The sequence below is a fragment of the Micromonospora sp. MH99 genome, assembly GCF_021442385.1.
In the GTDB taxonomy this organism is placed as follows: Bacteria; Actinomycetota; Actinomycetes; order Mycobacteriales; family Micromonosporaceae; genus Micromonospora.
Map to the genome: position 1 here is coordinate 230687 of NZ_MUZA01000001.1, position 57186 is coordinate 287872.

At 70.7% G+C, this 57186-nt stretch carries 48 protein-coding genes (1 of these 48 running past the window's edge); 31 read left to right on the forward strand and 17 right to left on the reverse strand.

Annotation, left to right across the window (positions count from 1 at the left end):
• The first annotated feature begins 193 nt into the window (after positions 1–193).
• From B0E54_RS01060 to B0E54_RS01070, 3 genes are read left to right on the forward strand one after another with little or no spacing between them, the layout of a single operon-like run.
• The gene (locus B0E54_RS01060) at positions 194–1051 is read left to right on the forward strand and encodes a peptidoglycan-binding protein (protein ID WP_234581167.1); all 858 of its coding nucleotides are present in this window, start codon (positions 194–196) and stop codon (positions 1049–1051) included.
• A 35-nt stretch (positions 1052–1086) separates the two neighbouring features.
• Positions 1087–1971 (forward strand): peptidase inhibitor family I36 protein, encoded by an 885-nt coding sequence (locus B0E54_RS01065; RefSeq protein ID WP_234581169.1) that lies wholly within the window; start codon positions 1087–1089, stop codon positions 1969–1971.
• A 6-nt stretch (positions 1972–1977) separates the two neighbouring features.
• Positions 1978–2901, forward strand: a complete 924-nt coding sequence (locus B0E54_RS01070; RefSeq protein ID WP_234581172.1) for a SpoIID/LytB domain-containing protein — start codon at positions 1978–1980, stop codon at positions 2899–2901.
• 145 nt (positions 2902–3046) lie between these two features.
• Here the strand turns inward: B0E54_RS01070 and B0E54_RS01075 are convergent, their stop codons facing one another.
• Positions 3047–3328 (reverse strand): hypothetical protein, encoded by a 282-nt coding sequence (locus tag B0E54_RS01075; RefSeq protein WP_234581173.1) that lies wholly within the window; start codon positions 3326–3328, stop codon positions 3047–3049.
• Positions 3329–4772: 1444 nt separating this feature from the next.
• Here B0E54_RS01075 and B0E54_RS01080 point away from each other — a divergent pair.
• The 3 genes from B0E54_RS01080 to B0E54_RS01090 all read left to right on the forward strand — a co-directional run bounded on the left by B0E54_RS01080 (position 4773) and on the right by B0E54_RS01090 (position 9338).
• Positions 4773–6239 carry an endo-1,4-beta-xylanase gene (locus B0E54_RS01080; protein ID WP_234581174.1) on the forward strand — a complete coding sequence of 489 codons (1467 nt, stop codon included), beginning with the start codon at positions 4773–4775 and terminating at the stop codon, positions 6237–6239.
• A 171-nt stretch (positions 6240–6410) separates the two neighbouring features.
• Positions 6411–8195, forward strand: a complete 1785-nt coding sequence (locus tag B0E54_RS01085; protein WP_234581175.1) for a hypothetical protein — start codon at positions 6411–6413, stop codon at positions 8193–8195.
• 60 nt (positions 8196–8255) lie between these two features.
• Positions 8256–9338: a glycosyltransferase family 2 protein gene (locus B0E54_RS01090; protein WP_234581176.1), complete on the forward strand. Its 1083-nt coding sequence runs from the start codon at positions 8256–8258 to the stop codon at positions 9336–9338.
• A 24-nt stretch (positions 9339–9362) separates the two neighbouring features.
• On the opposite strand, the gene B0E54_RS01095 is transcribed toward B0E54_RS01090, so the two are convergent.
• Positions 9363–10298: a hypothetical protein gene (locus tag B0E54_RS01095; protein ID WP_234581177.1), complete on the reverse strand. Its 936-nt coding sequence runs from the start codon at positions 10296–10298 to the stop codon at positions 9363–9365.
• A gap of 171 nt (positions 10299–10469) precedes the next feature.
• Between B0E54_RS01095 and B0E54_RS32675 the strand changes: the two genes are divergently transcribed.
• Positions 10470–11474, forward strand: a complete 1005-nt coding sequence (locus B0E54_RS32675) for a DUF1731 domain-containing protein (RefSeq protein WP_234581179.1) — start codon at positions 10470–10472, stop codon at positions 11472–11474.
• A 13-nt stretch (positions 11475–11487) separates the two neighbouring features.
• On the opposite strand, the gene B0E54_RS01105 is transcribed toward B0E54_RS32675, so the two are convergent.
• On the reverse strand, positions 11488–13221 hold the full coding sequence (locus tag B0E54_RS01105; RefSeq protein WP_234581180.1) for a cellulose binding domain-containing protein: 1734 nt from the start codon (positions 13219–13221) through the stop codon (positions 11488–11490).
• Between the two features lie 486 nt (positions 13222–13707).
• A complete protein-coding gene (locus B0E54_RS01110) occupies positions 13708–14583 on the reverse strand; it encodes a CDP-diacylglycerol diphosphatase (RefSeq protein WP_234581181.1) in 876 nt (291 codons plus the stop codon).
• A gap of 277 nt (positions 14584–14860) precedes the next feature.
• Here B0E54_RS01110 and B0E54_RS01115 point away from each other — a divergent pair, with 277 nt between their 5' ends.
• The 5 genes from B0E54_RS01115 (at position 14861) to B0E54_RS01135 (ending at position 19120) form a co-directional block, all read left to right on the forward strand.
• Entirely contained in the window at positions 14861–15010 is a 150-nt protein-coding gene (locus B0E54_RS01115; RefSeq protein WP_234581182.1) for a hypothetical protein, read from the forward strand.
• 80 nt (positions 15011–15090) lie between these two features.
• Positions 15091–16656, forward strand: coding sequence for a polysaccharide lyase family 1 protein (locus tag B0E54_RS01120; protein WP_234581183.1), 1566 nt, complete (start codon positions 15091–15093; stop codon positions 16654–16656).
• Positions 16657–16780: 124 nt separating this feature from the next.
• Positions 16781–17470 carry a TMEM175 family protein gene (locus B0E54_RS01125; protein WP_234581185.1) on the forward strand — a complete coding sequence of 230 codons (690 nt, stop codon included), beginning with the start codon at positions 16781–16783 and terminating at the stop codon, positions 17468–17470.
• A gap of 91 nt (positions 17471–17561) precedes the next feature.
• Entirely contained in the window at positions 17562–18320 is a 759-nt protein-coding gene (locus B0E54_RS01130; RefSeq protein WP_234581186.1) for a GNAT family N-acetyltransferase, read from the forward strand.
• A gap of 74 nt (positions 18321–18394) precedes the next feature.
• Positions 18395–19120, forward strand: a complete 726-nt coding sequence (locus B0E54_RS01135; RefSeq protein ID WP_234581187.1) for a tetratricopeptide repeat protein — start codon at positions 18395–18397, stop codon at positions 19118–19120.
• Between the two features lie 13 nt (positions 19121–19133).
• Here B0E54_RS01135 and B0E54_RS01140 read toward each other — a convergent pair whose 3' ends face one another.
• Genes B0E54_RS01140 through B0E54_RS01150 form a run of 3 tightly spaced genes read right to left on the reverse strand, consistent with a single transcriptional unit; the run spans position 19134 to position 21982 of the window.
• The gene (locus B0E54_RS01140; RefSeq protein WP_234581188.1) at positions 19134–19877 is read right to left on the reverse strand and encodes an NADPH-dependent F420 reductase; all 744 of its coding nucleotides are present in this window, start codon (positions 19875–19877) and stop codon (positions 19134–19136) included.
• A 31-nt stretch (positions 19878–19908) separates the two neighbouring features.
• Positions 19909–20940, reverse strand: a complete 1032-nt coding sequence (locus tag B0E54_RS01145; protein ID WP_234581189.1) for an LLM class flavin-dependent oxidoreductase — start codon at positions 20938–20940, stop codon at positions 19909–19911.
• A complete protein-coding gene (locus B0E54_RS01150) occupies positions 20933–21982 on the reverse strand; it encodes an LLM class flavin-dependent oxidoreductase (RefSeq protein WP_234581190.1) in 1050 nt (349 codons plus the stop codon). Before B0E54_RS01150 ends, B0E54_RS01145 begins: the two co-directional genes overlap by 8 nt.
• 111 nt (positions 21983–22093) lie before the next feature.
• Between B0E54_RS01150 and B0E54_RS01155 the strand changes: the two genes are divergently transcribed.
• The 4 genes from B0E54_RS01155 (at position 22094) to B0E54_RS01170 (ending at position 27972) form a co-directional block, all read left to right on the forward strand.
• Positions 22094–22594 (forward strand): MarR family winged helix-turn-helix transcriptional regulator, encoded by a 501-nt coding sequence (locus tag B0E54_RS01155; protein WP_234581192.1) that lies wholly within the window; start codon positions 22094–22096, stop codon positions 22592–22594.
• Positions 22595–22680: 86 nt separating this feature from the next.
• A complete protein-coding gene (locus B0E54_RS01160; protein ID WP_234581195.1) occupies positions 22681–23871 on the forward strand; it encodes an MFS transporter in 1191 nt (396 codons plus the stop codon).
• A gap of 87 nt (positions 23872–23958) precedes the next feature.
• Entirely contained in the window at positions 23959–24582 is a 624-nt protein-coding gene (locus B0E54_RS01165) for a VOC family protein (RefSeq protein ID WP_234581196.1), read from the forward strand.
• Between the two features lie 393 nt (positions 24583–24975).
• Entirely contained in the window at positions 24976–27972 is a 2997-nt protein-coding gene (locus tag B0E54_RS01170) for a glycoside hydrolase N-terminal domain-containing protein (protein WP_234581197.1), read from the forward strand.
• A 35-nt stretch (positions 27973–28007) separates the two neighbouring features.
• Here B0E54_RS01170 and B0E54_RS01175 read toward each other — a convergent pair whose 3' ends face one another.
• Both B0E54_RS01175 and B0E54_RS01180 read right to left on the reverse strand, forming a co-directional pair.
• The gene (locus B0E54_RS01175) at positions 28008–28670 is read right to left on the reverse strand and encodes a response regulator transcription factor (protein ID WP_234581198.1); all 663 of its coding nucleotides are present in this window, start codon (positions 28668–28670) and stop codon (positions 28008–28010) included.
• On the reverse strand, positions 28667–29794 hold the full coding sequence (locus tag B0E54_RS01180; RefSeq protein ID WP_234581199.1) for a sensor histidine kinase: 1128 nt from the start codon (positions 29792–29794) through the stop codon (positions 28667–28669). Before B0E54_RS01180 ends, B0E54_RS01175 begins: the two co-directional genes overlap by 4 nt.
• Positions 29795–29937: 143 nt before the next feature.
• Here B0E54_RS01180 and B0E54_RS01185 point away from each other — a divergent pair, with 143 nt between their 5' ends.
• The 4 genes from B0E54_RS01185 to B0E54_RS01200 all read left to right on the forward strand — a co-directional run bounded on the left by B0E54_RS01185 (position 29938) and on the right by B0E54_RS01200 (position 33633).
• Positions 29938–30927, forward strand: coding sequence for a carboxymuconolactone decarboxylase family protein (locus tag B0E54_RS01185; RefSeq protein WP_234581201.1), 990 nt, complete (start codon positions 29938–29940; stop codon positions 30925–30927).
• Between the two features lie 9 nt (positions 30928–30936).
• Positions 30937–31389 (forward strand): DUF6220 domain-containing protein, encoded by a 453-nt coding sequence (locus B0E54_RS01190; protein WP_234581202.1) that lies wholly within the window; start codon positions 30937–30939, stop codon positions 31387–31389.
• On the forward strand, positions 31386–33125 hold the full coding sequence (locus tag B0E54_RS01195; RefSeq protein ID WP_234581204.1) for a multicopper oxidase family protein: 1740 nt from the start codon (positions 31386–31388) through the stop codon (positions 33123–33125). Before B0E54_RS01190 ends, B0E54_RS01195 begins: the two co-directional genes overlap by 4 nt.
• An 88-nt stretch (positions 33126–33213) precedes the next feature.
• Positions 33214–33633: a VOC family protein gene (locus tag B0E54_RS01200; RefSeq protein WP_234581206.1), complete on the forward strand. Its 420-nt coding sequence runs from the start codon at positions 33214–33216 to the stop codon at positions 33631–33633.
• Between the two features lie 86 nt (positions 33634–33719).
• Here B0E54_RS01200 and B0E54_RS01205 read toward each other — a convergent pair whose 3' ends face one another.
• Positions 33720–34760 (reverse strand): glycoside hydrolase family 11 protein, encoded by a 1041-nt coding sequence (locus B0E54_RS01205; protein WP_234581207.1) that lies wholly within the window; start codon positions 34758–34760, stop codon positions 33720–33722.
• 443 nt (positions 34761–35203) lie between these two features.
• Between B0E54_RS01205 and B0E54_RS01210 the strand changes: the two genes are divergently transcribed.
• Together B0E54_RS01210 and katG are read left to right on the forward strand one after the other, a co-directional pair.
• Positions 35204–35632 carry a Fur family transcriptional regulator gene (locus B0E54_RS01210; RefSeq protein WP_308195321.1) on the forward strand — a complete coding sequence of 143 codons (429 nt, stop codon included), beginning with the start codon at positions 35204–35206 and terminating at the stop codon, positions 35630–35632.
• Between the two features lie 23 nt (positions 35633–35655).
• Positions 35656–37932: a catalase/peroxidase HPI gene (katG, locus tag B0E54_RS01215; RefSeq protein ID WP_234581210.1), complete on the forward strand. Its 2277-nt coding sequence runs from the start codon at positions 35656–35658 to the stop codon at positions 37930–37932.
• Positions 37933–38017: 85 nt separating this feature from the next.
• Here the strand turns inward: katG and B0E54_RS01220 are convergent, their stop codons facing one another.
• Positions 38018–38728, reverse strand: coding sequence for a DNA alkylation repair protein (locus B0E54_RS01220; protein ID WP_234581213.1), 711 nt, complete (start codon positions 38726–38728; stop codon positions 38018–38020).
• A gap of 153 nt (positions 38729–38881) precedes the next feature.
• Between B0E54_RS01220 and B0E54_RS01225 the strand changes: the two genes are divergently transcribed.
• On the forward strand, positions 38882–39496 hold the full coding sequence (locus tag B0E54_RS01225; protein ID WP_234581214.1) for a dihydrofolate reductase family protein: 615 nt from the start codon (positions 38882–38884) through the stop codon (positions 39494–39496).
• 129 nt (positions 39497–39625) lie between these two features.
• On the opposite strand, the gene B0E54_RS01230 is transcribed toward B0E54_RS01225, so the two are convergent.
• The gene (locus tag B0E54_RS01230) at positions 39626–41014 is read right to left on the reverse strand and encodes a PHB depolymerase family esterase (RefSeq protein ID WP_234581217.1); all 1389 of its coding nucleotides are present in this window, start codon (positions 41012–41014) and stop codon (positions 39626–39628) included.
• A gap of 282 nt (positions 41015–41296) precedes the next feature.
• Between B0E54_RS01230 and B0E54_RS01235 the strand changes: the two genes are divergently transcribed.
• Both B0E54_RS01235 and B0E54_RS01240 read left to right on the forward strand, forming a co-directional pair.
• On the forward strand, positions 41297–42310 hold the full coding sequence (locus tag B0E54_RS01235; protein WP_234581218.1) for a PaaX family transcriptional regulator C-terminal domain-containing protein: 1014 nt from the start codon (positions 41297–41299) through the stop codon (positions 42308–42310).
• Between the two features lie 74 nt (positions 42311–42384).
• Entirely contained in the window at positions 42385–43203 is an 819-nt protein-coding gene (locus tag B0E54_RS01240) for an SAM-dependent methyltransferase (protein ID WP_234581219.1), read from the forward strand.
• Positions 43204–43231: 28 nt separating this feature from the next.
• Here B0E54_RS01240 and B0E54_RS01245 read toward each other — a convergent pair whose 3' ends face one another.
• From B0E54_RS01245 to B0E54_RS01255, 3 genes are all read right to left on the reverse strand, one after another.
• Positions 43232–43603 (reverse strand): helix-turn-helix transcriptional regulator, encoded by a 372-nt coding sequence (locus tag B0E54_RS01245; RefSeq protein WP_007461709.1) that lies wholly within the window; start codon positions 43601–43603, stop codon positions 43232–43234.
• A gap of 170 nt (positions 43604–43773) precedes the next feature.
• Positions 43774–45816 carry a copper resistance protein CopC gene (locus B0E54_RS01250; protein ID WP_234581220.1) on the reverse strand — a complete coding sequence of 681 codons (2043 nt, stop codon included), beginning with the start codon at positions 45814–45816 and terminating at the stop codon, positions 43774–43776.
• A 165-nt stretch (positions 45817–45981) separates the two neighbouring features.
• Positions 45982–47484: an FAD-binding oxidoreductase gene (locus tag B0E54_RS01255; protein ID WP_234581221.1), complete on the reverse strand. Its 1503-nt coding sequence runs from the start codon at positions 47482–47484 to the stop codon at positions 45982–45984.
• A gap of 310 nt (positions 47485–47794) precedes the next feature.
• Here B0E54_RS01255 and B0E54_RS01260 point away from each other — a divergent pair, with 310 nt between their 5' ends.
• The 3 genes from B0E54_RS01260 (at position 47795) to B0E54_RS01270 (ending at position 51253) form a co-directional block, all read left to right on the forward strand.
• Complete coding sequence (locus B0E54_RS01260) at positions 47795–50230, forward strand: molybdopterin oxidoreductase family protein (RefSeq protein WP_234581222.1); 2436 nt, start codon at positions 47795–47797, stop codon at positions 50228–50230.
• 3 nt (positions 50231–50233) lie between these two features.
• Positions 50234–50692, forward strand: coding sequence for a hypothetical protein (locus B0E54_RS01265; RefSeq protein ID WP_234581223.1), 459 nt, complete (start codon positions 50234–50236; stop codon positions 50690–50692).
• 267 nt (positions 50693–50959) lie between these two features.
• The gene (locus B0E54_RS01270; RefSeq protein ID WP_234581225.1) at positions 50960–51253 is read left to right on the forward strand and encodes an STAS domain-containing protein; all 294 of its coding nucleotides are present in this window, start codon (positions 50960–50962) and stop codon (positions 51251–51253) included.
• 81 nt (positions 51254–51334) lie between these two features.
• Here the strand turns inward: B0E54_RS01270 and B0E54_RS01275 are convergent, their stop codons facing one another.
• On the reverse strand, positions 51335–52381 hold the full coding sequence (locus B0E54_RS01275; RefSeq protein WP_234581226.1) for a polysaccharide deacetylase family protein: 1047 nt from the start codon (positions 52379–52381) through the stop codon (positions 51335–51337).
• A gap of 531 nt (positions 52382–52912) precedes the next feature.
• Between B0E54_RS01275 and B0E54_RS01280 the strand changes: the two genes are divergently transcribed.
• On the forward strand, positions 52913–53113 hold the full coding sequence (locus tag B0E54_RS01280; protein WP_234581227.1) for a hypothetical protein: 201 nt from the start codon (positions 52913–52915) through the stop codon (positions 53111–53113).
• Positions 53114–53259: 146 nt separating this feature from the next.
• Positions 53260–55326, forward strand: a complete 2067-nt coding sequence (locus B0E54_RS01285; protein ID WP_234581230.1) for a PQQ-dependent sugar dehydrogenase — start codon at positions 53260–53262, stop codon at positions 55324–55326.
• 74 nt (positions 55327–55400) lie between these two features.
• On the opposite strand, the gene B0E54_RS01290 is transcribed toward B0E54_RS01285, so the two are convergent.
• The gene (locus B0E54_RS01290) at positions 55401–55913 is read right to left on the reverse strand and encodes a flavodoxin domain-containing protein (RefSeq protein WP_234581231.1); all 513 of its coding nucleotides are present in this window, start codon (positions 55911–55913) and stop codon (positions 55401–55403) included.
• A 215-nt stretch (positions 55914–56128) separates the two neighbouring features.
• Between B0E54_RS01290 and B0E54_RS01295 the strand changes: the two genes are divergently transcribed.
• A protein-coding gene (locus B0E54_RS01295; protein ID WP_234581232.1) for a glycerophosphodiester phosphodiesterase family protein crosses the window boundary here: on the forward strand, positions 56129–57186 show its 5' portion. It continues 16 nt past the right edge of the window; only the first 1058 of its 1074 coding nucleotides appear in the window; the start codon lies at positions 56129–56131; the stop codon falls past the right edge of the window.

Here is a 57186-nt window from a genome sequence, read left to right on the forward strand (position 1 = left end):
GGCTCCGAGTGGCCCCCGATGCGATCGATCGCTGTCAGGCACGAGCGTCGAGCCAAACTGACAACACCGCATTCATCGAGGTCGGTGAGGGTCTGACGGATCTGACAGACACCAGGGGTACCGAACAGCACCGCACTTCTCGCAGGGTGATGTCGAACCGAGTACGACTCACCAGCTACGAGGAGGACCCACCTTGCGCCGTCCCTGGTTATCCGTCGGGCTCGCCGCGCTCTGCGTGGCCGTCGGCGTCCCGGCCCACGCGGCGGCATCCGACGCCACAGCGCCGCGAGCCGTCACCACGGCCGCACGGCCGGTCGTGGACATGAAGGCCACCGTCCTGGCCGCTCAGATCGACCCCCGCCGGGCCGACAACACACTGACTCCGGGTGCGAAGAACTCCGTGCTCGCCGTGGAGCAGGCGTTGCAGGCGCAGGGCCTGCTGAACGCGCAGTGGGTCGACGGCTACTTCGGCACGGTGACCGTCTCGGCGTACGCGGCGTACCAACGCTCACTCGGCTACACCGGGCTGGCCGCGAACGGGCTGCCCGGCACGACGTCGCTGACGAAGCTCGGGCTGAACCGCTACACCGTCGGCAACACGATCGGTCCGGGCGCGAAGGTCCCGCGCGACGGGTACGTCGTCAACGCCCGTACCCAGGCGATGCTGGCCGAGGCCCAGCGGCTGCTCGGCTACACCCTGGTGCTCGACCAGGGCTCGTACAACCCCGGGGGCGACCCCACCTCGGCCGGCACGCACGACGGCGGGGGTGTGGTGGACATCTCGGTCACCGGCATGACCGCCGCCAGGCGCACCGCAGTCGCCCGGGCCCTGCGCCAGGTCGGCTTCGCCGCCTGGGTCCGCAACCCCAACCAGGGCGACTGGCCGTGGCACATCCACGCCACGGCGATCAGCGACACGGACCTGTCCAGTCAGGCGCAGCACCAGGTCGGTGACTACTACCTCGGCATGAACGGCCTGGCCAACCAGGGACCGGACGACGGCCCCCAGATCCCGATCAGGACCTGGGAGCAGTACCAGCGCGGGCAGTGACCCGCATCCCCCCTCACCGTTCGCGAAAGGACACCATGAACATCCGTAAGAGCCTCGCCGCCGTCGGCGTCGCGCTGGCCGCGACCACCTCGATCCTCAGCGTCGCATCGCCCGCCTCGGCGGCGGCCCGGGACGGGGTCTGCGACAGCGGCGAATTCTGCTACTACTACAACAGCGACAACGCGGGGTCGATCTCGGACTTCACCGGTTCGCTCGACGACTACGGCACCGAGCAGCCCTCGTGCTACGACTTCAAGGGCGCCGGCGCCGGCAAGGGCCTGTGCATCAAGAACGAGGCAGCCTCGGTCTGGAACCGCAGCACCAAGACCGTACGTGTCTACTACAACAGTGGCTACGCCGGTTCCTACCAGGACTTCGCGGCCGGCGCGAAGGGCAACCTCAACTCCACGCTGAAGAACAACAACGCCTCGCACCAGTTCTCGCCGTCGACCCGCACGAACCTGTCGTACGCCCTGTACCAGGCCAGCGGCGGTGCGGTCACGTGCGGCTTCGACGGTTACACCACCACGCCCGGCCGGCACGAGGGCATCGACATCGCCCGCAGCGTCGGCTCGGACGTGCACGCCCTGGTCTCCGGAACGGTCACCTACGTCGCGCAGGGCAGCACCGGCAGCGGCGGCCTGTCCACGATCTCCGTCTACAACTCCTCGCTCAACAAGACGGTGATCTACCTGCACACCGCGCCGAGGTCCGGGGTGAGCGTGGGCGACGCCATCAGCAAGGGCCAGATCATCGCGGACGAGTCGTGGCACGGAGTGTCCTCCAGCTCGGGCGCGCACACCCACGTCGAGGTCCGGGCCGGTCGGCAGACCCACGCGGCCGTCAGCGTCGGTGACCCCACGCTGGACAACGCCGACCCGACCGCGTTCTGGAACGCCCAGGGCTACAACGAGAAGTAGGACGCCATGAATATCCGCAAGGGCCTCGCCGCCGTCGGCGCCGTGCTCGCCATGTCCACCTCCATCCTGAGTGTCGCCTCGCCGGCGGCGGCGGCCGAACGGGACGGAACCTGCGACAGCGGCGAGTTCTGCTACTACTACAACAGCAACCAGGCCGGCTCGGTCTCCGACTTCACCGACTCCCTGGACGACTACGGCACGACCCAACCGACCTGCTACGACTTCAAGGGCGCGGGTGCCGGCAAGGGCCTGTGCGTGAAGAACAACGCCGCGTCGGTGTGGAACCGTACCGGCAAGACCGTGCGGGTCTACTTCAACAGCAACTTCGCCGGTGCCACCCAGGACTTCGCGTCCGGGGCGAAGGGCAACCTCAACGCCACGCTGAAGAACAACAACGCCTCGCACGAGCTGCTGAGCGGACCGACGGGCTGTAGCACCGACGGCACCAACAGCAAAGTGCCGAGCACCATCCTCGTCTACCGGGTCAGTCTCGGCCGAGTCGATCGGGTCGACTTCAAGACGTACGTCAAGAACGTCCTCCCGAACGAGTGGATCACGAGTTGGCCGGCAGCCTCGCTGGACGCCGGTGCGATGGCCGTGAAGAGCTACGCCTGGTACTGGGCGCTGCACTCGACCCGCAAGACCTCCGGTGGCCAGTGCTACGACGTCCGGGACGACACGGGCGACCAGGTCTACCGGCCGTCGTCGGCGCAGACCTCGACGTCGGCGGCGGTGGACCGGACCTGGTCGACCCGGATGACCCGGAGCGGCAACATCCTGCGGGCGCACTACTGCGCGACCACCACCGCGTGCGGTGGCTGGGTGGACGGGGACTGGCTGTCGCAGTACGGCTCCCGTGATCTCGCCAACTCGGGCAGCAGCTACCAGGCGATCCTGCGCCACTACTACCGCGACGTGGTCATCTCCTGACGTCACGCGTCAACCGTGCCGCCCGCCGCACACCCGCGGCGGGCGGCACGCTCGTGGGAGCCCAGCGCGCGGGAGCCGTACGAGCTGCGTGGCCTGCGGGAGAGACGAAGCGCCCCGTCCGGCGTGGACGGGGCGCTTCGTCGGTTCAGCCGAGGTCTGTGCCGGGCACCGGTCCGGCCTCGTCGGCGCTCGACGCCGGGGCGGCCACCTCGATCCGGGGCGACCGGTCCGGCGGAAGATGAGCGCGGTCGGCGATCACCACCACGTCCACCTCCCCGTCGATCATCTTCTGCTCGACGGCCTCCCACGGCGCCCGCATGATCCCGTTCAGTCGGTAGTCATGCCGGCGGAGGTGGGTCAGACACGACGCGATGGCGTGCTCCGACGGCTCGATGTCGGCCGGTACCCAGATAACGGCTAGTTCCATGATCTCTCCTGATCAACGTCGTGGACGCGGGTGACAGATCAGGAGTTGCCGGGGCGGTGGGGGACCTCGCTCCACGGGCCGGCTGATGGCGTGGCTGTCGAAGGGGAGGACGGCACGCCCCCGGTGCAGCGGTGCGACGGGCGGCGGCCCGTAGGCCGCCGACGCCTTCTGGTCGAGCCCGCCGGCGCCGGCGCTGGCGCCGGCGGGTGCGGACACGAACGCCGGCACCAACGCCGGTCGCACCGGAAGGGGGCCGGCGGGAGGGGGTGGCGCCGACAGCGGTCGAGCGGTCATCGCCGTCGGCGTTCGAGTCGGCACGCGGCCGTCGACGGTGCCGGGGAGGCGGGCCCGGGACGCTCGCGCCGTCACCTGGGTCGGCGGCGGTGGCGACGGTGGCGCGGCCGCGCGTGCGGCCGGCGGGGCCGAGGCCGACGGAACGCGCGGCGGGGACGACTGTCGCGCACGGGGTCGTCGGGTTGGCGCGGCGGTGGAGGGTTCGACCGACAGCGCGCCGGTGACACTCGGCAGGGGCAGTGGGACGGCTGTCGGCACGGGCAGTGGGACGGCCGTCGGCACGGGTAGGGGGACGGCCGTCGGCAGGGACCGGCCGACGTCCAGCGGTGTCTCGACCACGTCGTGCAGCAGCGCCCCGACGATTCCCGATGCGGTGGCACCCTGTGCCGGTGCGCGGGTGGTCGGCGACGGTGCCGGTGACGGGGCGGCGTGCGCGGGCTCGGGGCCCAGGGCCGCGCCGAGAGCCGCCGCCCCCAGTGCTGCCGCTCCGAACGCCGCAGCGCCGAGCGTGGGCGGCGGCGGACACCGCTTCGGCCGCCTCACGCCGTCCCATCCATGCGCGGACTGTTGCCCCCGCGTAACTCGGGTTACACCTGTCGCGGGCCGATCCGCGGCCACCGCGCCGGTCCAGCTTCGCCGGGCGCGTGCGGCGCGCGGATCCCCGCTCCGCGCCCCTGTGGTACGCGGGGCAGGTGACCTGGACTGTGAGCGATAACAAGACCGTCGCGCGGTACACCCACAGCGTCGGAGCGGCACGGATCGTCGACCCGATCCCGTCCGGACGTCGACAGGTGGCAATGGGACACGCTCCGCGAACCGATTCGGCCGGGCGACTATGTGGCCGGCTCGTTACGTCTTGACGAACAGCATGTTATCGCTCACTCTCGATGCAGAGGTCGGCGGCGTCGGTGGCTCACCGGGCGAGTCCCGCGGTCGCGCCTCGAAGCACGGCGTCCCCGGGCAGCGGACGTCGTCTCAGGACTCGCGTGGTTGCCGGCGAGCGCCGGCCAGGCTGCGTGCGCTGGTGCGCAGTGCCCAGGATGATCGTTCCGGATTCCTCGGCTCACGCCGGCGCCTGTCGTCGGGACCAGTCCGTCCTGAGTGAAGTGGCACATCACCACCACCGATGCAACCACTGAGAAGGAACGACATGAGACCCAAGAAAGCTCTGCTGGCGACGGCGACCCTCGCGGTCGCGCTGACCGCGGGTATGACCATGGCGCTGGCGCCCATGGCCAGCGCCGGAACGACGTTGAAGGCCTCGGCGGCCGAGAAGGGCCGTTACTTCGGCGCCGCCGTCGCGACGGGCAAGCTCTCCAACAGCCAGTACGTCGGCATCCTCAACAGCGAGTTCAACCAGGTCACCCCCGAGAACGAGATGAAGTGGGACGCCACCGAGCCGTCCCAGGGTGCGTTCAACTACAGCGGTGGTGATCGTCTGGTCAGTCACGCGCAGGCCAATGGCATGAGGGTGCGGGGGCACGCGCTGTTGTGGCACGCCCAGCAGCCGGGGTGGGCGCAGGGCATGTCCGGCACCGCGCTGCGTAACGCCGCGATCAACCACGTCACCCAGGTCGCCACCCACTTCCGGGGCAAGATCTACGCCTGGGACGTGGTGAACGAGGCGTTCGCCGACGGCGGCAGCGGCGGGCGACGGGACTCCAACCTGCAACGCACCGGCAACGACTGGATCGAGGCGGCCTTCCGCGCCGCCCGCGCCGCCGACCCGGGCGCGAAGCTCTGCTACAACGACTACAACACCGACGGCATCAACGCGAAGTCGACAGGCATCTACAACATGGTGCGCGACTTCAAGTCCCGCGGCGTACCGATCGACTGCGTCGGCTTCCAGTCCCACCTCGGCACCACGTTGGCCAGTGACTACCAGGCCAACCTCCAGCGCTTCGCCGACCTCGGCGTCGACGTGCAGATCACCGAGCTGGACGTGATGACCGGCTCCAACCAGGCCAACATCTACGCCTCGGTCACCCGCGCCTGCCTGGCCGTCGCCCGCTGCGCCGGCATCACCACCTGGGGCGTGCGCGACAGCGACTCCTGGCGCGGTAGCGACAACGCGCTGCTGTTCGATGGTTCGGGCAACAAGAAGGCGGCGTACACCGCCGTCCTCAACGCTCTCAACGGGGGCAGCACCTCGCCCACCACGCCTCCGCCGGGCACCGGGGTGGACACCACCGCCTGGTACGTGTTGGTGAACCGCAACAGCGGCAAGGCGCTCGACGTGTACGAGCGGGCGACCACCGACGGCGCGCGGATCGACCAGTGGGCCCGCAACGACGGCGCGTGGCAGCAGTGGCAGTTCGTGGACTCCGGTGGCGGTTACTACCGACTGAAGTCCCGCAACTCCGGCAAGGTGCTGGATGTCTACAACTTCTCCACCGCCGACTCGGCGGCGATCGTGCAGTGGAGCGACGGCAACGGCACGAACCAGCAGTTCCGGCTGGCCGAGTCGTCCGGCGGCTACCTGCGCCTGATCAACCGCAACAGCGGCAAGGCCGTCGAGGTGCAGGGCGCGTCCACCGCCGACGGCGGGAACATCGTGCAGTATGCCGACTGGGGTGGCAACAACCAGCAGTGGCAACTGGTCCGGGTCGGGTAGCCACCCGACCCGCTGAACCGGCAGCGTGGTGGCGCGGACGCACCTCGTCCGCGCCACCGTCGCCGCTGGCCGCGACACCCCTCGGCACCCGACAGTTGAACCTCGTGCCTGCGCATCCACGCTTCGGACAGCGGATGGACAAGGGCAGCACTATTGGAGAGCATCTATTTCATGATTATCCGGTCCGCCACCCCGCCACCGACCACGGAGAACGCGCCGCCCGAGCCGGTCTCCGACGACCGGCCACCGGCCGATTGGGGTCGATGGCGCTGGGTCCGTAACGAATGGACCGTGGCGGTCCTGGCGAGCCTGCTGGTGGCGGTGGTGCTGACCTGGCCGACGCTGCGGCACCCGGCGAGCACGATCCCCGGTGACCTGGGCGACCCGCTGTTGCAGGCGTGGCAGGTCGCCTGGTCGGGGCACGCTCTGCTGAGCAGCCCGGCCGACCTCTGGAACTCCAACACGTTCTACCCCGAGAAGTACACGTACGCGTACAGCGACACCCTGCTCGGCTACGCCCCGATGGGAATGCTCGGCTCCGGCTTCACGGCCGCCGTGATCCACTACAACGTGCTGTACGTGCTGCTGCACGCCTTGGCGTCGCTCGGGGCGTACGCCCTGGCGCGGCAGCTCGGCGCCAACCGGTGGGGCGGTGCGGTCGCCGGGATCGCGTGGGCGTACGCGCCCTGGCGGTTGGCGCACTCCGGGCACCTGAACATCCTGTCCAGCGCGGGAATCGCGCTGTCGCTGGCCATGCTGGCCCGGGGTCACGGCTGGTCGTTGCGCCACGGGTACCGCCCGGAGCTGCGCCGGCCCGGTTGGGCGGTGGCCGGGTGGCTGGTCGCCGCCTGGCAGGTCTCCCTCGGCTTCGGCATCGGCCTGCCGCTGGTGTACTTCCTGCTGGCCGCGGTGCTGGTGGCGGCGGGTTGCTACGGCTGGTCCTGGTGGCGGCGGCGGGAGCGGCCGCCGTTCGGTCGGCGGCTGTTGCTCGCGGATCTGATCGGTGGGGGTGTGTTCGGCGCGGTGACGCTGCTGCTGGGCATGGTCTACCTGCGCGTCGTCGATCTCAACCCGCAGGCCGAGCGGACGCTGGACTGGACGAAGATGTTCTCGCCTCCGCTGATCGGGTTCGTCACCGCGCCCGCGGACTCGTGGTTGTGGGGCGAGCGGCACGCCGCCGCACGCGAACAGTTGTCCTGGCCGCCGGAGATGGCGCTGCTGCCGGGGATGATGCTGATCGGGTTGGCCGCGGCCGGGCTGTTCCTCTCGGCGTACCCGCTGCGGCACCGGGTCGCGCTGGGGCTCGGCGTGGTCGGCACGGTGCTGCTGGGTCTGGGCGCCACGCTCGGCGGTGATGGCGACCCCGGCTACCTGACACTGTCCACGCTCCTGCCGGGCTGGGACGCGTTGCGTACCCCCGGGCGGATGATGCACTGGACGAGCCTGCTGCTGGCGGTGCTGGCCGCCGGTGCGGTGACGGCGCTCGCCGAATCGCTGCGCGAGTCCTCGCCCCGCCAGTGGACGCGGATCCTCACGCCGCTGGTTCTGCTGGTGCCGTTGACCATGGTCACCCTGGAGGGCGTCAACCGGACACCCCACCCGGCCGTGCCGCAGCCGCCGGCCGCGATGCGGACGGTGCAGGACCCGATCCTGGTGCTGCCGGCCGGCGGCGTGGGCGATCTGACGTACATGTTGTGGACGACCGACGGGTTCCCCCGGGTGACCAACGGTCTGGGCGGCTTCGAACCGGTCAGCCAGGCGCAGACCCGGACCGCTGTGGCGTCGTTCCCCGACGCGGGCAGCGTGGCGTACCTGCGGGGGATTGGCGTGCGGTCGGTGGTGTTCGTGCCGAGCCGCGCCGCGGGGACGCCGTGGGACGGCATCGCGGCCCGGCCCATCGACGGGCTGGGCATCACCCGGGAGGATCTCGATGGCACGCTGGTCTACCACCTCTGACCGCGCGGACGCCGGGCCGGCCGGCGTCGGCGGCGGACACCCGGGCACGGGCGGAAAGGGGTGACGACAGTGCGACTGTCCGTCGTGGTGCCCTGCTTCAATGAGGAGGCGTCGGTGGAGCGGCTGCACGAGACCGTGTGCGCCGCCCTCGCCGAGCTGCCCGACGTGGACGTCGAGGTGGTGTACGTCGACGACGGCAGCGAGGACGGCACCCTCGCGGCGCTGCGCCGGCTCGCCGCCGCGGACCCCGCTGTCTGCTACACGTCGCTGAGCCGAAACTTCGGCAAGGAGGCGGCGATGCTCGCCGGGTTGCAGCGGGCCACCGGTGACGCGGTGGTCATCATGGACGCCGACCTGCAACATCCGCCGCGGCTGCTGCCCGAGATGGTGATGCTGTACCAGCAGGGCTTCGACCAGGTGATCGCCCGTCGGGACCGGCGCGGTGACCGGTTCGTGCGGATGGTCGCCTCGCGGTCCTTCTACCGGGTGATCAACTGGTGGATCGACGTGCGCCTACAGGACGGGGCGGGTGACTTCCGTCTGCTGTCCCGACTCGCGGTGGACGCGATCCTGGCGATGCCGGAATACAACCGCTTCTCCAAGGGACTGTTCTCCTGGATCGGCTTCCGGACGGCGGTGGTGGCCCACCCCAACGAGACCCGGCAGTCGGGTCGGAGCAGGTGGACGTTCGGCAAGCTCTTCAACTACGCGTTCGACGGCCTGCTGTCGTTCAACAACCGGCCACTGCGCCTGGCGATCTACGGGGGCCTGTTCCTCACGCTCATCGCGCTCGTCTACATGGCCTGGGTGGTCGCGGACGCCGTCGAGAAGGGCATCGACGTTCCCGGCTACACCACCATCATCGTCAGCGTGATCGGGCTCGGCGGCATCCAGATGACGATCCTGGGCGTGATCGGGGAGTACATCGGCCGGATCTACTACGAGACCAAGCGCCGACCGCACTACCTGGTGCAGGAGACGGAGCACCTGCGCGCGGAGACCGGCGACGGGCCACGGCTGCCGGTTCCGCCCGCGCCACGCTCGGCCGTACGCGGCCAACGGACGGTGCCGGCCCGGGAGGACTCCGTCGGCCGGGATCCGGCGCCCCGCCGGCGGGAGGTCCACGACCGCGACACCGGCTGACGGCGTGTGGCGCAGTGGGGTCGGTCAGCGACCGCAGGACCGGCACGCGCTGCGGGTGCGCAGGTGGTAGTCGCTGGACGCGGCGAGGAGGCCGAGCCCCAGGAGGCAGTACGCCGACATGGCCACCCAGAGGAACGCGTCGGAGAACTCGCTGGCCGACCCGGACGCCACCTGCGCCAGCCCCATGCCGAAATAGGCGACGATGGCCGCCCCGAGCCCGAAGCCCGGCACGAGCAGCAGCCGGCGAGGGATCGTACGCCCGGCGAGCAGTGGCACCCATCCCGGCCAGATTTCACCCCAGTGCCGCACCAGTGCCAGCGGTAACAGCACCCCGGCCAGCACCAGACCGATCTCCAACCCGATCACCGAGGCGTCCTGCGTGAGGCCGTCGAAGCCCACCACCGCCTGGGCCGCGAACCGGGTCACGAGGCCGGCCACCGCCACGTACGCGGCCCAGCGTGCCCACGGCGCGGGTGCCGAACGCCGCCGGCCGGGTGGGCCCGTCCGGCAGCAGTTGGGGCAGTCGCCCCGCGTGCGGCGCTGGTAGCGAGCGGTGGCCAACCCGAGCAGGGCCGCTCCGGTGACGCACCCGAGTCGGCTCGCGAAGGCCACCGGGTCGAAGGACGGGCCGGGGGCGAACAGCAGGAGACTCACCAGTTCCGGCAGCAGGATCGCGGCGGCCGCGACCAGTGCCCCGCCGAGCGCCCAGGCTGATCCCGCGAGCACCGGCCGCCAGGTCGCCGCCCGGTCCAGGGCCACCGCCGTCGCGCCTGCCGCCAGGCACAGCGCCACCGACCACCAGCCGGTGAAGCCGAGCAGATCGGACCCGAACGGGCCGAACTCCGGCGCCTCCCCGATCGTCCACGCCAGACGTATGCCGCCGTAGGCCACGGCCCAGGCGAGTACGGCGGAGGTCAGGTGGTTGCCGCTCCCGCGCGCGGTAGCTGTCGGTGTCGTCATGCCTCCGATCCTCGCGGGGCACCGCCGGGAGCGGTCCCCTCGTGTCGGGGAAGGCGCTCCCCGCCGCGAGGGACGAGCCCCGGCGACCGATCTTGATCCGCCGGCTGTTCGGTCGTACGCTCGGAGCATGGTTGAACATGTTCAAAATCTGGTGTCGGTCGAGGATCGACCGTGAAGATCGTCATTCCGGGCGGCACCGGCCAGGTGGGCGCGATCCTGGACCGGGCCTTGACCGCCCAGGGTCACGAGGTGGTGTTGTTGACCCGCTCGCCCAGTGGTGCGCGTCAGGTTCGCTGGGACGCCGTCACGCTCGGCGACTGGGCCCGGCAGGTCGACGGCAGCGATGTGGTCATCAATCTGGCCGGGCGCAGCGTGAGCTGTCGGTACACCCCGGAGAACCTCGACGCCATGATGCGTTCACGGGTGGAGTCGGCGCGCGTTGTCGGCGAGGCCATCGCCGCGGCCGAGCGGCCACCCAGGGTATGGATGCAGATGAGCACCGCGACCATCTACGCGCACCGCTTCGACGCCGCGAACGACGAGCGCGACGGCGTGCTCGGTGGCGGCGAACACGATGTGCCCGGGTACTGGTCGTACAGCGTCAAGATCGCCCAGAACTGGGAGGCCGCGCAGGAGCGGGCGGCGACTCCCCACACCCGTAAGGTCGCGCTGCGCTCGGCAATGGTGATGAGCCCCGACCGCGGTGGCGTGTTCGATGTGCTGAGCTGGCTCGCGCGGGTCGGGCTCGGTGGCCCGGTGGCGGGCGGTGGGCAGTACGTCTCGTGGATCCACGACCGGGACTTCGTCCGCGCGGTGTGCCTTCTGATCGACCGTGACGACCTCGCCGGGCCCGTGAACCTGGCCGCGCCCGGCGCGGTGCCGCAGCGGGAATTCATGCGGGCGCTGCGGTCGGCCTGGCGGATGCCGGTCGGCCTGCCGGCCACCAGGTTGATGGCGGAGGTCGGTGCGTTCGTGCTCCGGTCGGACACCGAACTGCTGTTGAAGAGCCGGCGCGTCGCCCCGGGCCGGCTCTCCGCCGCGGGCTTCACGTTCGATCATCCGTGCTGGCCCGACGCCGCAGTGGATCTGGCCCTGCGACGCCGGGACCTTGGCGGGCTCGGGCGTGGGGGAGCGCACGGTCGCGCACACCCCCACGCCCGGTCGCGCCGAGACTGACTCGCGGGAGCGGTCAGAGAGTGAACACGAGGGTCGAGATGCTGCGTGCGCCGACGGTGATGGTGGCCTGTCCTCCGTTCACGCTTGTCGGCTGGCTGGCCGCGTTGGCGTTCTGCGAGGTGAGGTAGTACTCGGCCTTGCTGACGTTCTGCGGCGCCTGGATCACGGCGTTGTTGACCGCGCTGTTCGACCGGTTGAGGATCACCAGCGTGATCTTGCCGTCGCCCTGGTAGGCGGTCACCTCCAGCGGCGAGGCCTTGGAACTCTTGGTCAGGGCCACCCGCTGATAGCCCGGCCGGACGTACTTCGCGTACTGCGAGAACGCGTACCCCCGCTTGAGTGGAGCGCCCGCCGTGGTGCCGTAGGCCGCCTCGCCGTCGCCGATGAAGGAGTAGTAACGCTTGCCGTACCACCAGATGTAGGCGCTCCAGTTCGCCTCCATCGACTTGTGCACCGTGCGCATGATGTCGTCGAGCGTCTCGTTCCAGACCGCCAGGTTGGCGGGGTTGCCCCAGATGTTGGAGCCGCTGCCGTCCGCCTCGTGGTAGTTCCACTCGGTCATCCACACCGGCTTGTTGTACTGGGCCGCCAGGGGGTACGGCGCCAGCCGACCCGCGGCCTCGGTGCCGTACAGGTGGCCGCCGATGTAGCCGATGTTGTTCCGGGCGGTCGCGTCGTTCAGGGTCGGATCGGTGTAGCTGTAGTTCATGTTGACCGCTTCGGCGACCATCAGCTTGCTGTTCTGCACCTTCGTGCCCTGATCACGGACGAAGGTGCGCAGCTCGGTGCCGCTCCAGTCCATCGAGTCGTAGTCGGGGTGCCAGTCCGGCTCGTTCTGCACCGACGTGACGTCGATGGTGACGCCCTGGCCGCGCATGTACTGGACGTAGCTGTTCAGATGGTTCGCATAGTCGTCGTAGTAGTCGGTCTTCAACTTGCCGCCGTTGGTGCGGCTGTTGTTGGTCTTCCACGCCGCCGGCGCCGTCCACGGTGAGGCGAGGATCTTCACGCCGGACCCGTACGACTTCGCCGTCTTCAACGAGTTCACGTGGGTCGACCATTCGCTGGACACCGGTGAGAGGCCGGTGCGCACGATGGACAGCCCGAGCTGGTTGGGGCCCAGCCCGACCAGGGTCTGGGTGTCGGTCGTCGACCAGGCGCTGCCCCAGATGGACTGCGCGGCCCCGAAGCCGTCGATCGTCTGGTACCGGGTGGCGCTGTTCACCGTGATGTCCGCCGGCCCGGTGGGTGGCGGGGTGGTGGGTGGCGGTGTGGTCGGCGGCGGTGTCGTCGGGGGCGGCGAGGTAGGCGGTGGTGTGGTCGGCGTCGTGCCGCCGGTGCAGGTCACACCGTTGAGCGCGAAGCTCGACGGATCGGGGTTGCTGCCGGTCCACGAGCCGTTGAACCCGAACGACGTCGTGCCGTTGGTGGGGATGGCCCCGTTGTAACTGACGTTCTTGGCGGTGACCGCGGCGCCGCTCTGGGTCAGAGTCGTGTTCCACGCTTGCGTGACCGTCTGGCCTGCGCTGTAGGACCAGGTCAGCGTCCAACCGTTGACCGCATCACCGAGATTGGTGATGGTGACGTTCGCGCCGAAGCCGCCCTCCCACTGCGACGACACGGCGTAGTTCACCGCACAGCCGGCGGCTGCGGCACCGGCCGGCGCCGCCAGGGCGACAGCTGTCGATGCCAGTAGGACGGCGCCGGCCGAAACCAGTGCGGCATTTGTGACTCTTCGTTTTCTCATGAGCCTTCTCCTGCAGGGGGTGGTGGCGGCGACGGATCCGGTGGATCGGTCGTTCGCAGAGCGTCAGGCGGTACCTCGTGAGGTGCTCGGGAGCGCTCCCAAGCATGGCGGCGGGCGTTCTCGGGAATTCGCCTGTCCAGTTCAGCCCCGCGTGGCAACCCTCGACATCACCCGCCGATCGCCGGCCCTCGCGTCGCGCGGACGGGCGCGGAGGGAACACCGGGGAACGCCGGTGCGTCGGCCGGGATGTCGGCACCAGGTCGGGTCTCGCGCCACCGGTCGCGAATGCGCGAGCGGCGGCGGGACCGCATTGGTGCGGCGAACGGGTCCAGCGGGACTGTGGCACCCTCCTCCGTCGGCCGGTTCCGGGAGCGGGCCGGCCGCGCTGCTCATTCGCGGGCTCGCGGGTGAGTGCCGCACAGCGAGCGTGCGAAACAGTTTCTTGTTGCCAGGAATTTATTTCTTCAAGTGGTGCCTGTCAATGCGTCAGGCGTACGCGAGGAGGAAGTCGACGGTCCCGGTGCCGCCGGGCTGGCCGGGGGCGACGGGCAGGCCGGGTTCGCTGTTCAGGACGTAGAAACCGCCGCTGCCGATCAGTCGGGGCGTCACGGCCATCATCTGCGCCGCCATTGTCGCTCCGGTCGGCCGCACCACGCTGTCGAGCAGGAGCCGGAAGAGGTTCGCGTTCAGGTTCGCGACGTGGAGCACCCGGTACGAGCGGGGAGCGGCAGCGCCGGTGCTCGTCAGGCCCCAGATCGGCACGATCTGGTTGCGCCACCGCGACGGGTCGTTCGTGATCGTTCTGTCGTGGGTGTTCAGCTGGGTCTGGATGCCCGAGTGGATCCCGGTCAGGTGGATGTGCAGCTGGTCCTGCGTACGGATCGTCGGGTCGGCCGAGTTGATGCCCAGCCCGATGTGGGGATAGACGACGTGTCCCGGCTGGCCCGGCTGGGCGTTGTCCCACGCGTCGAGCCAGTAGTTCGGTGCGCTGGCGGTGGTGATGAACGGGCACTCGATGCCGCGGATCCGACAACTGGGGACCAGCAGGAAGTCGTGGTTCGACCCGGATCCTCCATTGAGGATCACGTAGGTCGGGGTGGTGCTCAGGCACTGAGGGAATGGAGGGCCGGTCCTGGTGCCCTCGCAGACCTGCACCCGGTCCCAGAGGTCGAACCTGCCTCCGGTGTCGCCGGGGTAGCCACAGAGGGGTGAGGGCGTGGGGCAGGGGGCGCCACCGGGCTCCGGCGGGGACGGTTCGGGGCCCTGGCCCCCGTCGGCCAGCGCCCGGTCCGCGCCGATGATGCCCAGGAGCCCCGTGGCGCCGGCCGTCCCGGAGATCCGGACGAACTGACGCCTGGCCATACCACCCATCTTCATCCTCCGTGGCTGCTCAGAACGGGTGCCGTCAGGTGTCATCGCGCTGCGGATCGGTGTCGACGACCGGCCGATGTGAGTCATGAACGTGTTGAGATTAGGACGAACCGGTCAATGACCCGGGTGGCGGCACGGCTGGTCCCCTGATCGTGTCGGGCTGCGCCGGGGCGCTGACCCGGGCCGGCCCGACAAGCGTCTGCAAAAAACCTGCAAACGCTAACCCTTGCCCAGAGGGAAACCGCTTTCCTACGATTGCGTTACATCGATGTTTCATCTCGAACTGGGCGGGTGCGCATCGGGATGCGCTTCCGGCGACGTGCCGTTTGGCCAGCGGCTTCGCCGCGCACGCCAGGGCGATGACATTCTCGGCGACGAGCAGTCGATTGATTGCCGTCAATGCACAGTGATCGACTGAAATCGCGTACCCGTGGAGGGTCGACGCGTCGATCGCCGCTGCCGTCGGCACATCGAGACGAATGACGAAGGAGGCGCGACATGAGACGACCAGTCGCACTGCGACTTCAGGCAGCGCTGGCCACGGCCGCTGTCGGGATCGCGGTCGGAGGAACATTGTCCATCCCGCACGCGTCGGCGGCGGTCGGCACCGCCACCGGCTACGCCACCCAGAACGGCGGGACCACCGGCGGCGCGGGCGGGCAGACGGTACGGGCCAGCACGGGCACCGCGATCCACGCGGCGCTGTGCGGGCGAGCCAGCAGCAGCACCCCGATCACCATCGAGGTGACGGGGACGATCAACCACGGCAACACCAGCAAGGTGTCGGGTTCGAGCTGTAACACCGCCGACGGCGTGATCGAGCTCAAGCAGATCAGCAACGTCACCATCATCGGGGTCGGCAGCGGCGCGATCTTCGATCAGTTGGGCATCCACATCCGCGATTCCAGCAACATCATCATCCAGAACGTGACGGTCCGGAACGTCAAGAAGTCGGGTTCGCCCACCTCCAACGGTGGAGACGCCATCGGCATGGAGAGCACGGTCCGCAACGTCTGGGTCGATCACGTCACGCTGGAGGCGTCCGGCGGGGAGTCGGAGGGCTATGACGGCCTGTTCGACATGAAGGACAACACCCAGTACGTGACCCTGTCGTACAGCATCCTGCGCAACTCCGGTCGTGGCGGCCTCATCGGCTCCAGCGAGAGCGACCTCTCGAACGGCTTCGTCACGTTCCACCACAACCTGTACGAGAACATCGACTCCCGTACGCCGTTGCTGCGTGGCGGCATCGCGCACATCTACAACAACCACTACGTGAGCCTCCACGAGTCCGGTATCAACTCCCGGGCCGGCGCGCGGGCCAAGGTGGAGAACAACTACTTCCGCAACTCGAAGGACGTCCTGGGCACCTTCTACACCAACGAGCGCGGCTACTGGCAGGTCAGCGGCAACACCTTCGACAACGTCACCTGGTCCAGCGCCGGCAGTGAGAACTACCCCGCCGGCCCCAACCCGACGTCCAACACCACCGTCAGCATCCCGTACGCGTACCGCCTCGACGGCGCGAGCTGCGTACCGGATGTCGTCCGTCAGACGGCCGGCGCCAACACGGGCCTGCGGGTCTCCGACGGGAGTTGCTCGCCGCAGACGCCGCCCACCACTGCCGCGCCGACCACCGCGCCACCGACCACCGCGCCACCGACCACCACGCCGCCGCCGACGACGCCCCCGCCCAGCGGGACCAACCTCAGCCTGGGCGCCGGCGCCGACGGTTCCAGCAAGGCCAGCGGGACCAGTTACGGCAACGTGCGCGACGGCGACATCGGCACCTACTGGTCGCCGGCCGGATCGACCGGCTCCATCTCGATCAAGTGGGGATCGGCCACCCGGGTGTCCCGGGTGATCATTCGGGAGCCCTCCGGGACGCAGGGTTCCATCGGTTCCTGGCAGCTCGTCAACCACGACACGGGTGCGGTCCTGGCCTCCGGCAGCGGTGCGGGCGTGATCACGTTCTCCGCGACGGCACTGAGCAAGATCACCTTTAAGATCAACAGCTCGAGTGGTACGCCCCGGGTCGGCGAGTTCGAGACGTACGCCAGCTAGCCGTCGGGTGGGCGGGAGCGGCCCGGCCGCTCCCGCCCACCCGTGGTCCACGAAGGACGAGGCCGGCCCGCGCCGCCCCGACGATAACGCTCGGTGGCCGATCAGTGACTGCTAGCATGCGGCAATGTCCGCAGCTCAACGGGGGATTCAGGCAGGCGACAGTGGTCCCGCGGTGACCGACGCGGGCCGTCTGGCAGCGTTCAGCGACGCCGTGTTCGCCATCGTCATCACCCTGCTGGTGCTGGATCTGCGGGTGCCGGATTTCCACGAGGGTGATCTGGCCGAGGGCCTGCTCGGGGAGGGGCCGTCGTATCTGGCCTTCGTCGTGTCGTTCATCTATGTCGGTGTTCTCTGGCTGAATCATCACGCGGTGCTCCAGCTGGTCCGGGGCACCACCCCCGCCTTCAGCTCGATCAACCTCGGCATCCTCTTCGGCGTGGTGATCATCCCGTTTCCCACAGCCGTCCTGGCGTCGGCGCTGGCCGACGGCAACACCGACGATCTGCGCGTGGCGGTCGTCCTGTACGCGTTCGCCGCCTCACTGATGTCGGCGCCCTGGTGGGTGCTCTTCGCCTATGTGCGCCGCCACCCGGCCCTGCGCGCCGACACCGTCGACCAGGAGCAGGTCCGGGTGCAGGAGGCCCGCCCGATCGTCGGCCTCGTCCTCTACGGCCTGACCGGGGTGCTCGGCTGGTTGGTGACCCCGTTGCTCGGCCTGATCGGTGTGGTCGTGATGATCATCTTCCATGGCGCCACCAGTCAGGGCCTGCGGCACGGGCTGCGTCGGCGCAGGCGCGACGCCCCCCGAAGCTGACCCACCCGCCGTCCCGCCGGACCTCGATTCGCGCAGGTCACACCGCTGCGGCTATCTTTCTGCCTTCGTGGAGATCGTCTGGGGGAGGGCCATGAACACCATCGCCGAGCGGATGGCGGCGGCGTACGACGATGCCATTGAGGATCTGTGTGGGGCGACTCCGAAGGGGTGGTACGCGAAGCGGGGCACCGCCCGTGCGGCGGTGACCCATGCGGGAGCGCCGACGTTGAACGTGGCGTACGACCTGTCGCGGGAGCCGGACCTCGATTCGCTGGACACGATGGCGACCGAGGTGGCCCGGCAGATCGAGACCTGGTCGATCATGGTCCGGGAAGACGCCGACGGCGCGGTGGCTGATCTCGCCGGCCGTCACGGGCTCTCCGAGCGCAGCGAGCTGCCGCTGCTGGCCTGCGCGGCGGGCGAGCTGGTCTACCGGGCTGACGAGGCGCAGCGCGAGCGCGTGCGCCGGGTCGGCGCGGCGGACAGCGATCGGTACACGGACGTCCTCACCAGGGGGTTCGAGGCCCCGGACGGTCTGTTCGGGTCGCTGATGGGCGGCGCCGTGCTCGACGCCGAACGGATCGACGGCTACCTGTACGAGGAGGCCGGCGAGACCCTCGGCACGGGTCTCGGGATGCGCACCCGAGGGGTGGTCGGCGTGTTCAACATCGCCGTCGTCCCGGGCGCGCGCGGTCGTGGCCTGGGTCGCGCGATCACCGAGACGGTGGTGCGCGACGGTGTGGCGACCGGCGCGGACGCGGCGTACCTGCAGACCAGCGCGCTCGGCCGGCCACTGTACGAGTCGATGGGCTTTCGCCTCCTGGAGAACTGGACAGCCTTCCATGCCTGACCAGGAGACGAGACAGCCGGCACCATGCGGCGCGGGCGGCGCCACCCTGCGCGAGCAACGAGGAGACATCAACCGTGAGCTTCAGTGACGACGTCCGCTCGGCCTTTCGGCGGGGGGAGACCGACGAGGTCGTGCGGATGAGTACGGCCGAGATCGAGCGGGCCCGGACCGTCGGCGACGTGGCGAACGAGGTGGAGGCCCGGTACAGCCTCGCGCGGGTGGCGATTCGCGGCGGCGACCTGACGCTCGGGGAGGCGCGGGCACGTCAGGCGCTCGACGTCGCGGTGCGCTCCGGCGATCGCGCGTTGGAGGAGCGGCCGAGACACGTGCTGGCCGCGGTGGCGCGGATGGCCGGCGACCTGACCCGGGCACGGGACCTGTACCAGGAGAGCATCGCGCTGAACGAGGCGCTGGGGCGGCCGGAGACCGTCAACTCCGAGACGCACAACCTGGCCTTCTGCGAGCTGGGCCTGGGCAATCTCGCCGAGGCGAGGAGGCTGTTCACCCTCAGCCGTACCCGGGTGTTCCAGCACGGCTGGGACGAGTTCGTGCCGTACGTCTGCGTGGCGGGCGCGGCGCTCGCGTCCGCCGAGGGTGACCACCCGCGAGCGGCGCTCATGGTCGGCCTCGCGGACGCGGCGTTCGCGGCCCTCGGCCAGGTGCCGGACCCGGACGACGCGGCCGACCTCGCCGCCGTGCGGGACGCCGCGATCGAGGCGCTCGGCCCCGACGCCTACGCCGCCGCGCAGGAGCGGGGTCGGCACCTCGACCCCCGTACGGCCTTCGACGACGACCTCTGAGAGGGACGGCCGGTCAGGCGGGCGGCTCGGGGGCCGACCGGGAATCGTGACCGTCGCCAGTGCGGGCGCGCGCGGCGGCGACTGCCTGGCCGCGCTCCGACCCCGGAAAGCGGCCGAGCATCGCGCGCACCTCGTCGGCGCTCACGTTGGCGCCGAACAACTCGCTGCCCGGCTCGAGTCGTACCCCCTCGGCGAGGGGGCCAGCGACGACCGGATCGAAGCCGAGATCGTCCACGAGGGACGCGACGGTGGCGAGGTCGGCCTCGTCGTCACCGGCGATCGCGATGGCCTTGCGGCCCGCCGTGCCCGTCGACCGCGCCTCGTCCTCAAGGTCGTGGTAGCCCATGTGGTTGAACGCCTTGACCACCCGCGCGTCGGCCAGGAACGCCTGGACGATCTCACTGGACGAGGTGCGCGGGTCGGTCAGGTCGTCGCGGATACCGTCCACCTCCCACCAGTAGTTCATCGCGTCGACGACGAGCTTGCCGCGCAGCGCCTCGGCGGGCAGCGCACGGTACTTGCCCAGGGGCAGGGCGAGGATGACGATGTCGGCTCCGGCCACGGCGTCGACGGCGGTGGTGGCCACCGCCCCGGGCGTGAGCACCTCGATGGTCAGGGCGATCTTCGCCGGGTCGCCGGAGCCGGCGACGAGCACCCGGTAGCCGGCGGCGAGCGCGAGCCGGGCGAGGACGGTGCCCACCTTGCCGGCGCCGAGCACGGCGAGGGTCCGGGGTCGGTCGTGGCCGTTGTCGAACATGTCGTCCTTCCAGAGGGGGGCGGCCGGCGGGTCAGCTGGCCAGGATGTCGCGGACCATGGGGATCACCCGCGAGCCGTACAGCTCCACGGCGCGCATCCGGGCGCTCACGGGCTGCGCTCCGGCGGTGTAGATGAGGTCGAACCGGCCGACGCCCAGGCTGCGGATGGCACCGGCCATCCGGCGGGCCACCGTCTCGGGCGAGCCGATGTAGAGCGAGCCGTGCTCGACCTCGGAGTCGAACTCCGTACGGCGGATCGGTGGCCAGCCGCGCAGCGCGCCGATCCGGTCCCGCATGACCCGGTAGTGCGGCCAGAACAGCTCCTTGGCCTCCTCGTCGGTGTCGGCGATGAAGCCGGGTGAGTGCATCCCGACCGGGTGCGCGGTGGTGCCGAGCTGGTCGGCCGCCCGGCGGTAGAGGTCGATGTAGGGGGCGAACCGGTCGGGAGCGCCGCCGATGATGGCGAGCATGAGCGGCAGGCCGTACCGGGCGGTTCGCACCACCGACTGGGGTGAGCCGCCCACGCCCACCCACGTGGTGAGGTGCCCCGACTCCGTCTTGGGGAAGACGTCGGCGTCCGTGAGCGGGGCGCGCGTGGTGCCGCTCCAGGTGACCGGCTGCTCGTCGAGCAGTTTCGCGAACAGCTCGATCCGTTCCTCGAACAGCACGTCGTAGTCGGCCAGGTCGTAGCCGAACAGGGGGAAGGACTCGGTGAACGAGCCCCGGCCGAGGATGACCTCGGCCCGGCCGTGCGACAGCGCGTCGACAGTGGCGAAACGCTGGAACACCCGGACCGGGTCGTCGGAGCTCAGCACTGTGACACCGGAGGAGAGTCGAATCCGCGAGGTGCGGGTGGCGATGCCCGCCAGCACCGTCTCCGGCGTCGACACCGAGTACTCCGGACGGTGGTGCTCGCCGAGGGCGATCACGTCGACGCCGAGGTCGTCGGCCAGCACCGCCTCGTCGACCACCTGGCGGATCGCGGCGGCGTGCGACACGGGCTTGCCGAAGTCGTCCTCCGGTACGTCACCGAAGGTGTCGAGGCCGAACACGAGGTCAGACATTGGTGGGCTCCTTCGCCAACAGCTCCCGGACCCGCGGCGCGACCTCGCTGCCCAGCAGCTCGATGGTGCGCGCCCGTGCCTCGCGAGGCAGGTGCATGATGTCGTACTTCAGGTCGAACCGATTCAGCCGCAGGTCGCGGGCCATCGTGGCGATCTTGCGGGCGACCGTCTCCGGCGAGCCGACGAACAACGCCCCGTGGTCGATCTCGGCCTCGTAGCGGGCGCGGTCCGGTTTGTAGAAGCCGCGCTCCTCGGCGAGCCGCGCCACGGTCGGCTGCCAGTACCGCCACCAGGTCTCCACCGCCTCCTCGTCGGTGTCCGCGACAAGGCCGAGCGAGTGCTGCCCGACCGGTTGCGTCGGCTGCCCGAACTGTGCGAGCGCCTGGTGGTAGAGGTCGACATGGCCGGCGAACCGCTGGGGACGCCCACCGATGATCGCCAGCATGAGGGGAAGCCCGTGACGGGCGGCGCGGACCACCGAGTTGGGGCTTCCTCCGACGCCGATCCAGGTCGGGATGCCGCCCGGCCGCATCCGTGGATGCAGCCGCTGGGCGACCAGGGGAGTGCGTACCGTCCCGGACCAGGTGACCGTTTCGTCGCGCTGAAGCCGGAGGAAGAGGTCCAGCTTCTCCTCGAACAACCGCTCGTAGTCGGCCAGGTCGTAGCCGAACAGCGGGAACGACTCGGTCGCCGATGCCCGCCCGAGGACCAGTTGGGCGCGGCCGTCGCTCACCGCGTCGAGGGTGGCGAACTCGTGGTAGAGCCGGACCGGATCGTTCGTGCTGAGCACCGTGACCGAGGTGCCGAGGCGGATCCGCTCGGTAGCCGTCGCGATCGCCGCGAGCAGGACGGGTGTGGCCGAGTCGTTGTGGCCCTCCCGGTAGTGCTCACCGAGGCTGAACACGTCGAGCCCGACCGACTCCGCGAGCCGGGCCTCGTCCACGAGCAGTCGTACGGTCTCGGCGTCGCTCAGCGTCCGGTCGCCGTCGGTGGCCACCTCGCCAAACGAGTTGAGCCCCAGCTCGAAGCCTTTCGCCGTCATGTCTCCTCCTCGGCGATCCTCGCCGTCGACCGCGAGGAAGTGATCTTCCCCTGTTGACGTGTCAATGATGCTAACCTGCTGATTGACGCGTCAATTCCCCGGGAGAGACACATGGTGAGCGCCACACCCGAGCGGCGGAGGGGCCGCCAGCTGCCAACCGCGGAGGAGCTGCGGATCTGGCGGGACTTCGTCGAGACGACGGAGATGCTCACCTCCCGGGTCGGGTCACGTCTCCAGGTCGACACTTCCCTCTCCTCGGGGGACTACGCCGTCCTGCTCGCCCTCACCGAGGCGCCCGACGAGCGGATGCGCTCCTCCGCCCTCGCCGCACACATCGGGTGGGAGCGGAGCCGGCTCTCGCACCACCTGGGCCGGATGGAACGACGCGGGCTCATTCGACGCGAGGAGTACGCAACCGTCCCGCGGGGGGCGCAGGTGATCCTCGCGCCGGCCGGGGCCGAGGCGTTCCAGCGGGCCACCTTCGGGCACCTGCGCACCATCCGGGAGCTGTTCGTCGACGCTCTCACACCGGAGCAGCTCCGCGCGGCCGGCGACATCGCGGCGGCGCTGCGCGAGCACCTCCGGCCGCGGCCCGAGGAGCGCGAGGAGTAGGCCGGGCCGCATGCGACGCGGCAGACCGGGTACGCCGCTGCGGCCGTCAAGCCCGACGCGCGCCGCGCAGCACGAGGAGTACCGACATGTCGATCGCGGGGCGGGCACGACTCGCGCCGAACGTCTCCCTGGTGCTGCTGGCGTCGATCCTCGTGTCGTTCCTGGCCGCCTCGGCGGCGCCGACTCCGCTCTACGGGATCTACCAGGAGCGCTGGCACTTCTCGCCGGTCACGACCACCGCGGTGTTCGCGGTCTACGCGCTCGCGGTGCTGGCGTCGCTGCTCATCTTCGGCAAGCTCTCCGACCACGTGGGCCGGCGTCCCGTCCTGGCTGTCGCGATCGCCGTGCAGATCCTCTCGCTGCTGGTCTTCATCCTCGCCAACGGCGTGCCCGCCCTGGTGGTCGCCCGCCTCGTGCAGGGGCTCGCGGCGGGTGCCGCCACGGGTGCGGTCGGCGCGGCGATGCTGGACATCAACCGTGCGCGCGGGACGCTCGCGAACTCGATCGCGCCGGGTCTCGGCACCGGCAGTGGCGCGCTGCTCTCGGCGCTGCTCATCCGCTACCTGCCCGCGCCGACCCGGCTGGTGTACGTCGTCCTCGTCGCGGTCCTGCTGATCCAGGCCGTCGGGGTCGCCCTGATGCCGGAGACCGTCACACCGATGCCGGGTGCTCGGCGCAGTCTGCGACCCGAGATCAGGCTGCCGCGCCCCGTACGCGGGCCGGTGCTGGTCGTCGCTCCGGTGCTGTTCGCGGTCTGGGCGCTGGCCGGCTTCTTCGGCGCGCTCGGCCCGGCGCTCGTCCACAGTCTGATGGAGCCGTCGATCGTGGTCGCCGGCCTGGTCCTCTTCGTCTTCGCGCTCTTCGGGTCGGTCGCCGTCCTGGTGCTGCGCAACACCGCGGCGCGGACCGTGATCCTGACCGGGATCGTCGCCCTCATCCTGGGCATGGTCGTCACGGTGCTCTCGGTCATGGCCGAGTCCGTTCCCGGGTTCTTCGTCGGCCTCGCGCTGGGCGGCGTCGGCTTCGGCGGCGGGTTCCAGGGCAGTCTCAAGACGATCATGCCGCTGGTCGAGGCGCACGAACGCGCCAGCGTCCTGTCGCTGCTCTACGTCGTCTGCTACGTCGGCTTCGGCCTTCCCACCGTGATCGCCGGCTTCCTCGTCGTCTACGCCGGCGGTCTGCCGCAGACGGCCGACGAGTACTCGGTCGCCGTCATCCTCCTCGCCCTCGTCGCCCTGCTCGGGGTGCGCAGAGCGGCACGGGTGACAACCGGCTGATGCGGGAAACGCCGCACCCGCCGCCGGCACAGGACGTAGCGTGGTGATCGCCGACGGCGGTGCCCGCACGCGATCCAGGAGGCCGAGATGAGCCCGAAGGCTGGCGACGCGAGCGCCGCGTCGAATGTCGCAGGCCTCGACGTCAAGGTCGAGGTGATCGTCATCCCGGTCTCGGACGTCGACCGCGCGAAGCGGTTCTACCAGGGCCTCGGGTGGCGACTCGACCAGACGCCGTCGGGCATCGTCCAGTTCACGCCGCACGGCTCCGCGTGCTCGGTGCAGTTCGGCGCTCAGCTCACGTCGGCGACGCCGGGTTCGGCGACGGCGTACCTGGTCGTGTCGGACATCGAGGCGGCCCGCGACGCGCTCGCCTCGGCCGGTGTCGACGTGGGCGGCGTCTTCCACGTCACGCCGGACGGGCCGGCCGACGGCCCGGACCCCGAGCGGCGCAGCTACGTCTCGCGCGCCACGTTCCGCGACCCGGACGGCAACACCTGGCTGATGCAGGAGATCACGAACCGGCTGCCGGGGCGCGTCGAGGGCGACCTGACGTCGTACGGGTCGGCGAGCGAGCTGGCGAGCGCGCTGCGGCGGGCGGCCGCCGCCCACGGCGAGCACGAGAAGCGCACCGGCGAGCGGGACGACAACTGGCCCGACTGGTACGCGACGTACATGGTGAGCGAGCAGTCGGGGGCCACGCCGCCCGAGTGAGCGGTGCCGGCACCACCCCACCGTCCGCCGGATCCGGCGCGGCAGTGCTGTTGTGTGCCCACCTCCACGGGCCGTCGACAAGAATCATCAGATGTATTGGCGAGCCGTGTGGACGGCACGTGTGTCCACCGTGGCCGCCTGCCCCCGCCACCGTTCCGGGCGAGTCCGAACTCTCCTGATTAGGGTCGGGTCGCCGCCCGTGATCCTCCGGGCTATCGACCGTTGCCTATTGCGTGACACCGGAGTAATCTTCCCGAAACACATCGGACGTTTGACCGTCCGAGGGTCTGCCGACGGCCTGCGCAGCGAGGCCGGTGCCACCGCGCGGATCCACTATCGGGGGTCGTCGTTGTCGCGCGTGGGTGGCCGTACCGGTCACCGTTTGGAGGATCGATGTCAGACCTGACCCGGCGGCAGGCCCTCAAGATCGGCGCGGCCGGCGCGGGTGGCGCCCTGCTCCCGCTGCCCTGGACGGCCACCGCCCAAGCTGACTCCGTGGCGCCGCCGCAGGTGCTGGCGGCCAACGACCTCGCCCTCTGGTACGACGAGGGCGCCGGCACCGACTGGCTGCGGGCCCTGCCGATCGGCAACGGCCGGCTCGGCGCGATGGTGTTCGGCAACGTCGACACCGAGCGACTTCAGCTCAACGAGGACACCGTGTGGGCCGGCGGGCCGCACGACCCCAGCAACACCCGAGGCGCCGCCGCGCTGGCCGAGATCCGGCGACTGGTCAACGCGAACCAGTGGACCCAGGCCCAGGACCTCATCAACCAGACCATGATGGGCAACCCCGGCGGGCAGTTGGCGTACCAGACCGTTGGCAACCTCCGGCTGGCCTTTGGTTCGGCAAGCGGGGCGTCCCAGCACAACCGCACGCTGGACCTCACCACCGCCACGGCCACGACGTCGTACGTCCTGGGCGGCATCCGCTACCAGCGTGAGGTCTTCGCCAGCGCGCCGGACCAGGTCATCGCGATGCGGCTGACCGCCGACCGCAGCAATTCGATCAGCTTCACCGCCACCTTCGACAGCCCCCAACGTACGACGGTGTCCAGCCCGGACGGCACGACGATCGGCCTCGACGGCGTCTCCGGCAGTCAGGAGGGCGTCAGCGGGCAGGTCCGCTTCCTCGCCCTGGCCAACGCCACCGTCAGCGGGGGCACCGTGTCCAGCTCCGGCGGCACCCTGCGGGTCACCAACGCGACGAGCGTGGCACTGCTCATCTCGATCGGCTCCAGCTACGTCAACTACCGCAACGTCGGTGGCGACTACGGGGGCATCGCCCGCCAGCGCCTCAGCGCGGCGCGCGCCTACAGCTACGACCAGCTGCGTAGCCGGCACGTCGCCGACTACCAGTCGCTGTTCGGGCGGGTGACCCTCGACCTCGGCCGCACCTCCGCCGCCGACCAGACGACCGACGTCCGCATCGCGCAGCACAACAGCGTCAACGACCCGCAGTTCTCCGCGCTGCTGTTCCAGTTCGGCAGGTACCTGCTGATCTCGTCGTCGCGGCCCGGCACCCAGCCGGCGAACCTGCAGGGCATCTGGAACGACTCGCTCACCCCCTCCTGGGACTCGAAGTACACGATCAACGCCAACCTGCCGATGAACTACTGGCCGGCCAACACGACCAACCTGGCCGAGTGCCACAACCCGGTGTTCGACATGGTCCGCGACCTGTCGGTGGCCGGCGCGCGCACCGCCCAGGTGCAGTACGGCGCGGGCGGCTGGGTCACCCACCACAACACCGACGCGTGGCGGGCGACCGCCGTCGTGGACGGCGCGTTCTGGGGCATGTGGCAGACCGGCGGCGCCTGGCTGTCCACGCTGATCTGGGACCACTACCTGTTCAACGGTGACGTCGAGTTCCTGCGGACGAACTACCCGGCCATGAAGGGTGCCGCGCAGTTCTTCCTCGACACCCTGGTGACCGAGCCGACCCTCGGCTATCTGGTGACCAACCCGTCGAACTCGCCGGAGCTGAGCCACCACGCGAACGCCAGCGTGTGCGCGGGCCCGACCATGGACAACCAGATCCTGCGCGACCTCTTCGACGGCGTCGCCCGGGCCAGCGAGATCCTCAACGTGGACAGCACCTTCCGGGCCCAGGTCCGCGCCACCCGGGACCGGCTCGCGCCGATGAAGATCGGCTCGCGGGGCAACATCATGGAGTGGCTGTACGACTGGGTGGAGACCGAGCCCAACCACCGGCACATCTCGCACCTCTACGGCCTCGCGCCCAGCAACCAGATCACCAAGCGCGGCACCCCGCAGTTGTTCGAGGCCGCCCGCAAAACGCTGGCGCTGCGCGGCGACGACGGCACCGGCTGGTCGCTGGCCTGGAAAATCAACTTCTGGGCGCGCATGGAGGAGGGCAAGCGGGCCCACGACCTGATCCGCTACCTCGCCACCACCGCCCGGCTCGCCCCCAACATGTTCGACCTGCATCCGCCCTTCCAGATCGACGGCAACTTCGGCGCCACCGCCGGCATCGCCGAGATGCTGCTTCAGAGCCACATCGGTGAGCTGCACATCCTGCCCGCGCTGCCGCCGGCCTGGCCCAGCGGCCGGGTGACCGGCCTGCGCGCCCGCGGTGGGCACACGGTCAGCATCACGTGGGCGAGCGGCGCGGCCACCGAGGTGCTGGTGCGACCGGACCGTGCCGGCACCGTCCGCCTGCGGTCGCGGTTCCTGACCGGCACCGTCAGCGTCGTCGACACCGCCGACGGGACGTCACCCCGGGTCACCCGGATCGAGTCCGACCTGGTCGAGGTGACCGTGCAGGCGGGACGCACCTACCGGGTCAGCAGCACGGGTGTCGCCACGCCGACGCTGGAGCAGAGCTTCACCAACGCCGGCATCAGCAACGACAGCAACACCAACGTCGCGAACTTCGACGGCAACGGCGCGAGTCTCTCCGCACAGGCCCTGGCGCAGGCCGGCGCCAGCCCGGGCGGCACGGTGAGCCGCAACGGTGTGAACTTCCGCTGGCCCAACGTCAGCCCCGGTACGGCCGACAACGCCATCGCCTCGGGCCAGACCATCGGCGTCAGCGGCACCGGCAGCACGCTCGGCTTCCTCGTGACCGGCACCTACGGCGCCGTGTCGGGAACCGGCACCGTCGTGTACGCCGACGGCACCCGCCAGACGTTCACGTTGAGCACGCCCGACTGGTACGGCGGGCCGCAGTCCGGGGCGACCGCCGCGATCGTGTCCGCCTACCAGAACCGGCCCAACAACGCCCGCCAGGCCACGGTGGCCTGCATCTACTACGTGGGCGTCGCGTTGCAGAGCAAGGCGGTGACCCAGGTCGTGCTGCCCAACATCAGCGCACGGCCCGCGGCGAACGTGCCGACCATGCACGTCTTCGCCATCGCCATCGGGTCCTGACACCGGGCTCGCGCCGCGCCGCCGGGACGGCACGGTCACCGGCGGCGCGGCGTGATCAGTCCCGACTCGTACGCCCACACGACCAACTGGGCCCGGTCACGGCAGTGCAGCTTCGTCATCGCCCGGTTCACGTGGGTCTTGGCGGTCAACGGGCTGATCACCATCCGCACGGCGATCTCGTCGTTGGTCATCCCTCGGGCGACGAGCTCGACGATCTCCTGTTCGCGGGCGGTCAGCACGTCCCGGCCCGCCCCCGGTACGGCCGGCGGCGGGCCGGCCACGAACTCGCTGATCAGCGTACGGGTCACGGTCGGGGCGAGCAGCGCGTCGCCGCGCGCGACGACGGCGACGGCCTGCAGCAGGTCGGCGGGGTCGGCGTCCTTGAGCAGGAAACCGCTGGCGCCCGCTCGCAGGGCGGCGAAGACGTAGGAGTCGAGCCCGTAGTTGGTGAGGATGAGGATCCGGATCGCGGCCAGGTCGGGATCCACGGCGATGCGTCGGGTCGCCTCGATGCCGTCGAGCCCCGGCATCTGCACGTCCATCAGCACGACGTCGGGGCGCAGGCGTCGCGCGAGGTGCACGGCCGACGTGCCGTCGGTGGCCTCGCCGACGACCTCCAGGTCGTCCTCGGCCTCCAACAGCGCCCGGAAACCGGCTCGCATCAGCGCCTGGTCGTCGGCGAGCAGGACCCGGATCATGCCGGCTCGTCCAGGGGGAACGTGGCCCGCACCGTGAACCCGTGGTCGTCGCGGGCGGCGGCCTCCAGTGTGCCGCCCAGTCCGGTGACCCGTTCCCGCATACCGCGCAGTCCCACCCCCGGTGTCGGGGGTCGTGCCGGCGACGCCCGCCCGTCGTCGGTGACCGCCACGGTCAGCCCGGCCGGGGCGTACTCGACGTGAATGTGCGCGGACGCCGGGCCGGCATGGCGGGCCACATTGGTCAGGGCCTCCTGCACGACCCGGTAGCCGGCCTGGTCGACCTCGTCGGGCAGGCTCCGGGGCCGACCGCTGACGGTGACCTGGACCGGCACGCCGACCGCTCGGGTCCGCTCGGCGAGTTCGTCCACCCGGGCCAGGCCGACGCGGTCGTCGTCGGGCGCGCGCAGGATGTCGAGGGTGGTGCGTAGTTCCCGCATCGCGGCGCCACTGGCCTCCTGGATCGCCAGCAGCGTGGCCGACGGTTCCTCGCCGTGCTTACGGGCCAGGTGCACGGCGATCCCCGCCTGCACCTTGATCACCGAGATGCTGTGGGTCAGCGAGTCGTGCAGGTCGCGGGCGATGCGCAGCCGCTCCTCCCCGGCCCGCCGCAACGCCATCTCCTCGCGGGTGCGCTCGGCCTCGATGGCCCGCTGTTCCACCTGCTCCAGGTACGCCCGGCGTTGCCGACCGACGAGCCCGGCGACGTTGGCCGCCACGAACCATCCCAGCAGCAGGGCCGTCCGCTCGACGATCAGCTGGTTGGGGCGGTCGGCGGGCGCCACCGAGAAGTCGCGGGCCAGAAAGCCACCGAGGAAGGCGAGGCTGGCCACGGCGGCGGCCGCCCGGCGACCCCGCCAGGCGGCGAGGTAGACCACGCCGAGAACGGGGAACGCGGCGGACACGCCGGAATGCACCCGGACGTGCACGGCCAGCATGGCGACGGTCACCACGCCCAGCGCGACCACCGGGTACCGCCGGCACACCGCGAGGGCCGCCGCCATGGCCAGGACCAGGGCGACGTCGAGGGCCCCGACCGTCGCGGCGTCGGGCGCGAGCGCGGCGTTGCCGAGCAGCAGGCCGCCGAGGGCGAGACCACTGAGGGCGTACGGCAGGTCGCGGCGCATGGTCGCACTGTAGAACGGCAGTCGTCCGGGGAGCATCCCGCGCACGCGGTAGATCAGCCGTACCACGGACGCGGTATCGCGCCGGAGCAAGTGTCTGCGGCGGCACGACGTTTTCCCAGCCCGCCGCGGCGAGCATCGACCTCATGACATACCGCTTCTTCACCCCCGTTCCCACGAAGGCGGCCACCGGCCGCACCGCGGAGGTCTACCAGCAGTCGCGTGAGGACTTTCTCGGGCCGCTGCCCACCTTCCAGGTGCTCTCGGCCGTGCCGGAGGTGCTGGCCGCGACCTGGTCGCTGCTGCGCGAGGCCCTGCTCGCCGGGGACGCGTCCCGGGTCGAGCGCGAACTCGTCGCGGCGGCCGTGTCCCGGGCCAACCGCTGTCAGTTCTGCATCGACGCCCACGTGCTGCTGCTGCACGCCCTGGGCGAGCACTCGCTGGCCGAGGTGGTCGCCCGGGGCGGGACGCCAGCCGACCCGAGGCACGCCGAACTCGCCCGCTGGGCCCAGGCCAGCCGCAGCCCCCGGGCCGCCGACTGGCGCAGCCCGTACGGCCCGGAGGTCACCGGCACCCTGCTCGCCTTCCACTTCATCAACCGGATCGTCTCGGCGCTGCTCGACCCCGACCTGCTCCCCGGCGGCCTGCAACGCGCACCGCTGGTGCGTTCGGTCGGGGGCCGCCTGTACGCCAGGGCCGCCCGGGAGCCGAGGGAACCCGGACGCAGCCTGCCGCTCCTCGATGCCGGTCCGACGCCGCCGCCGGCCTGGGCGGGGGACAGCCCGGTCGGTGTCGCCTACGCCTCGTTGCGAACCGCCGCCACCCGGGGCGGGGACCTGCTGGGCGACGTGGCCCGCCAGACCGTGACGGCCACCGTGCGCTGGGAGGACGGGCGGTTCCCGGCCCGGCCCGCCGACTGGGCCGTCGACCTCGTCCGGGACGTGCCGGGCCGGGACCGCATCGGAACCCGGATCGCGTTGCTGGCGGCGTTCGCGCCCAGCTCGATAAGCGTGGGGGACGTCGCCCTCTGGCGGCTGTCGCACCCCGCCGACGCCGACCTCGTCCGGCTGGTCGCGTATGGCGCGATCACCGCCACCGACCACGTCGCCCAGGCCCTGGCCTCGGCGCACCTCTAGGAGCCCACCATGCGTAAGGCATTCGTCGTCAGCGCCGCACTGCTGCTCGTCGCGTTCGCCGTCCAGTTCGTCTTCGCCGCCGTCGGCGCGTTCACGAAGCCCGGGGGCGACGGCGCGTACGCCCTGCACAGCGCCAACGGCATGGCGGTGATCCCCGTCCTCACAGTGCTCACCGCCCTGTTCGCCGCGCTGGCGAAGGCGCCGGGCCGACTCGTCGGACTGGCGATCCTGCCGTTGGGCCTCGTCGTCGTGCAGGCGCTGCTCGCCATGCTCGCCAACGGCTCCACCGACGCCGCCGGCGTCAGCACCGTGCTCGGCCTGACCATCGGTGGGTTGCACGCGATCAACGGCATCGTCGCTGTGCACGTCGTGGTCGGCGTCCTGCGGGGAGCGCGGAGGCTGGGCGCTCCGGCGCCGGTGGGCGACATCCGCGCGGCCGTCCGGGAGCAGGAGCCGGCATGACCACCGGCTCGCTGCTCGTGGCGGACCTCGTGCTCGCCGTTCTCACCACCGCCGGATGGCTGGGTGGCGGCGCCGCGGCGGCCGCCCGACGCCGTCCGCTCGCCCTCGGGCTGGCCACCCTCGCGCTGCTCGCCACGCTTGGCCGCGCCCTCACGGTGATCGCGCTCGCCCGCGCCGGCTGGTGGTTCGCCGCGGAGAAGGTCCTCATCGCCGCGCCCCTGTCGCTCGCCGCGGTGATCGTCGCCGGGCTGCGGCTGCTGCGGGCCGCGGGCGACATCAGGTCCGCCGCGGTCCCGCTCCTCTTCGCCGGGTACGCCGTGAGCGGCGCCCTGCTCGTGACGATCCTGCACGGCTATCCGGCGTCGGCGTCGACGGGGCTGCTCGCGGTCGCCGGGATCGGCACGGCGACGGCGGTCACGTGGCGCTTTCTCGACGCGCGCCCGTCCCGGACGGTGTCCCGCGCGGCCACCGTGGTGACGGTCGCGGCCCTGCTTGCCGGAACCGGGCTGGCCGTCGCACCGGACACCGCGACCGCCGTACCGCATGATCATGGCTATCCGCAGATCCGGACCACCGACGAACCCACTCGGCGGTTCACCCTGACGGCCGGGACGGCCACGGTGAACGTGGGTGGCCGCGACGTCGCGGCGTGGGCGTTCAACGCGCAGGTACCCGGGCCGGAGTTGACCGCCACCGTCGGCGACGTCGTGGAGGTGACGCTGCGCAACCGGGACATCGGGCGGGGCGTCACACTGCACTGGCACGGGTACGACGTGCCGAACAGTCAGGACGGGGTGCCCGGCGTGACGCAGGCAGCGGTGCTGCCCGGCCAGGAGTTCGTCTACCGGTTCCGTGCCGATCAGGCCGGGACGTACTGGTACCACACCCACGCGGTGTCCGACGTCGGTGTGCGGATGGGCCTCTACGGCGTCCTGGTGGTGCGCCCGGGGCCGACGACCGGCCTCGACGTCACCGTGCCGGTGCACACCCTGGCGGGTCGTCCACTTCCCGCGGCGAGGGTGGAGCGGGTCGAGGCCGGTGTGCCGGTACGGCTGCGCCTGATCAACACCGACAACACGACGCACCGCTACGCCCTGGCCGGGACCGCCTTCCAGGTGGCCGCGATCGACGGCTTCGATCTGCGGGGTCCGACGCCGCTCGCGGACACCGCAGTGCTGATCCCGGCCGGGGGCCGCTACGACCTGGTGTTCACCGCGCAGGCCACCCCGGTGGCGCTGTTCGTCGACGGACGGGTGGTCTGGTCCACCGGGCAGGTGTCGACGGCGACCGGCGGGTGGCCCGTCCTGGACCCGCTCACCTACGGCGTGCCGGCTCCGGCGCCGTGGACCGGGTTCGACCGGGAGTTCACCCTCGTCCTCGATCGTGGTCTCGACCTGCACGGACTGCTCCCGCGATACGCCCACACCGTGAACGGCGCGGCCGATCCGGACATCCCGCGGCAGGTCGTCCACCGCGGCGACGTCGTCCGCTTCACGATCGTCAACCGGTCGCAGACCGTGCACCCGTGGCATCTGCACGGCCACCACGTCCTCGTGCTGTCCCGTACCGGCTCGCCGGCGATCGGAAGTCCGCTGTGGCTGGACTCGTTCGACGTCCGGCCGGGTGAGGTGTGGGAGGTGGCGTTCCGGGCCGACAACCCGGGGATGTGGGCCAACCACTGCCACAACCTGGGGCACGCCGACGCCGGGATGACGCTGCACCTGATGTACTCGTGATCTCCCGTGCCGTTCCCGGTTTCGGCCCCACCCTGGCGGGAACCCCGTCGCCGCCCGTGCAGCGGATGCAGGCGACGAGGAGGCGGCTATGACGCTGGCCAACCCGGCTCCCGACTATTTCGAGCCCGAAGACGGCATGTTCCTGGCGACGCTGCTCATCGTCCGGGACATCGATCGGTCGCGGGAATACTACGAGCGCGTGTTCGGGGCGACGTGCGTCCACGACGCGAACCCGCTGATCATGAAGTTCTTCAACAGCTACATCATCATCAACGTCGAGGGCGGCCCGACGGACGACAAGCCGACGGTCCAGGCGAAGGCCCCGACGGATTCCAACACCCTGAGCTGTGCGATGAACGTCCGCGTCCGGGACATCCGCAAGCTCTACGCCGAATGGAAGGCCCGGGGCGCGGATTTCCTCACCGAGCCGAAGGACCACGGCACCGAGATCCGTTGTTACCTGCGCGACCCCGACGGTTATCTGGTGGAGATCGGCCAGGGGCTCTAGGGCCGGTTTCATAAGGGGGCAGGCGCAGCACCCGGCCCCGTCGCGTGGCGACGGGGCCGGGTGTCGGTGCGCGCTGTCGGTCGGGATCAGCTGGTTCCGCAGGTGACAGTCGGCCAGTTCCAGTTGCCGTTGGCCATGACCGTTATGCCGAAGTTGTTGCCGTTGCCGTTCGGCCTGGCGGTGACGGTTCCGCTGGTGCCGCTGACGGAGGCGTTCCAGCTGTTCTGAATGCTCTGGCCGCCGCCGAGTCCGAGCCGGACGACCCAGTTGTTGGTGCCGCTGACCGCGACGTTGAGATTGAAGCGGTCGCCCCACTGCTGACCGGCGGAGAGCGTCGCGTTGCAGGTGCCGTTCCCGGGGTTACCGGTGGTGGGCGCGGAGGTGGGCCCGGAGGTCGGGTTGCCGCCGCCGCCCTCCTGGACGGTGACGTCGGAGCTGCCGCTGCTCTGGTAGCCCTCGGTGGCCATGATCTGGTAGCTGTGGTTGGTGCCGAGGTTCAGGCCGGCGCGGGCCCAGGCGTCGAAGTGGTTGGCGGTGGTGATGGTGCCACTCGAGCGCTTGTTCTGACGGACGCTCCAGTACTGGTAGAACGTCTGGTTGCCGTCGATCGACGGGGCGTTGACCCGCTGGCTGCGCAGGATGTCGTAGGTGCCGCCGTCAGTGGTCACCGTGCCCAGCCGCTGTGCGCCGCTGCTCGGGTTGTAGCTGCCGAAGTTCTCCACCACGTAGTACTCGATGAGCGGGTTGCGCGTCCATCCGTACAGGGCGAGGTAGGTGTTGTTGTTCCCCGGGTTGTAGTTGGCGGAGTAGCTGACCGTCCGCCGCGAGCCGGTGGCCCAGCCCTTGCCGCCGACCCAGTTGTTGGTGCTGCGGTCCCAGCTGCTGGAGTACCGGCCGTTTTCGCGCAGCGTCATGCTGGCGTTGCCGCCGTCCTTCCAGAAGGAGAAGTAGTAGCCGTTGTGCGTGCCGGTCAGGCTCGAGGTGAGCGTCCGGTCGGCCTCGGCGTACGCGTTGGTCGCCGTCACCGTGCCGGCGACGGCCAGGACGGCGGCGCATGCGGCGCCCAGGAGCAGCCGGATGCGACCGCGCCTCCCTCGCCTGGTGGGGGTGTGGCTGGTGTCGGTCATGTGGGTGGTTCCTCCTCGTAACGGCCACGGCGTGGTGCCGCGTGGTGGTGGTTGGCCGGTCGTCCTGCACGACGACCGGAGGAGTGGGCCGTGGTGGCTGGTGCTGACGGTGATTGAACGTCGTCGATGGCGACCGTATTAACCCGGTCGTCGACTTGTCAACAATTTCCGGAAACGCCGTGGCAACGTCGCGCTGGCCTCCCGCAGCGGAGGGGGCGCCTGTCGAGGCAGGTCAGTAGTCAATCAGAGTTCGGTATCGTCATACGAATGTGGGCGTCGGCGGGGTCCGCCTCCGGTCGGAAGCCCCCGAAATTTCCGAAGACTTTCCGGACCTTGACCAGCGGGAGCGTGGGAAGTGGGTCCCGGAGAGGTCGCCGCCACTTCCGCGTGCCGGATCGGGTGAAACTTGATCCGTTCCAAAAAAGTGAGCTAGTGTTCGTCGGGTGATGCCCGACTTCGAGGCGCAACTGCGAGCCGCCTCGCTGCGCGTGACCCGGCCCCGGCTGGCGGTGCTCGCGGCCCTGCGCGACCACCCCCACGTCGGCACCGACGGGGTGATCGCGCTGGTGCGGGCGGAGCATCCCACCGTGTCCCACCAGGCCGTGTACGACGTACTGCGGGTGCTCACCGACGCTGGTCTGGTACGCCGGATCCAGCCGGCCGGTGCCACCGCCCGCTACGAGTCCCGGATCGCGGACAACCACCACCATGTCGTGTGCCGCTCCTGCGGCGCCATCGCCGACGTCGAGTGCGCCGTCGGTCACGCACCCTGTCTCACCGCCTCGAACGACCACGGGTTCGTGGTCGACGAGGCGGAGGTCGTCTACTGGGGCACCTGCCCCGGTTGCGCGACCGCCCGCACCTCCCAGTGATCCGCCAGTTCGGAAGGAAGTACATGAGCGACACCCAGGACAACCGCCCCGCCAGCGCGCAGGGCGTGGACGAGAAGGCCGCAGCAGGCTGCCCGGTCGCGCACGACTCGGTGACCGCGCACGGCAGCGAGAGCGAGAACCCGGCGATCGACTCGCCGACCCCGAAGACCGGTGGTCGTCCGCGCACCAACCGGGACTGGTGGCCCAACCAGCTCGATCTCTCGGTCCTGCACGCCCACTCGTCCAAGGGCAACCCGCTGGGTGCGAACTTCACCTACGCCAAGGAGTTCGCCAAGCTCGACGTCGAGGCCCTCAAGCGCGACATCGTCGAGGTCCTCACCACCTCGCAGGACTGGTGGCCGGCCGACTTCGGCCACTACGGCGGCCTGATGATCCGGATGAGCTGGCACGCCGCCGGCACGTACCGCATCGAGGACGGCCGCGGTGGCGCCGGCGACGGCGGTCAGCGTTTCGCCCCGCTCAACAGCTGGCCGGACAACGCCAACCTGGACAAGGCTCGCCGGCTGCTCTGGCCGGTCAAGCAGAAGTACGGCCAGAAGATCTCCTGGGCCGACCTGATCGTGCTCGCCGGCAACGTCGCCCTGGAGTCGATGGGCTTCAAGACCTTCGGCTTCGGCTTCGGTCGCGAGGACGTGTGGGAGCCCGAGGAGATCTTCTGGGGTCCGGAGGACACCTGGCTCGGCGACGAGCGGTACTCCTCCGAGAAGGAGATGGCGGCCGGCGTCGGTTCGACCGAGATGGGCCTCATCTACGTCAACCCGGAGGGCCCCCGCGGCAACGCGGACCCGATGGCGGCGGCGCACTTCATCCGGGAGACCTTCCGCCGGATGGCGATGAACGACGAGGAGACCGTCGCCCTCATCGCCGGCGGCCACACCTTCGGCAAGGCCCACGGTGCCGGTGCCGCCGACGGGCACGTCGGCGCGGAGCCCGAGGGCGCCCCGCTGGAGGCGCAGGGCCTCGGTTGGCTGAGCACCCACGGCAGCGGCAAGGGCGCCGACACGATCACCAGCGGTCTCGAGGTGACGTGGACCGACGTCCCGACGCAGTGGAGCAACCGCTTCTTCGAGATCCTCTTCGGCTACGAGTGGGAACTCACCACCAGCCCGGGCGGCGCGAAGCAGTGGGTCGCCAAGGACGCCGAGGCGATCATCCCGGACCCCTTCGATCCGGCGAAGAAGCACAAGCCGACGATGCTCACGACCGACCTGTCGCTGCGCGTCGACCCGGCGTACGAGAAGATCTCGCGTCGCTTCCTGGAGAACCCCGACCAGTTCGCGCTGGCCTTCGCCAAGGCGTGGTACAAGCTGCTGCACCGCGACATGGGCCCGATCGAGCGTTTCCTCGGACCGTGGGTGGCCGAGCCGCAGCTCTGGCAGGACCCGGTGCCGGCCGTCGACCACGAGCTGGTGGCTGACGCCGACATCGCCGCGCTCAAGGCGAAGGTTCTCGAGTCCGGTCTCACGATCGACCAGCTGGTCTCCACCGCCTGGGCGTCCGCCGCGAGCTTCCGGTACACCGACAAGCGCGGTGGCGCCAACGGCGCGCGCATCCGCCTCGAGCCGCAGCGCAACTGGGAGGTCAACCAGCCCGAGCAGCTCGCGTCGGTGCTGAGCACCCTGGAGGGCATCCAGCAGGAGTTCAACGCCGCCGGTGGGGCGAAGATCTCGCTCGCCGACCTGATCGTGCTGGCCGGCTCGGCAGCGGTCGAGAAGGCGTCGCGCGACGCGGGTGTCGAGGTGACCGTGCCGTTCCGGCCGGGCCGCACCGACGCCACCCAGGAGCAGACCGACGTGGAGTCCTTCCGGGTCATGGAGCCGCGCGCCGACGGGTTCCGCAACTACCTGCGCCCGGGTGAGAAGACCCAGCCGGAGGTGCTGCTCATCGACCGTGCCTACATGCTGAACCTGACCGCGCCCGAGATGACCGTCCTCGTCGGCGGTCTGCGGTCGCTCGGCGCCAACACCGGCGGCAGCCAGCACGGCGTCCTCACCGACCGGCCCGGTGTGCTCACCAACGACTTCTTCGCCAACCTGCTCTCCCCGGGCACCCGGTGGAGCGCGTCGAAGTCGGACGAGCACGTGTACGAGATCCGGGACCTGGCCACCGACGAGGTGAAGTGGACCGCCACCGCGGTCGACCTCATCTTCGGCTCCAACTCCCAGCTGCGGGCCCTCGCCGAGGTCTACGCCAGCCAGGACGCGCGCGACAAGTTCGTGCAGGACTTCGTCGCGGCCTGGACGAAGGTCATGGAGCTCGACCGGTTCGACCTCGCCTGATCCTGCGTCACCGACGAGCCCCGGCCGATCCGTCAGCGATCGACCGGGGCTCGTCCGCGTCCTGCCGCCGAACGCCTGACGTCCGTCAGCCCAGCCCGGACAGGTACTCGCTGCGTCGCTGCGGCTCGAACTTCTCGATCGCGTACCGCAGCATGACGCGCGGCATGACCCGGTGGTGCCGGGCCAGGAACTCCTCCTCGGCCGCCCGGTCGCGGTTGCCCACCTCGCGCAGCATCCAGCCCACCGCCTTGCGGACCAGATCGTGCGGGTCGTGCAGGAGCCGTTCGCCCAGGCGGAACGTCCAGGCGAAGTCACCGACCCTGATGAAGGCGAAGGTCGCCATGATGGCGATGCGCCGGTCCCACACCAGGTCCGACGCGGCCAGGCGATCCAGGATGCTCCGGTCCTTGTCGATCAGCCACGGCCCGAGGATGTACGGGGCGGACGAGTCCACCAGGTCCCAGTTGTTGACGCGGTCCGTGTTGTCCAGCAGGAGACGGACGACGCGGCCCCGTTCCTCCTCGTCGCCCCGGGTGAACTTGCGGACCAGGACGAACAGCGACGTCAACCTCTCCTCGTGCACGTCGCCGGTCAGCAGCTCCGCCGTGTCGGTCAGGGAGAGATCGCGCCAGTACCGGGCGGCGACCCGCCGCTGGTCCGGGACGGAAACGCCGATCGCGCGGTCGCCCTCGCCGTAGCCGCCGGGGACCAGCTGGAGGAACCGGCTCGATCGAGCCGCCCGGGCCGGGTCGGCGAGGCGCGCGAGGTCGTGGCGGACGTCGGCGGGCGTGGCCATGTCTGGGCAACCTACCGGGCACGTCCGACAGTTCGGTCGTGTTCGGTGGCGTTCCGTCCGCGGCGCGGTGCGAGAGGCCGGTGAGTGTCCGACCAGTTTGGGATGCTGTGGCCGTCTCTCTGCCGACAGCACCTGATCTGAAGGAGCACTGCGATGGCGAAGGTCATCTCCACGCTGTTCATCTCGGCCGACGGCGTGGCCGAGATCGACCCCGACTGGCACTTCCCGTACTTCGACGACAACATGGGCCGCGCCGTCACCGAGGACTACGACACGTCCGACGTGCTGCTCATCGGCCGGGTGACCTACGACAGCTTCGCCGGAGCCTGGCCCGACCGGGAGGCGGCGGGTGGCGAGGACGCCGGGTTCGCCAAGCAGCTCGGGGACGTGCGCAAGGTCGTCGTGTCCCGCCAGCCGCTGGAGTTCTCCTGGCGCAACTCGGAGCTCGTCGACGGCGATCTCCCGGCGGCCGTCGCCGCGCTCAAGGCCGACGTCGGGATCAAGGGCATCCTCATTCCCGGGTCGATCTCCGTGGTGCAGCAGCTCCTCGCCGCCGGGCTGGTCGACGAGCTGCGACTGCTGGTGCACCCGGTGGCGGCGCGCAAGGGCCGCAGGCTGTTCGACGACGGTGACACCCCGTACCACCTGCGGGTGACGGCGACCGAGGTGTTCCCGACGGGCGTGCTCCGCGTGATCTACGCGCCGACCGACGCGCCCGGCGCGGTCGGCTACGACGAGGTCAAGGACCAGGTGTCCGCGGGAAACTAGGCGACGCGGCCACCCACCTGGTCGGCCGCCCGACGCCTGGTCCGAGCCGGCCCCGTCGCTTCGCGCGACGGGGCCGGCCCGATCTCGTCCGGGCTCGGACAGCTCGGCCCTGGTGGACGTCGTCCGCGATCAGGCGATCGTGCAGGTCGCGCCGTTCAGTGTGAACGAGCTCGGTCGGGCGGTGTTGCCGGTGTGCGTGGCCTGGAAGCCGATGGTGACCGATCCGTTCGGCGGGATGCTGGCGTTGTAGGCGACGTTCCGGGCCGTCACCTGGCCGGACGTGGGGGAGTAGGTCGCGTTCCAGCCCGAGGTGATGCTCTGCCCGCCGGGCAGGGTGAACACGAGCGACCAGCCGTTGACGGCGCTGGCACCGGTGTTGGTGATGGTGAAGTTCTCGGTCAGGCCGGTGTTCCAGGCGTTGACGGCGACGCTCACCCGGCACGCGCCGGAACCCGGCGGCGGCGTGGTCGGGTTCGGCGGCGGCGTGGTCGGGTTGGGCGGCGGCGTCGTGGGGTTCGGGGGCGGCGTGGTCGGGTTCGGCGGCGGCGTGGTCGGGTTGGGCGGCGGTGTGGTCGGGTTCGGCGGGGCGTTCAGGCCGAAGAAGGCGACGGCGGCAGCGGCCATGCCGGCGGAGGGCAGGCTGTGCCCGGCGCCCTGGATGCTGTACGCCTCGACCTGAACGGTCCCGCTCGCGTCGGCGTACCGACGCCGGTTCCAGCCGGATTGCGGTGTGTCGGTGGAGGTGGGTGTCTGGCTGAGCCCGAACACGTTGGTCCACTGCTCGATCGTCTCCTGCAGCAGCGAGTACGGCACGAGGGTGTCGCTGGTGCCGTGCCACAACTGCACGCGCGGGCGGGGGCCGGAGTAGCCGGGGTACGCCTGCCGGACCGCGTCACCCCACTGTTGCGGGGTGCGGTTCATGTTCCCGCCGGTGCACTGGCTGCTCCCGGGTGGATAGTCCGCCGCGTTGGCGAAGCAGTTGTAGGGGACCCCCATGAACGCCGCGCCGGCCTTGAACACGTCGGGATACAGCGCCAGCATGTGGTTGGTCATCATGCCGCCCGACGAGCTGCCGGTGGCGTACACCCGGTCGGGGTCGCCGCCGTACTGCTGCTGGGCGTAGCGGATCATCGAGATGATCGACACGGGGTCGCTGCCGCCGCCGCGCCGCTTGGCGGCATCCGACCAGGTGTCGAAGCAGTTGCCGAACCCGGCCTGCTGGGTCGCGGTCGGGTAGATCACGATGAACCCGTACCGGTCGGCCTGGGCGGCGAACTCGCTGCCGGAGTAGAAGCCGGGGCCCGATCCTCCGCAGCCGTGCATGGCGACCACGATCGCGGGTCTGGTCGGGCGGGTGTCGGGCACGTAGACGTGCATGCGCATTCCGCCGGGGTTGTCGCCGAAGCTGGTCACCTCGGTGAGTGACGCGGCGTACGCGGGCTGGAGGGCGGGTGCCACCAGGCCGGCCGCCGCGAGCGACGTGACCAGGCCGAGCAGCAGTTTTCTTCGGATCTTCACGGGGACGACTCCTTCGATCACCTGTGCGGGTTGCGTGTGGTCGCGCGGCGGTCACGGGTGCGCCCGACTGCCCGTGGTGATCGCGCCTCGCCCACTACGTGTGCTTGCCCTGTGCCCGGCTCCGTGCGGCGTCGCGTTGCAGATAGTGTTCCTCGCGGTCGTCGAAGTGTCAATCGACGTATCTCAATTGCGCGAGTGGTGGTGACCGCCGCGGCGGTCCCGGCGGCACGGACCGTCCGTCTACAGTCGGTGCACCGTCCCTGAGTCGAGCCGGGAGCGCCTGTGGCAAGCCCCTTCACCATCGAGGAGATCTATCCCGACGACGGGGACGACCCGCCGCGGCTGCCCCGGCGACAGGCCGGCAGCTCGCCGCAGGATCTCGCGGTGACCCTGCTGGCCGACTACACCCTGCGCAACCGCGCGCGGATCCCGTCCGCCGCCCTCGTCGCGCTGCTCGCCGAGGCCGGGGTGAGCACTGCCGGCGCGCGCGCCGCGATCAGCCGCCTGGCCCGTCGGGGTGTGCTGGAGGGCAGCCGGGAGGGGCGGCGCAGCTCCTACCGGATCAGCCGCGCCGCCGCCGCGAACCTGTCCAGCGGCGGCAGTTGGATCCTGGCCGCCACCACCGAGGTCACGACGTGGGACGGATGCTGGACCATCGTCGCCTTCTCCCTGCCGCAGGATCACAGCACCCAGCGACGGGCCCTGCGGGGCCAGCTCCGCTGGCTCGGGTACGCGCCGTTGTACGACGGTCTGTGGATCTCGCCGTACGAACTGAGCGCGCAGGGCAGGGCCCAGCTCACCCGATTCACCCTCGGCGCCGTCACGGTGTTTCGCGGGCGGCAGGCAGCGCTCGACGTGATCGGTCAGCGCGCTCCCATCGACGCCTGGGACATCGAGGCGATCGGACGGCACTACGAGGAGTTCCTGCGGCGCTGGACGCCCCTGGTGCCGATGCTGCGATCCGGAGCCGTCGACGGCGCGGCGGCGGTGCGGGCGCGTACCGAGGTCATGGACACCTTCCGGCGGTTTCCCACCCTCGACCCCCGGTTGCCGCTGGAGCTGCTGCCGTCCGGCTGGCTCCGACAGCCGGCCCGGGAGCTGTTCGAAGCCGTCTACGACGGCCTCGCCGAACCCGCCGCGCGCCACGTCCGGTCGGTCGTCGCGCGGTTCGCCGACGGCGCGCAGCCCGGCATCCAGGCGCACACCACCGCCGACCTGCTCGCCGGGGTGTGCGGGGCGGACCCGGCTCCGGACCGGGGCGGCACGTCGGCGCCGGTCGAGAGCTGCGCGACCTGAACGGGGGCTGACGGGGTCTCCCCACCGGCGGCCAGGTGTGTACCTTGTGGAGAACGCAGCACTGGGGAGGCCGGATGACGTCACGCGGTGCAGACCTTTCGGCGACCGACCGGATCGACACCTCCGTCGCGCACCCTGCCCGCCGGTACAACTACCTGTTGGGTGGCAAGGACAACTTCGCCGCCGACCGGGAGTCCGGCGACGCGCTCGCGGCCGCGATGCCCACCATCCGGCTCTCCGCCGTGGAGAACCGGATGTTCCTGCAACGCGCGGTGCGCTTCCTGGCGCGGCACGGCGTCCGGCAGTTCCTGGACATCGGGACCGGCATCCCGACCGCCGACAACACCCACGAGGTTGCCCAAGGCATCGACCCGTCGGCACGGGTGGTGTACGTCGACAACGACCCGATCGTCCTGGCCCACGCCCGCGCGCTGTTGTCCAGCACGCCCGAGGGGCGGACGGCCTACCTCGACGCCGACCTGCGCGAGCCGGACACGATCCTCGCCCACCCCGATCTGCGCACGACACTGGACCTGACCCGGCCCGTCGCGCTGATGTTGGTGGCCATCCTGCACTTCATCCGCGACGACGAGGACCCCAAGGGCATCCTCGATCGGCTCATCGCGGCGCTGCCGTCCGGCAGCTACGTGGTCGCCTCGCACGTGACCTGGGAATACCTGCCGCCCGCCGTCACCGCCCAGCTCGAAGCCAACAACCGCGACGGCCGGTTCCAGGCCCGGAGCACCGAGCAGTTCGCGGCCCTTCTCGACGGGCTGGAGCTCGTCGAGCCCGGCATCGTGTCGGTGGCGCGCTGGCACGCCGACGACGCGCCGCAGCCGCGGCCGTCCGTAGAGGACGTGTCGTTCAACGCCGCCGTCGCCCGGGTCCGGTGACGACGACCGCCACCGGCGCCGCGGTCGCTCAGCGGGTCTTCTTCGTCGGCCGCTTGCGGGGCGGCGTCAACAGGTCGGCGATCGCCGCGATCGCCGACGGCACGATGCGGTAATACGCCCACACGCCGCGCTTCTCACGCTCGATCAGACCGGCCTCGGTGAGAATCCGCAGGTGATGGCTCACGGTCGGCTGAGAGAGGTTGAGCGGCGCGGTGAGGTCGGTGACCGAGGCCTCGCCCTCCGGGGCGGCCTGGATCAGGCTGAGCAGCCGCAGGCGCGCCGGATCGGCGAACGCCTTCAGCACCCCCGCGAGCCGCTCGGCATCCGCGCGTTTGATCGGCTCACCGGCAAGCGGCGAAATGGCAGGCATGGCAGTCTCGGCAGTTCCCACGACAGCCATCGTTCCACCAACCTGGGGAACAGAGCGGCGGAACCGGACAAATCCCCGAGCGGATGCTGTGCTCATCACGACACCATCGACGCGTGTCGTGGCCGACGCGCCCTCGGTGGGCTCACCGGAGGACGTACGGCTGACGTCCTCCGTCGAGCCGGGGCCGCGTGGGCCAGCCGTCAGGGCAGGTTGATCGTGTACTCGGCGGTCTGGACCTTCCCGTCGACCTGGAAGTCGAAGAAGGCCCGGTACCGACCGGCGCTGGGGACGGTCAGCCAGAACGCGACAGCGCCGTCGACCAGTTCCTGCTCCGGGTGGACGTGCACGTACCCGAGGTCACCCTCGCGAACGACGACCAGGTGCCCGTACGCGCCCAGGTACCGCTGCGGCGGGACCGGCCCGGCGGCGTCGGTGCGCGTGAGCTGGAATCGCACCGGCGCGGTCACCCCGGCGGTGGGCGTCCCGGTCATCGACACCGTGAACGGTCCGGCCGTCGCCTGCGCCTGGGCCGGTGGCAACGCGGCCGGGGAGTACGCGCCCGGCACGTGGTGGTCGACGCCCAGCACGAGGGGCACCTGTCGACCGTCGGCGGCGTTGACGGAGAAGTCGGCGAAGACGCGGTAGCCACCTGGCCGGGCCAGTGTCAGGGGGACGCTCCAGGTGCCGTCGGACGCCATCGTCGGGTGCAGGTGCTGGTAGCCGCCGAGGTCGCGCCCCACCACGATCAGGTGCAACGGCTTCTCGTGCACGACTGCGAAACGCGTCGCCGGCTGCCGGTCGGTCCCGACGATCCGGAACCGGTAGTCCGCGCGTACGCCGGGCGGCTGGGTCCGCTCCAGGGGCTGCAACGTGTAACCGCCCGCGCTGACCGTCGTCCCGGTCGCCAGCGTCTCACCGGCGCCGACATCCCCCGGATGCGAGTGCGGCCCCGTCCCGGGCGCGTGGTCGTGCCCGTTCCCGGCCGACAGGGCCTCCCCGGCGCCGGTCGGCACTCCGCCCGGGGCCGCGGGCCGACGGGCGTTCCCGGACGGCGACGCGTCGCCGGCGCCGATGCGGGCGAGCCCGAAGCCGGCCAGCAGAGCCACCACCAGCCCGCCGACGAGCAGCGCCAGGTGGGTGTTGGTCAGTCGTGACCCGCGTACCCCGGTGCCGTCCGGCGCCTCGGGCCGCGACCGGTCGGCGGGCGACGCGTCCTCGGGCGTGGCCAGGGCCTGCGCGGACGGCGCCGGCGCGGACTCGACCACTACCGGACCTCGCGCGCTGGAGCGCGCGCCGCTTCTCTGCGCCGGGGGTACGGCGGCTCTGCGCTGCCTGCCACCTGCCGCGCGACCGCCGCCCGTGGTCGCCGGGCTCCTGCCGGCGGTCGCCGCGTTCCTGCCGGCGGGCCCCGTGCTCTTGGCGCCGACGGGCCTACGTGCCGAGGGGGCGACGCGACCGCCCCGGCCCGCCGGAGCCTTCGACGTGCGGACCCGGCCAGGCGATCCACCCGCGGGCGACGAACGACGACGCCAGAGGACGAATCCCGCCACCGCAGCCAGGACCGCGACCGCCCCACCGACCCCGAGCAGCGCGCCCGGGCCGCTTCGCTCCTGCGGGCGTGCGACGGGCGCCGCAGGCGTCGTGCCGGGCGAGCCGGCGGGCGCCGCCGAGGCCACCGGCTGCTGCCCCGTGGAGGCGTGCTGGTCGATGGCCGCCAGAAGCGCGGGGTCGGGCTGCTGGGTCGGCGGTTGCCAACCCTGCGGAGCCTTGGTCGCCCGGCCGGTGTAGCGGAACGTCATCGTGCCGCGCACCGCGTCACCGTCGGAGGCCACCGACAGGTAGCTCACCGAGTACTGGCCGGCGGCGGGAAGGTGCGCGACCGACACCACCGCCGGAAAGCCCGTCGTGTACTCGCGTGGCTGGAACTGGCCGTCGACCAGGAAGTACTCCCGCACCGGCTTGGTCAGCGGCTTCGGCTCCCCGTACGTCCAGCCGTTGTCGACGCGGACGCCGTTCGGCGCGGTGACCGTGAAGTAGGCGTTGGCGCCGACCTTCTCCGTGAAGTACAGCGCCACCGACGTCAACGGCCCCGGCACCGTGGCGCCGCTCTCGGGAGTGGACATCGCGAACGTCCCGTGAGCCGCGGCGGGCGCAGCGGACGCGAGAAGGGTGACCGCCGTGGCGAGGGCGAGCGCGAGCACGCCCGCGACCAGCCGGCCGAGACTCTGGGGGAGACGACGCATCTGAATATCCTCACCGGGGTGAGGCTTTCTTCACAAGGAGCTGATCTTTTTTCACGGACGGCAGAAGTTGCGCTCGCTTCGGTCGGCACACTCCGCCGGCGGCCACGACCGTCCCCGCGCGCCACGACCCCGGACCACCCCCACGCGTGGCCCGGGGCCGTCGCTTCAGCAGGTCGCGGGTGGAATGCTCTGCTCGTACTGGAAGACGTTGTGCGGGTCGTACTTCGCCTTGACCTTGCGCAGTCGGTAGAAGTTGGACCCCCAGTAGGCCGACTCCCACTCCGCCATCCCGATGTTCGGCACGTTGACGTAGGCGCCGTCGACGTACGGCCGCAGGGCCTGGCTGAACTCGGCGATCCAGGTCTGGGCGACCGGGGTGAGGGCGTCGCCGCTGTCCGGCTCCCCGCGCGTGCCCCAGCCGACGCCCGGCTCGGAGTAGAAGAGCGCGTCGCGGTGCGGGAACGCGGACCCGCCACGGGGCTCGTGCGCCTGGGCACCGCGGCCGAACGCCTGGAGGAAGAAGTTGCTGTCGTCCGTGGGTGCCTTGTCCATGAAGGCCCGGACCACACCTATCGCCTTCTTCGGGAACGGCCGGTTGGAGAACTGCGAGAAGAACTTCCAGTTGGCGGGCTCGTCCTCGGTCGGGATCTGGAAGCCGTTGTAGATCTCGCCCCAGCCCCCGGTCTGCACGGTGACCTCGGGGCTGCCGATCGAGAGGATCGGCTCCAGCAACTCCCTCGCCTCGGCCTCCGGACCGTCGGCGAGCACCGCGAACAGCAGGATCTGGGACTTGTGGATCTCGACCTGGGTCCCGAGACGGTAGTCGGTGAACGGAGCGATGCGCTGCCAGGTGTCGAAGATTTCCTCCAGGTCACCCAGGCCGTCCCAGGTCGCCTGGACGTAGGCGACGCTGTGCAGCGGCGTCACCCGGTAGGTGAGCGAGGTGACGATCCCGAAGTTCCCGTTGCCCGCGCCGCGCAGGGCCCAGAGCAGGTCCTCGTGGTTGTGCAGGTCCACCTCGATCGCCTTCGCGCCGTTGGTGCCCCACGCGACGACGATCTCCGCCCCGATCAGGCTGTCGCAGGCCATCCCGAGGTAGCGGGTGAGGAAGCCGAGACCGCCGCCGAGGGTCGCGCCGGACAGGCCCACGCTTCCCTCCGTCCCGGTGGTCACCGCGAGGTCGTGCTCACCGAGCGCGGTGACCGCCTCCAGTTGGTTGAGCCCGGCGCCCACCCGCGCGGTGCGGCTCCCGTAGTCGATGTGTGTCGACTTCAGCTCGCTCACGTCGATCACGATGCCGTTGTCGACGTTCGACCAGCCCTCCAGGCTGTGCCGGCCACTGCGCACCCGCAGCGCGACGTCGTTCTGCCGCGCCCAGGTCAGGGCGTTGACCACGTCCTGGGTGTTCTGCGCGAAGACGATGACCAGCGGGTAGCGGACGAACAGCTCGTCCCAGCCGAGGCTCGCGTTCGCGTAGCCGGGATCCTGCGGGCGGACAATGCGCCCGGTCAGCTCCGCCGGCGGACACTCCGCGGTGGAAGACGGACCCGGGCCGCCGTCGGCCGCGAACCCCGGGGTGCCGGCGGCCACGATGCCGGGGAAGACCGCGGCCCCCGCGCCGACGGCCGCCGTCGCCTTGAGTACTTCGCGACGAGATAGGTCGCGCATGGTCCGATCCTCTCGATGTGGGTTCCGCCAGCGATCGACCAGAGTGGTTCTGGCCCGTGGCACGTAACTCACGGTATTACGGGAGGCTTATTCGCAGATGAGCCTTTTTGTCCGGAAACTCGGTCGAGTGATCGGGATGGGGCGGTTCATGGTGTGGACGCCCTGCCGAGGGGTAGAGGGGGTGAGCATGCCGAAGTGAGCGATCTGGCAGGGACTTGGCCGGGCCTGGCCGGGGCGGCCGTCAGGACCGCTACCGAGAACGTGCCGATGCCGTGGTGGCGGCACCCGGGAATTCGTCGGAGGGAGCGTCGTGGTTGATCGGATCGCCGAGCCGTGGGGCGAGCGGACGCCGTACGGGCCGGGGGATGAGTGGCCGGTGCGGGTGGACCGCTATCTGGCCGACGGGCGTACCGATGCCGACGTGGACCGGTGGGTGCAGTCGGCGTCGGTGCTGCACTCCAACGGCGACGCCATGGACATCGCGGTCGCCGACGGTCGGATCGTCGGCGTGCGGGGTCGGGCGGTGGATCGGGTCAACCGGGGCCGGCTCGACCCCAAGGACCTGTACGGCTGGCAGGCCAACCACAGCCCGGACCGGCTGACCCGGCCGCTGGTCCGCGACGGCGACCGTCTCGTCGAGGCGGACTGGGACACCGCCATGGGCCGGATCGTGGCCCGCTCGCGGGAACTCCTCGACTCGCCGGGCGGCTGGGGACGCTTCGGCTTCTACACCTCGGGCCAGCTGTTCCTGGAGGAGTACTACACGCTGGGCGTGATCGGCAAGGCCGGGCTGGGCACCCCGCACATGGACGGCAACACCCGGCTGTGCACCGCGACGGCGGCGGCGGCGCTGAAGGCGAGCTTCGGCACCGACGGGCAGCCCGGGTCGTACACCGACGTCGACCACTGTGACGCGATCGCGCTGTGGGGCCACAACGTCGCCGAGACGCAGACGGTGCTGTGGATGCGCATGCTGGACCGGCGACGCGGGCCGAATCCGCCGGCGATGCTGGCGGTAGACCCCCGGGCCACCCCGGTCGCCCGGGAGGCCGACCTGCACCTCGCGGTCCGCAACGGCACGAACGTCGCCCTGCTGAACGGGTTGCTCCGCGAGATCATTCGGCGCGGCTGGTACGACAGCGACTACGTCGACGCGCACACCATCGGCTTCGACGAGCTGTGCCGGATCGTCGACGGCTACCCACCGCGCCGGGTCGCCGACATCTGTGACGTGCCGGCCGCCGACGTGGAACGCGCCGCCGAGCTGCTCGGCACGTCCCAGCGGCTGCTGTCGACCGTGTTGCAGGGTTTCTACCAGTCGAACCAGGCCACCGCCGCGGCCTGCGCCGTCAACAACCTGCACCTGCTCCGGGGCATGATCGGGCGCCCCGGCGCCGGGATCTACCAGATGAACGGCCAGCCGACCGCGCAGAACACCCGCGAGACCGGCGCCGACGGCGACCTGCCCGGCCTGCGCAACTGGGACAACGAGCGGCACATCGAGGAGCTGGCCCGGCTGTGGAACGTGGATGTCGACACCATCCCGCACTGGGCGCCGCCGACGCACGCCATGCAGATCTTCCGGTACGCCGAGCAGGGCTCGATCAAACTCCTGTGGATCAGCGCCACCAACCCGGCGGTGTCGTTGCCGGACCTGGCCCGGATCCGGCGGATCCTCGCCAAGCCGGACCTGTTCGTGGTGGTCCAGGACCTGTTCCTGACCGAGACCGCCGAGCTGGCCGACGTGGTGCTGCCCGGCGCCACCTGGGGCGAGAAGACCGGCACGTTCACCAGCGTCGACCGGACGGTGCACATCTCGGACAAGGCCGTCGACCCACCCGGCGAGGCGAAGCCCGACCTGGACATCTTCCTCGACTACGCGCGCCGGATGGACTTGCGCGACCGCGACGGGCAGCCGCTGATCCGGTGGACCGGCCCGGAGGAGGTGTTCGAGGCGTGGAAGGAGTGCTCGCGCGGCCGGCCGTGCGACTACACCGGCATGACCTACGCCAGGCTGCGCGGCGGGTCCGGCATCCAGTGGCCCTGCACCGACGAGCACCCGGACGGCACCGAACGGCTCTACGCCGACGGGCTGTTCCCCACCGACCCGGACTACTGCGAGACGTACGGCCAGGACCTCGCCACCGGCGCCGAGTTCACCGAGGCGGAGTACCGGGCCAAGGAACCGAACGGACGGGCGTTCCTGCACACCGTCGACTACCAACCCTCGCCCGAGGTGCCTGACGAGGACCACCCGATGCTGCTGAGCACGGGCCGTACGGTCTACCAGTTCCACACCCGCACCAAGACCGGCCGGGCGCCCCAGCTCGACCGGGCGGCCCCGGACGTCTGGGTGGAGCTCAACCCGGCCGACGCCGACCGGCTCGGTATCGCCGAGGGCGACGTGGTCGGCATCTCCTCGGCGCGCGGCGCCATCCAGGCCCGCGCCCGGCTGTGCGGCATCCGCCCCGGCGTGGTGTTCCTGCCGTTCCACTACGGCTACTTCGACCAGGACCCCGCCGACCGCACCCCACGGGCGGCGAACGAGCTGACCATCACCGCCTGGGACCCGGTCTCCAAGCAGCCCATCTTCAAGGTCGCCGCCGTCGCGGTGGAGAAACTCGCCGACGGGCGGGGCGTACCCTCGCCGGCGCCGACGACCGGCGGCAGCGCGCCGCCGGCGGACGCCGACGTGCCCGCGACCGTCGGCGGACCGGCCGCCGAGGCCACCAGCGGGAAGGAGTGAGCCGTGCACCTCGCCCACTATCTCGGCCTGCTGCACCGCGCCCAGGTCAATCTCGCCGAGGCGTTCCGGCAGGTCGGCGACGCGCATGCCGAGGAACCCGACGTCCACCACCTCTGCCAGCAGCAGGCGAAGCGCTGTGCCGCGTACGCTGAGCGCCTGCGCCCGTTCGCCGCCCGCTACTCCGAGGACGCGCCCGCCGAACCCGACCGGCTGCACTCGCAGTTGTTCACGGGCACCCGCACCGGCGGCATCGGTCTGCTCCGCGATCTGCAGGATCTGTACCTGATGGCCGCCGAGTGTGACATCACCTGGACCGTCGTGGGCCAGGCCGCCTACGGCGTGCGCGACAAGGACCTGCTCGCGGTGGTGCGCGAGTGCGAGGGGGAGACCGCCATCCAGCTCAAGTGGCTGCGGACGCGGATGAAGTCCGCCGCGCCGCAGGCGCTCGTCGTGGCGGACTGATCGGCCGGCACACCGGGGACGTACGGCCTGGGACGACGCCGACTGGCGGCCAGCGGAAAACCTCATTACGGTGTGACTGGGTCAAGTCACGCGCCCGTCCTGTCAAGGATCTCCAACGGGAGGCGTGTGCCCATGACCGACCGCGTAGAGATGGCGCTCCCGCCTCCGCGGGCGACATCGACCCGCTCAGCTCGTCGCTACCCGGGTGGGTTGTGGGCGCTGGATGCCCCGGAACGGCCCTTCTCCGTGGCTCGCCACACCGAGCCCGTGAACTCGTCTGCCGCGTTCTCCGCCGACCGGCTGATCGTCGCCCCGGCGGGCTACGTCGACATGGACACCGCCCCGCTGCTGGGGGCGGCGCTGACCAACGCCCTGGACAGCCACCCCGACGTCTGTTGCGATCTCGCGGCTGTCGACTTCTTCAGCGCCGCGGGGGTCCACGTCCTGCTCCTGGCCGCCGACCGGGCCAAGCGGAGCGGTTCCCGCTTCTCGGTCCGGGGCGCCGGCGGCATCACCCGGCGTGTCCTGCGGATCACCCAGGTGGAGCACCTGTTCGAGTGAAGCGTGTTCCCGCTGCCCTGCCATCGAGTCGGCTTCGGTCCTGCGTGGCATCGGTCGACGCCACGCAGGACCGTCGCGGCGTCAGCCGGCCGTGCAGGAGCGGATCTGCGGTCGGGCGCTGCTGTTGCCGTTGAACATCGTGGTGAAGCCGAACGTGTTGCCGCTGCCGTTGGGGCGCACGGTCATGACGTAGCCGCTGCTGTCCCAGGTGGCGTTGCCGTTCCAGATGGTGGAGACCTTCTGCGGCGCGGTGAGGGCGACCACCACCGTCCAGGTGCTGGTGCCGCTGACGGTGACCGAGGTGTTGTACCGGTCACCCCAGACGTTCGGCGTCGTCGCCGTCGCCGTGCAACTGCCGCCGGACGGGGGCGGGGTCGTGCTGCTGGGCGGGGGAGTCGTGCTGCCCGGCGGCGGGGTCGCGCCGTCGGGTGCGACCGCGCGACCGGTGGACGGCGAGATCATGCCGGGGCAGAGATTGCGGCTGGTCAGGTTGGCCACGATCTGGCCGATGGCGTCCCGGGTGTTCTGGATCCCGTCGTGCATGAGGATGACCTGGCCGGCCTGGAGACGGCTGGCGTTCGACACGATCTGGCTGACGCTCGCGCCGTTCCAGTCCTGTGAGTCGACGTCCCAGATCACCTGCCGCATCCCGAGCGACGAGGCGACCGACTGGAGGGTCGAGTTGGTCTCCCCGTACGGCGGCCGGAACAGCTGCGGCCGGCTGCCGGTCGCGGACTGGATCGCCGAACTCGTCTGGGACAGGTCGGACTGCATCTGGGACTGGCTCATCGACGTCATGTGGGCGTGGCTCCAGCTGTGGTTGCCGACCCACATGCCGGCGGCCACCTGTGCCTGCGCCGCCGACCTGTTGTTCTGCGCGTTCTGCCCGATGTTGAACATCGTGGCCCGTACGCCGTTGGCGCGCAGCACGTTCAGCAGGGCGCTGGTGCTGCCGGTCGGACCGTCGTCGAAGGTGAGCCCGACGTAGCCGTTGCAGGTGGCGGCGCTCGACGGGGTCGCGGTGGCCACGACGACGACGCCGCATGTCGCGACGGCGGTGGCGAGGATGGACAGCACCGCACGGAGTCGCCTCGACCGTACGAGCGTGCCAGCGGAGACAGTGCTCATCTGTGCCCCTTCTACCGGGTCGGACGCGCCCCGGTGTGTGCGGGCGGCACGGTCCGGTCCGGACGTGTGGGTGGTGGGTGGGGAGATCGACCGAAGCTCGCCGGGAAGCCGGATCGCATCGACCAGAATGGATCGGAGTATTGCAGCGAGAATTCCAACGCGTCAACAATTTCCGGAACCCCTGGCCGGAGCCGTCCGGAGCCGCTCTCGTGCTCGACGTGACCCGGGAGCAGCCGGGATGTCGGCGCAATCGCAACCAGGTGCTCGCAAAGGCCGGACCTTTCGGCCTCGATTCAGGGAGTCCGAGAGCGCTCGATCCGGAAATCTCCCGGAACTCTCGGCGGAGATCCGACCAATCGATGGCGGCCGTGGCCGAGGCGCCTGTTGTCGGCTGATTGATCAGGGTCCTGGCCAGGTCCGACAGGCCGCGCGGTGGGCGACACTCGCCAGGTGATTCCGCAATGTTTCCGATAAACGTTGACAGTGCGCCGACGCGCTACCAATACTTCCGCCATCGACAGACCTTGACGGATGTCGATTCGGGTCGCTCGCGGCGACCTGGTCTGCCGGGCGGCGACGGCAGCCGGCCGCACCTTGGCCAACGGTCTCACGCAGGGCGAGCTGACCGCCGGCCGGATCGCCCCGCACGGCGGGCTGGGCGGTCCGGCCGCCGGGTCGGATCACGTCGGCGCCCCGCGCGCCTGTCCCGACCGGCGGCGGCGACCCCGTTGATCGGTTTGTCCCCGATCGAACGACATCGTTTGACATGTGCCGCGAATCCATCTTTGATGGTCGATGTTGCTTCTCGTCGGTCCGGTCGGGCGCTGGGTCGTCCGGCGTGGGGTCGGGCCGTTCGATGCCCCGACCCTGGAGGACGGATGCGAAACTTCGCCCGAGTCAGACCACGACGGCTGGTGCCGGCGTTCGCCGTGGCGGTGCTGCTGGCCGCGGCGGTCGGTGTGCCGGCGTCGGCGGCGGGCCCGTCGACAGTCGTCGGTGTGGCGTCCGGTCGGTGCCTGGACGTGGTGGGCAACTCCCGGACACCCGGCGCCGGCATCAACATCTACGACTGCGTCGGCCAGGCCAACCAGGCCTGGACGTTCACCGCGGCCGGCGAGTTGCGGGCGTACGACGCGACGATGTGCCTCGACGTGGTCGGCCAGGACACCAGCGCGCCGGCCGCGCTGCAGATCTACGGCTGCACCGGCGGCGCCAACCAGCGCTGGCGGATCAACGCCGACGGGAGCATCGTCGGTGTCCAGTCCGGACTCTGTCTGGACGTGACCGGCGGCGGCACCGCCAACGGCACGACTGTCGGCCTCTGGACCTGCAACGGGCAGGCCAACCAGCGCTGGACGTCATCGCTGGGCAGCACCGACAGTCAGCCGCCCACGCCGCCCGGCAACCCCCGGGTGAGCGGGCTGACCTGCAACTCGGTGACGTTCGCGTGGAACGCCTCGACGGACAACGTCGCGGTGGCGTTCTACGACATCTACCACGATGGCCAGCTCATGACCTCGGTGAACGGCGGCACCCTGTCGGCCAGCCTCACCGTCGTCCCCGGAGCGACCTGGGGCCTGTACGTCAACGCGCGCGACGCCGCCGGCAACGTGTCGCAGGCCAGCGCCACCGTGACGATCACGCCGCCGCCCTGCCAGGCCGACACCGTGCCGCCGAGCACGCCGACGCAGCTCACCGGCACCGCGTCGGGGACCACTGTGACCCTGCGGTGGACCGCGTCGAGCGACAACGTCGGGGTCCGGGCGTACGACGTCTACCGCAATGGCGTGAAGATCGGCACCGTCACGGGCGCCCCGCCGGCCACCACCTTCACCGACAGCGGCCTGGCGGCGAACACCATGTACCAGTACCAGGTCCTCGCTCGCGACGGGCAGGACAACGCCTCGGCGCGCAGCGCCTCCGTCGCGGTGAGCACCGGCGGCGCCTGCGCCAACCCGGTGTGCACGGTGCGGCAGGTCACCACCGACACCGACGTCCCGTGGGGCCTGGTGACGCTGCCGGACGGCACCGTCCTCTACAACCGCCGCGACGCGCACGACATCATCCACCTCAACCCCACCACGGGGACGAAGACCACAGTGGGCACCGTGCCGAACGTGCAGAGCACCGACGGTGAAGGTGGTCTGCTGGGCCTCGCGATCTCGTCGAGCTTCGCCAGCGACCGGTGGCTCTACATCATGCACACCTCGCCGAGCGACAACCGGATCGTCCGGATCAAGATGGAGAACGACCGGCTCACCACCGCCAGCGAACAGGTCCTGCTCAGCGGGATCCGGCGCAACAAGTACCACAACGGCGGCCGGCTGCGCTTCGGCCCGGACGGCAAGCTGTACGCCAGCACCGGCGACGCGCAGAACGGCGCGTACGCCCAGGACCGCTCCAGCCTCGAGGGCAAGATCCTGCGCCTCAACCCGGACGGCGGCGTGCCCTCGGACAACCCGTTCGGCAACTACGTGTGGAGCTACGGTCACCGCAATCCGCAGGGGCTCGCGTTCGACTCGCAGGGCCGCCTGTGGGAGCAGGAGTTCGGCAACTCGATCATGGATGAGACCAACCTGATCACGCGGGGCGGCAACTATGGCTGGCCGGCCTGCGAGGGCACCAGCGGCACCTGCGGCACGGCCGGCTACATCGCGCCGGCCCGCACCTACCCGACCGCCGAGGGCTCCTGCTCCGGCATCGCGATCGTGCGCGACGCGCTCTACGTCGCCTGCGCCCGCGGTACGCGGATGTACCGCGCCGTGATCAGCGGCAGCAGCCTGACGAACGTGCAGACGTACTTCAGTGGCACCTACGGCCGGTTGCGGACGGTGGAGCCGGCGCCCGACGGGGGACTGTGGCTCACCACCACCAACACCGGCGACAAGGACAGCACCCCGAACAACAGCAACGAACGCGTCCTGCACGTCACCCTCGGCAACTAGCGCGCACGTTCACCGACGGCCACCGCGACCCTCCGGTGGCCGTCGGCGGACTCCCGGCGCGGACGCGCTGCCCGTCAGGTCCGCTGTGCCGCGGCAACGGCGGCGGCCGCGACGGCCTCGCCCCAGCGCCGGGCGCGCTCGCGTTCACCGTCCGCCAGCGGGCCGGGGGTGCCCACGACGTGGAAGCTCTCGGACGGGACGAGCAGCCGGCAGCCGAGCCGGCGCAGCCGACGCTCCGCCTTGCGGGCGGCCGAACCGCTGAACGGCTTGTCGACCTTGGTGTCGAACACCGCCGCCGCGACACCGTGCAGATCCGCCGAGGCGTCCATCCACTCCCGCAGGCCGACCGTCGCGGCGTCCCTGCGCGTGGCCCCCTGCCGTACGGCGTCCTGCCGGGTGGCCGGCCGGCTCAGGCCGAAGGCATGTGTGGGACCACCCACCACGATGACGTCCATGCCGCTCACCATGGGCATCGCGCCGATGTCGGCGATCGTCACCTCGGCGTGGCGAGCCATCCCGTCCGCGACTGCCCGCGCGACGGCCTCGGTGTTGCCGAACATCGACTCGTACATCACCAGCGCCCTCATGGTCTCCACGCTCGTCGCGGTCGGCCGGCTCGGACAGGGCCGGGTGGCCCGTCCCGGCCGGGACCGGCGGCGCGGCCGAAGGGCCGCACTGCCTGGTGTGCCTCCCTGAGGTTCGGCGAGCGTTCACTCTCCGCCTATGGCGTGGCCATCGCCGGTGCTGCCCTCCCACCTAGCCTCACCTGCGCATCTGCACCCCAAGAGCTGAGGTTTGCACCATGTCCCTGCGTCACGTTCTGGCGGGCCTCGCCGTTCTGCCCGCGCTCGCCGTTCCGGTAGCCGCGCACGCGTCGACAGTCGACAGCGCCAGCGCGCTGCACCCCCAGAAGACCCACTTCGACCTCCAGGCCCACCGCGGCGGCATCGGCATGACCACCGAGGAGTCGCTGGAGGGCTTCGGCAAGGCGATGCGCCTCGGTGTCACCACGCTGGAGCTGGACACCCAGATCACGAAGGATCAGAAGGTGGTCGTCAACCACGACCGCCAGATCAGCGCCCAGAAGTGCGCCGACACCGCACCGGTCCAGGCCGGCGACCCGATGTACCCGTACGTCGGCAAGTACATCAAGGACCTCACCCTCGCCCAGCTCAAGACCATGGACTGCGGCTACCAGCAGCTTCCGGGCTTTCCCGAGCAGGAGCAGGTCAAGGGCTTCCGCATGGTCGAGTTGAAGGACGTCCTCGGCCTCGTCAAGAGCTACCAGGCCAAGCAGATCACCCTCAACATCGAGACCAAGGTCGAGGCGGGAGCGCCCGAGCAGACCGCGCCGCGTGAGCTGTTCGTCCGGCGGGTCTTCGAGGAGATCCACGCCTCCGGCATCGAGAAGCAGGTCACCATCCAGTCGTTCGACTGGGGTGCGCTCAAGGCGATGCACCGGCTCGCGCCGAAGTGGCCGCTGGTGGCCCTCACGAATCACGACTTCCTCCAGGTCGGCCAGCCGGGCGCGTCCCCCTGGCTGGGCGGGATCGACGCTGACGACTACGACGGTGACTTCGTGAAGGCGGCCGCCGCCATCCCCGGCGTCACCGCCCTGTCGCCCAACTACGGATTCCCGCAGAACGGGACCATCGGCGACCCGAACTTCCGCTTCTACCCGGACGCGACGATGGTGGCCGAGGCGCACGCCCGGGGCCTGAAGATCATTCCGTGGACCTGCGACGACCCGGCAACCGTGTCCGCGTTGATGGACATGGGCGTCGACGGGGTCATCACCAACTACCCGAACCGGGTCCGGGAGATCATGGCCGAGCGGGGCATGCGGCTGCCGAAGAGCTA

What these genes read in the sequence shown, in the direction of transcription:
- B0E54_RS01120 (WP_234581183.1), top strand. Translation starts at nt 15,091, where the DNA reads ATGAGACGACCAGTCGCACTGCGACTTCAGGCAGCGCTGGCCACGGCC.
- katG (WP_234581210.1), top strand. Translation starts at nt 35,656, where the DNA reads ATGAGCGACACCCAGGACAACCGCCCCGCCAGCGCGCAGGGCGTGGAC.
- B0E54_RS01285 (WP_234581230.1), top strand. Translation starts at nt 53,260, where the DNA reads ATGCGAAACTTCGCCCGAGTCAGACCACGACGGCTGGTGCCGGCGTTC.
- B0E54_RS01255 (WP_234581221.1), bottom strand. Translation starts at nt 47,484, where the DNA reads ATGCGCGACCTATCTCGTCGCGAAGTACTCAAGGCGACGGCGGCCGTC.
- B0E54_RS01245 (WP_007461709.1), bottom strand. Translation starts at nt 43,603, where the DNA reads ATGGCTGTCGTGGGAACTGCCGAGACTGCCATGCCTGCCATTTCGCCG.
- B0E54_RS01095 (WP_234581177.1), bottom strand. Translation starts at nt 10,298, where the DNA reads ATGACGACACCGACAGCTACCGCGCGCGGGAGCGGCAACCACCTGACC.
- B0E54_RS01130 (WP_234581186.1), top strand. Translation starts at nt 17,562, where the DNA reads ATGAACACCATCGCCGAGCGGATGGCGGCGGCGTACGACGATGCCATT.
- B0E54_RS01220 (WP_234581213.1), bottom strand. Translation starts at nt 38,728, where the DNA reads ATGGCCACGCCCGCCGACGTCCGCCACGACCTCGCGCGCCTCGCCGAC.
- B0E54_RS01140 (WP_234581188.1), bottom strand. Translation starts at nt 19,877, where the DNA reads ATGTTCGACAACGGCCACGACCGACCCCGGACCCTCGCCGTGCTCGGC.
- B0E54_RS01080 (WP_234581174.1), top strand. Translation starts at nt 4,773, where the DNA reads ATGAGACCCAAGAAAGCTCTGCTGGCGACGGCGACCCTCGCGGTCGCG.
- B0E54_RS01175 (WP_234581198.1), bottom strand. Translation starts at nt 28,670, where the DNA reads ATGATCCGGGTCCTGCTCGCCGACGACCAGGCGCTGATGCGAGCCGGT.
- B0E54_RS01240 (WP_234581219.1), top strand. Translation starts at nt 42,385, where the DNA reads ATGACGTCACGCGGTGCAGACCTTTCGGCGACCGACCGGATCGACACC.
- B0E54_RS01250 (WP_234581220.1), bottom strand. Translation starts at nt 45,816, where the DNA reads ATGCGTCGTCTCCCCCAGAGTCTCGGCCGGCTGGTCGCGGGCGTGCTC.
- B0E54_RS01125 (WP_234581185.1), top strand. Translation starts at nt 16,781, where the DNA reads ATGTCCGCAGCTCAACGGGGGATTCAGGCAGGCGACAGTGGTCCCGCG.
- B0E54_RS01200 (WP_234581206.1), top strand. Translation starts at nt 33,214, where the DNA reads ATGACGCTGGCCAACCCGGCTCCCGACTATTTCGAGCCCGAAGACGGC.
- B0E54_RS01075 (WP_234581173.1), bottom strand. Translation starts at nt 3,328, where the DNA reads ATGGAACTAGCCGTTATCTGGGTACCGGCCGACATCGAGCCGTCGGAG.
- B0E54_RS01185 (WP_234581201.1), top strand. Translation starts at nt 29,938, where the DNA reads ATGACATACCGCTTCTTCACCCCCGTTCCCACGAAGGCGGCCACCGGC.
- B0E54_RS01290 (WP_234581231.1), bottom strand. Translation starts at nt 55,913, where the DNA reads ATGAGGGCGCTGGTGATGTACGAGTCGATGTTCGGCAACACCGAGGCC.
- B0E54_RS01085 (WP_234581175.1), top strand. Translation starts at nt 6,411, where the DNA reads ATGATTATCCGGTCCGCCACCCCGCCACCGACCACGGAGAACGCGCCG.
- B0E54_RS01225 (WP_234581214.1), top strand. Translation starts at nt 38,882, where the DNA reads ATGGCGAAGGTCATCTCCACGCTGTTCATCTCGGCCGACGGCGTGGCC.
- B0E54_RS01110 (WP_234581181.1), bottom strand. Translation starts at nt 14,583, where the DNA reads ATGGCCAGGCGTCAGTTCGTCCGGATCTCCGGGACGGCCGGCGCCACG.
- B0E54_RS01070 (WP_234581172.1), top strand. Translation starts at nt 1,978, where the DNA reads ATGAATATCCGCAAGGGCCTCGCCGCCGTCGGCGCCGTGCTCGCCATG.
- B0E54_RS01065 (WP_234581169.1), top strand. Translation starts at nt 1,087, where the DNA reads ATGAACATCCGTAAGAGCCTCGCCGCCGTCGGCGTCGCGCTGGCCGCG.
- B0E54_RS01280 (WP_234581227.1), top strand. Translation starts at nt 52,913, where the DNA reads ATGTCGATTCGGGTCGCTCGCGGCGACCTGGTCTGCCGGGCGGCGACG.
- B0E54_RS01170 (WP_234581197.1), top strand. Translation starts at nt 24,976, where the DNA reads ATGTCAGACCTGACCCGGCGGCAGGCCCTCAAGATCGGCGCGGCCGGC.
- B0E54_RS01195 (WP_234581204.1), top strand. Translation starts at nt 31,386, where the DNA reads ATGACCACCGGCTCGCTGCTCGTGGCGGACCTCGTGCTCGCCGTTCTC.
- B0E54_RS01105 (WP_234581180.1), bottom strand. Translation starts at nt 13,221, where the DNA reads ATGAGAAAACGAAGAGTCACAAATGCCGCACTGGTTTCGGCCGGCGCC.
- B0E54_RS01145 (WP_234581189.1), bottom strand. Translation starts at nt 20,940, where the DNA reads ATGTCTGACCTCGTGTTCGGCCTCGACACCTTCGGTGACGTACCGGAG.
- B0E54_RS01205 (WP_234581207.1), bottom strand. Translation starts at nt 34,760, where the DNA reads ATGACCGACACCAGCCACACCCCCACCAGGCGAGGGAGGCGCGGTCGC.
- B0E54_RS01160 (WP_234581195.1), top strand. Translation starts at nt 22,681, where the DNA reads ATGTCGATCGCGGGGCGGGCACGACTCGCGCCGAACGTCTCCCTGGTG.
- B0E54_RS01275 (WP_234581226.1), bottom strand. Translation starts at nt 52,381, where the DNA reads ATGAGCACTGTCTCCGCTGGCACGCTCGTACGGTCGAGGCGACTCCGT.
- B0E54_RS01155 (WP_234581192.1), top strand. Translation starts at nt 22,094, where the DNA reads ATGGTGAGCGCCACACCCGAGCGGCGGAGGGGCCGCCAGCTGCCAACC.
- B0E54_RS01180 (WP_234581199.1), bottom strand. Translation starts at nt 29,794, where the DNA reads ATGCGCCGCGACCTGCCGTACGCCCTCAGTGGTCTCGCCCTCGGCGGC.
- B0E54_RS01190 (WP_234581202.1), top strand. Translation starts at nt 30,937, where the DNA reads ATGCGTAAGGCATTCGTCGTCAGCGCCGCACTGCTGCTCGTCGCGTTC.
- B0E54_RS01115 (WP_234581182.1), top strand. Translation starts at nt 14,861, where the DNA reads ATGTTTCATCTCGAACTGGGCGGGTGCGCATCGGGATGCGCTTCCGGC.
- B0E54_RS01165 (WP_234581196.1), top strand. Translation starts at nt 23,959, where the DNA reads ATGAGCCCGAAGGCTGGCGACGCGAGCGCCGCGTCGAATGTCGCAGGC.
- B0E54_RS01150 (WP_234581190.1), bottom strand. Translation starts at nt 21,982, where the DNA reads ATGACGGCGAAAGGCTTCGAGCTGGGGCTCAACTCGTTTGGCGAGGTG.